General features: G+C 46.7%; 51 protein-coding genes and 1 tRNA gene (2 of these 52 running past the window's edge). 12 read left to right on the top strand and 40 right to left on the bottom strand.

Annotated features, from left to right (window positions below):
- A protein-coding gene (gdhA, locus tag V7R88_RS04550; protein ID WP_172436956.1) for an NADP-specific glutamate dehydrogenase crosses the window boundary here: on the top strand, positions 1-1,354 show its 3' portion. The gene continues 2 nt to the left of window position 1, outside the view; only the last 1,354 of its 1,356 coding nucleotides appear in the window; only part of the start codon is in view: it crosses the left edge, with 1 base visible at position 1; its stop codon occupies positions 1,352-1,354.
- A gap of 83 nt (positions 1,355-1,437) precedes the next feature.
- Here gdhA and V7R88_RS04545 read toward each other — a convergent pair whose 3' ends face one another.
- Positions 1,438-2,001, bottom strand: coding sequence for a hypothetical protein (locus tag V7R88_RS04545; protein ID WP_003646269.1), 564 nt, complete (start codon positions 1,999-2,001; stop codon positions 1,438-1,440).
- 433 nt (positions 2,002-2,434) lie between these two features.
- On the bottom strand, positions 2,435-2,875 hold the full coding sequence (locus V7R88_RS04540; RefSeq protein ID WP_003643305.1) for a hypothetical protein: 441 nt from the start codon (positions 2,873-2,875) through the stop codon (positions 2,435-2,437).
- Between the two features lie 198 nt (positions 2,876-3,073).
- Between V7R88_RS04540 and V7R88_RS04535 the strand changes: the two genes are divergently transcribed.
- On the top strand, positions 3,074-3,274 hold the full coding sequence (locus tag V7R88_RS04535) for a hypothetical protein (RefSeq protein WP_054396203.1): 201 nt from the start codon (positions 3,074-3,076) through the stop codon (positions 3,272-3,274).
- Between the two features lie 184 nt (positions 3,275-3,458).
- Here the strand turns inward: V7R88_RS04535 and V7R88_RS04530 are convergent, their stop codons facing one another.
- Together V7R88_RS04530 and V7R88_RS04525 are read right to left on the bottom strand one after the other, a co-directional pair.
- Positions 3,459-4,325: an alpha/beta hydrolase gene (locus tag V7R88_RS04530; RefSeq protein ID WP_054396205.1), complete on the bottom strand. Its 867-nt coding sequence runs from the start codon at positions 4,323-4,325 to the stop codon at positions 3,459-3,461.
- Positions 4,318-5,625, bottom strand: coding sequence for a PTS sugar transporter subunit IIC (locus tag V7R88_RS04525; protein WP_057717921.1), 1,308 nt, complete (start codon positions 5,623-5,625; stop codon positions 4,318-4,320). The genes V7R88_RS04530 and V7R88_RS04525 overlap by 8 nt, the downstream gene beginning before the upstream one ends.
- Positions 5,626-5,758: 133 nt before the next feature.
- Between V7R88_RS04525 and V7R88_RS04520 the strand changes: the two genes are divergently transcribed.
- From V7R88_RS04520 to V7R88_RS04505, 4 genes are all read left to right on the top strand, one after another.
- Positions 5,759-6,199 (top strand): universal stress protein, encoded by a 441-nt coding sequence (locus V7R88_RS04520; protein WP_210696927.1) that lies wholly within the window; start codon positions 5,759-5,761, stop codon positions 6,197-6,199.
- Positions 6,200-7,393: 1,194 nt separating this feature from the next.
- Positions 7,394-8,392 carry an IS30 family transposase gene (locus V7R88_RS04515; RefSeq protein ID WP_016527164.1) on the top strand — a complete coding sequence of 333 codons (999 nt, stop codon included), beginning with the start codon at positions 7,394-7,396 and terminating at the stop codon, positions 8,390-8,392.
- 40 nt (positions 8,393-8,432) lie between these two features.
- Entirely contained in the window at positions 8,433-8,876 is a 444-nt protein-coding gene (locus tag V7R88_RS04510) for a PH domain-containing protein (protein WP_080488534.1), read from the top strand.
- Between the two features lie 278 nt (positions 8,877-9,154).
- Positions 9,155-9,835 (top strand): hypothetical protein, encoded by a 681-nt coding sequence (locus V7R88_RS04505; RefSeq protein WP_152707165.1) that lies wholly within the window; start codon positions 9,155-9,157, stop codon positions 9,833-9,835.
- Between the two features lie 205 nt (positions 9,836-10,040).
- On the opposite strand, the gene V7R88_RS04500 is transcribed toward V7R88_RS04505, so the two are convergent.
- The 6 genes from V7R88_RS04500 to V7R88_RS04475 all read right to left on the bottom strand — a co-directional run bounded on the left by V7R88_RS04500 (position 10,041) and on the right by V7R88_RS04475 (position 13,985).
- The gene (locus tag V7R88_RS04500) at positions 10,041-10,475 is read right to left on the bottom strand and encodes a hypothetical protein (protein WP_054396213.1); all 435 of its coding nucleotides are present in this window, start codon (positions 10,473-10,475) and stop codon (positions 10,041-10,043) included.
- On the bottom strand, positions 10,466-10,966 hold the full coding sequence (locus tag V7R88_RS04495; RefSeq protein WP_054396215.1) for a Panacea domain-containing protein: 501 nt from the start codon (positions 10,964-10,966) through the stop codon (positions 10,466-10,468). The genes V7R88_RS04500 and V7R88_RS04495 overlap by 10 nt, the downstream gene beginning before the upstream one ends.
- A gap of 157 nt (positions 10,967-11,123) precedes the next feature.
- Positions 11,124-11,196 (bottom strand) — tRNA-Arg (locus V7R88_RS04490).
- A 47-nt stretch (positions 11,197-11,243) separates the two neighbouring features.
- Positions 11,244-12,578, bottom strand: a complete 1,335-nt coding sequence (locus V7R88_RS04485; protein ID WP_152707164.1) for a DEAD/DEAH box helicase — start codon at positions 12,576-12,578, stop codon at positions 11,244-11,246.
- A gap of 12 nt (positions 12,579-12,590) precedes the next feature.
- A complete protein-coding gene (locus V7R88_RS04480; RefSeq protein WP_152707163.1) occupies positions 12,591-13,598 on the bottom strand; it encodes a Gfo/Idh/MocA family protein in 1,008 nt (335 codons plus the stop codon).
- A gap of 186 nt (positions 13,599-13,784) precedes the next feature.
- Positions 13,785-13,985 carry a cold-shock protein gene (locus V7R88_RS04475; protein ID WP_003638174.1) on the bottom strand — a complete coding sequence of 67 codons (201 nt, stop codon included), beginning with the start codon at positions 13,983-13,985 and terminating at the stop codon, positions 13,785-13,787.
- 344 nt (positions 13,986-14,329) lie between these two features.
- Between V7R88_RS04475 and V7R88_RS04470 the strand changes: the two genes are divergently transcribed.
- Complete coding sequence (locus V7R88_RS04470; RefSeq protein ID WP_054396221.1) at positions 14,330-14,695, top strand: DUF4828 domain-containing protein; 366 nt, start codon at positions 14,330-14,332, stop codon at positions 14,693-14,695.
- A 138-nt stretch (positions 14,696-14,833) separates the two neighbouring features.
- On the opposite strand, the gene V7R88_RS04465 is transcribed toward V7R88_RS04470, so the two are convergent.
- The 23 genes from V7R88_RS04465 to V7R88_RS04355 all read right to left on the bottom strand — a co-directional run bounded on the left by V7R88_RS04465 (position 14,834) and on the right by V7R88_RS04355 (position 42,018).
- Positions 14,834-15,799: an IS30 family transposase gene (locus V7R88_RS04465; RefSeq protein ID WP_033609918.1), complete on the bottom strand. Its 966-nt coding sequence runs from the start codon at positions 15,797-15,799 to the stop codon at positions 14,834-14,836.
- Positions 15,800-15,916: 117 nt separating this feature from the next.
- Entirely contained in the window at positions 15,917-16,693 is a 777-nt protein-coding gene (locus tag V7R88_RS04460) for a GH25 family lysozyme (protein WP_063724370.1), read from the bottom strand.
- Between the two features lie 24 nt (positions 16,694-16,717).
- Positions 16,718-17,596, bottom strand: a complete 879-nt coding sequence (locus V7R88_RS04455; RefSeq protein WP_054396225.1) for a MurR/RpiR family transcriptional regulator — start codon at positions 17,594-17,596, stop codon at positions 16,718-16,720.
- 107 nt (positions 17,597-17,703) lie between these two features.
- A complete protein-coding gene (locus V7R88_RS04450; protein ID WP_054396227.1) occupies positions 17,704-18,588 on the bottom strand; it encodes an alpha/beta hydrolase in 885 nt (294 codons plus the stop codon).
- Positions 18,581-19,897 carry a PTS transporter subunit EIIC gene (locus V7R88_RS04445; protein WP_054396230.1) on the bottom strand — a complete coding sequence of 439 codons (1,317 nt, stop codon included), beginning with the start codon at positions 19,895-19,897 and terminating at the stop codon, positions 18,581-18,583. Before V7R88_RS04445 ends, V7R88_RS04450 begins: the two co-directional genes overlap by 8 nt.
- A 323-nt stretch (positions 19,898-20,220) precedes the next feature.
- A complete protein-coding gene (locus V7R88_RS04440) occupies positions 20,221-20,841 on the bottom strand; it encodes a DUF4097 family beta strand repeat-containing protein (RefSeq protein WP_338816495.1) in 621 nt (206 codons plus the stop codon).
- Positions 20,842-20,941: 100 nt separating this feature from the next.
- Positions 20,942-21,907 (bottom strand): IS30 family transposase, encoded by a 966-nt coding sequence (locus V7R88_RS04435; protein ID WP_033609918.1) that lies wholly within the window; start codon positions 21,905-21,907, stop codon positions 20,942-20,944.
- Between the two features lie 75 nt (positions 21,908-21,982).
- On the bottom strand, positions 21,983-22,615 hold the full coding sequence (locus V7R88_RS04430; protein ID WP_338816493.1) for a permease prefix domain 1-containing protein: 633 nt from the start codon (positions 22,613-22,615) through the stop codon (positions 21,983-21,985).
- A complete protein-coding gene (locus V7R88_RS04425; RefSeq protein WP_060599219.1) occupies positions 22,599-22,958 on the bottom strand; it encodes a PadR family transcriptional regulator in 360 nt (119 codons plus the stop codon). Before V7R88_RS04425 ends, V7R88_RS04430 begins: the two co-directional genes overlap by 17 nt.
- A gap of 253 nt (positions 22,959-23,211) precedes the next feature.
- The gene (locus V7R88_RS04420) at positions 23,212-25,551 is read right to left on the bottom strand and encodes a cation-translocating P-type ATPase (RefSeq protein WP_152707162.1); all 2,340 of its coding nucleotides are present in this window, start codon (positions 25,549-25,551) and stop codon (positions 23,212-23,214) included.
- Positions 25,552-25,818: 267 nt separating this feature from the next.
- Complete coding sequence (locus V7R88_RS04415) at positions 25,819-26,397, bottom strand: TetR/AcrR family transcriptional regulator (protein WP_162490195.1); 579 nt, start codon at positions 26,395-26,397, stop codon at positions 25,819-25,821.
- A gap of 453 nt (positions 26,398-26,850) precedes the next feature.
- Positions 26,851-28,224 (bottom strand): 23S rRNA (uracil(1939)-C(5))-methyltransferase RlmD, encoded by a 1,374-nt coding sequence (rlmD, locus tag V7R88_RS04410; protein WP_011101269.1) that lies wholly within the window; start codon positions 28,222-28,224, stop codon positions 26,851-26,853.
- A 333-nt stretch (positions 28,225-28,557) separates the two neighbouring features.
- On the bottom strand, positions 28,558-29,580 hold the full coding sequence (locus tag V7R88_RS04405) for a diacylglycerol kinase (protein WP_054396241.1): 1,023 nt from the start codon (positions 29,578-29,580) through the stop codon (positions 28,558-28,560).
- Positions 29,581-29,684: 104 nt separating this feature from the next.
- Positions 29,685-31,109 carry an Asp-tRNA(Asn)/Glu-tRNA(Gln) amidotransferase subunit GatB gene (gene gatB, locus V7R88_RS04400; protein WP_054396243.1) on the bottom strand — a complete coding sequence of 475 codons (1,425 nt, stop codon included), beginning with the start codon at positions 31,107-31,109 and terminating at the stop codon, positions 29,685-29,687.
- Positions 31,109-32,572, bottom strand: coding sequence for an Asp-tRNA(Asn)/Glu-tRNA(Gln) amidotransferase subunit GatA (gatA, locus tag V7R88_RS04395; RefSeq protein WP_057717915.1), 1,464 nt, complete (start codon positions 32,570-32,572; stop codon positions 31,109-31,111). Before gatA ends, gatB begins: the two co-directional genes overlap by 1 nt.
- The gene (gene gatC / locus V7R88_RS04390; protein ID WP_003641341.1) at positions 32,572-32,892 is read right to left on the bottom strand and encodes an Asp-tRNA(Asn)/Glu-tRNA(Gln) amidotransferase subunit GatC; all 321 of its coding nucleotides are present in this window, start codon (positions 32,890-32,892) and stop codon (positions 32,572-32,574) included. Before gatC ends, gatA begins: the two co-directional genes overlap by 1 nt.
- A 40-nt stretch (positions 32,893-32,932) precedes the next feature.
- A complete protein-coding gene (locus tag V7R88_RS04385; protein WP_187349274.1) occupies positions 32,933-34,108 on the bottom strand; it encodes a CamS family sex pheromone protein in 1,176 nt (391 codons plus the stop codon).
- Positions 34,105-36,144 (bottom strand): NAD-dependent DNA ligase LigA, encoded by a 2,040-nt coding sequence (ligA, locus tag V7R88_RS04380; protein ID WP_063724339.1) that lies wholly within the window; start codon positions 36,142-36,144, stop codon positions 34,105-34,107. Before ligA ends, V7R88_RS04385 begins: the two co-directional genes overlap by 4 nt.
- Before the next feature lie 16 nt (positions 36,145-36,160).
- Positions 36,161-38,428, bottom strand: a complete 2,268-nt coding sequence (pcrA, locus tag V7R88_RS04375; RefSeq protein WP_060599229.1) for a DNA helicase PcrA — start codon at positions 38,426-38,428, stop codon at positions 36,161-36,163.
- A gap of 455 nt (positions 38,429-38,883) precedes the next feature.
- The gene (locus V7R88_RS04370) at positions 38,884-40,053 is read right to left on the bottom strand and encodes a 5-(carboxyamino)imidazole ribonucleotide synthase (protein WP_054396256.1); all 1,170 of its coding nucleotides are present in this window, start codon (positions 40,051-40,053) and stop codon (positions 38,884-38,886) included.
- 113 nt (positions 40,054-40,166) lie between these two features.
- Entirely contained in the window at positions 40,167-40,715 is a 549-nt protein-coding gene (locus tag V7R88_RS04365; RefSeq protein WP_054396257.1) for a DUF2179 domain-containing protein, read from the bottom strand.
- A gap of 23 nt (positions 40,716-40,738) precedes the next feature.
- The gene (locus V7R88_RS04360) at positions 40,739-41,326 is read right to left on the bottom strand and encodes a xanthine phosphoribosyltransferase (RefSeq protein WP_003641335.1); all 588 of its coding nucleotides are present in this window, start codon (positions 41,324-41,326) and stop codon (positions 40,739-40,741) included.
- Between the two features lie 50 nt (positions 41,327-41,376).
- Positions 41,377-42,018, bottom strand: coding sequence for a glycoside hydrolase family 73 protein (locus V7R88_RS04355; protein ID WP_057717911.1), 642 nt, complete (start codon positions 42,016-42,018; stop codon positions 41,377-41,379).
- A gap of 1,031 nt (positions 42,019-43,049) precedes the next feature.
- Between V7R88_RS04355 and V7R88_RS04350 the strand changes: the two genes are divergently transcribed.
- On the top strand, positions 43,050-44,024 hold the full coding sequence (locus V7R88_RS04350) for a Gfo/Idh/MocA family protein (RefSeq protein WP_054396282.1): 975 nt from the start codon (positions 43,050-43,052) through the stop codon (positions 44,022-44,024).
- Between the two features lie 331 nt (positions 44,025-44,355).
- On the opposite strand, the gene V7R88_RS04345 is transcribed toward V7R88_RS04350, so the two are convergent.
- Positions 44,356-45,270 carry a 1,4-dihydroxy-2-naphthoate polyprenyltransferase gene (locus V7R88_RS04345; protein ID WP_054396284.1) on the bottom strand — a complete coding sequence of 305 codons (915 nt, stop codon included), beginning with the start codon at positions 45,268-45,270 and terminating at the stop codon, positions 44,356-44,358.
- A gap of 144 nt (positions 45,271-45,414) precedes the next feature.
- Here V7R88_RS04345 and V7R88_RS04340 point away from each other — a divergent pair, with 144 nt between their 5' ends.
- Positions 45,415-46,392, top strand: coding sequence for a polyprenyl synthetase family protein (locus tag V7R88_RS04340; protein ID WP_054396285.1), 978 nt, complete (start codon positions 45,415-45,417; stop codon positions 46,390-46,392).
- A 187-nt stretch (positions 46,393-46,579) separates the two neighbouring features.
- Positions 46,580-47,557 (top strand): L,D-transpeptidase family protein, encoded by a 978-nt coding sequence (locus tag V7R88_RS04335; protein ID WP_054396286.1) that lies wholly within the window; start codon positions 46,580-46,582, stop codon positions 47,555-47,557.
- A 4-nt stretch (positions 47,558-47,561) separates the two neighbouring features.
- Here V7R88_RS04335 and V7R88_RS04330 read toward each other — a convergent pair whose 3' ends face one another.
- From V7R88_RS04330 to V7R88_RS04310, 5 genes are all read right to left on the bottom strand, one after another.
- Entirely contained in the window at positions 47,562-47,696 is a 135-nt protein-coding gene (locus tag V7R88_RS04330) for a ribosome recycling factor (RefSeq protein ID WP_178138075.1), read from the bottom strand.
- A 73-nt stretch (positions 47,697-47,769) separates the two neighbouring features.
- On the bottom strand, positions 47,770-49,524 hold the full coding sequence (gene cydC / locus V7R88_RS04325; RefSeq protein ID WP_152707160.1) for a thiol reductant ABC exporter subunit CydC: 1,755 nt from the start codon (positions 49,522-49,524) through the stop codon (positions 47,770-47,772).
- Positions 49,524-51,257: a thiol reductant ABC exporter subunit CydD gene (gene cydD / locus V7R88_RS04320; protein ID WP_154904771.1), complete on the bottom strand. Its 1,734-nt coding sequence runs from the start codon at positions 51,255-51,257 to the stop codon at positions 49,524-49,526. Before cydD ends, cydC begins: the two co-directional genes overlap by 1 nt.
- Positions 51,258-51,385: 128 nt before the next feature.
- Complete coding sequence (gene cydB, locus V7R88_RS04315; RefSeq protein WP_003641325.1) at positions 51,386-52,381, bottom strand: cytochrome d ubiquinol oxidase subunit II; 996 nt, start codon at positions 52,379-52,381, stop codon at positions 51,386-51,388.
- The gene (locus tag V7R88_RS04310; RefSeq protein ID WP_003641324.1) at positions 52,374-53,813 is read right to left on the bottom strand and encodes a cytochrome ubiquinol oxidase subunit I; all 1,440 of its coding nucleotides are present in this window, start codon (positions 53,811-53,813) and stop codon (positions 52,374-52,376) included. The genes cydB and V7R88_RS04310 overlap by 8 nt, the downstream gene beginning before the upstream one ends.
- Before the next feature lie 424 nt (positions 53,814-54,237).
- Here V7R88_RS04310 and V7R88_RS04305 point away from each other — a divergent pair, with 424 nt between their 5' ends.
- Positions 54,238-57,048 (top strand): serine aminopeptidase domain-containing protein, encoded by a 2,811-nt coding sequence (locus V7R88_RS04305; RefSeq protein ID WP_060599233.1) that lies wholly within the window; start codon positions 54,238-54,240, stop codon positions 57,046-57,048.
- Positions 57,049-57,119: 71 nt separating this feature from the next.
- Positions 57,120-57,296 carry a hypothetical protein gene (locus V7R88_RS04300; RefSeq protein WP_072535280.1) on the top strand — a complete coding sequence of 59 codons (177 nt, stop codon included), beginning with the start codon at positions 57,120-57,122 and terminating at the stop codon, positions 57,294-57,296.
- Between the two features lie 87 nt (positions 57,297-57,383).
- Here the strand turns inward: V7R88_RS04300 and V7R88_RS04295 are convergent, their stop codons facing one another.
- On the bottom strand, positions 57,384-57,671 hold the end of the coding sequence (locus V7R88_RS04295) for an ECF transporter S component (protein WP_054396295.1). 294 nt of this gene lie beyond the right edge of the window; only the last 288 of its 582 coding nucleotides appear in the window; its start codon lies off the right edge, out of view; its stop codon occupies positions 57,384-57,386.

Below are 57,671 nucleotides of genomic sequence, written 5' to 3'. Positions count from 1 at the left end.
GATCATATTGAGTCAAGCAACCGATTATATCCAACACGTTTATCAAGTCATTGAACACCGTGATCCGAACCAAACCGAATTTTTAGAGGCCATCAACGACGTCTTCAAAACAATCACGCCAGTCCTCGAACAACATCCAGAATATATCGAAGCCAATATTTTGGAACGTTTGACCGAACCAGAACGGATTATTCAATTCCGGGTTCCTTGGCTCGACGATGCCGGCCACGCACAGGTCAACCGCGGGTTCCGAGTACAATTTAACTCGGCAATCGGCCCTTACAAGGGTGGCTTACGGTTACACCCATCCGTTAACCTGAGTATCGTTAAGTTCTTAGGCTTTGAACAGATCTTCAAAAATGCCCTGACCGGCCTACCAATCGGCGGCGGTAAAGGGGGCTCTGACTTCGACCCTAAGGGCAAATCAGACAACGAAATTATGCGCTTCTGTCAGAGTTTCATGACCGAATTGAGCAAGTACATTGGTCTCGATACCGACGTTCCTGCTGGTGATATCGGTGTCGGTGGCCGCGAAATCGGCTTCTTATACGGCCAATACAAGCGACTCCGTGGTGCTGACCGCGGCGTGCTCACCGGTAAAGGACTGAACTATGGCGGTTCGTTAGCCCGGACTGAAGCCACCGGTTATGGTCTCGCCTACTATACCAACGAAATGCTCAAGGCCAACCAGCTTTCCTTCCCTGGTCAACGCGTTGCCATTTCTGGCGCTGGTAATGTCGCCATCTACGCGATTCAAAAAGTTGAAGAACTCGGCGGCAAGGTGATTACCTGCTCCGACTCAAACGGTTACGTTATTGACGAAAACGGGATCGACTTCAAGATTGTTAAGCAGATCAAGGAAGTTGAACGCGGTCGCATCAAGGACTACGCCGACCGTGTGGCCAGTGCCAGCTATTACGAAGGTTCCGTCTGGGATGCCCAAGTAGCCTATGATATCGCACTACCTTGCGCGACCCAAAACGAAATCAGCGGTGATCAAGCCAAAAACTTGATTGCCAATGGTGCCAAGGTCGTTGCCGAAGGGGCTAACATGCCAAGCAGTCCAGAAGCCATTGCGGCATACCAAGCTGCCAGCTTGCTATATGGCCCGGCCAAAGCTGCCAACGCTGGTGGGGTTGCCGTTTCCGCCCTCGAAATGAGCCAAAACAGTATGCGTTTGAGCTGGACTTTTGAAGAAGTCGATAATCGCCTCAAACAAATCATGCAAGATATCTTTGCACACTCAGTTGCTGCTGCCGACGAATACCACGTTAGCGGTGATTACCTGAGTGGTGCCAACATTGCTGGCTTCACAAAAGTTGCTGACGCCATGTTAGCGCAGGGCTTAGTTTAAGCCAACTACATTTAATCGCATCAAAAAAACGGATTGTCATTATCGACAGTCCGTTTTTCATTATTATTAATCATAAAATCAAGTTAAACCTTATCAGCCGGATAACCCGTGTGCGCAACCAGTTGCGCGTAGGTTTCATGTAACGTCACGGCCGCGACCCGCCAGCCGACCTTCAAAAGCGGAATCAACCGCAGTGGGTCTTCTACCGGCACTTGATGTTCATGGGCGAACTTACAAATCGCCGGTAAAACTTCCATATCAGAATTAGCAAAATAATAATTACCGCTATCAGTCAGCACAAAGATCGTCGCCCGAAATGCGTGGCGTGGGTCGAGTCCTTCCGTTACGTGACACCGAATCGCACCGATCTGAATTCGCCGCACCGCACTCAGTGGCATTTCACCCAGATTGCGTCCTTCTGGTGACCACAAAACGACCTTTGTCGGGGTCAGTTCGACCATTGCGTACTTCTCGCTCGACGTCCCCGATAAGCGCCGTAACCAGTTACGTTCTGGTTTTGGCTTTGGATACTCCTGTCCCTGAATCTCAAAATGAAATGGAACCACGCACTTTTGCGCCCGCTCAATGGCCCGATAATGACCCGCAATTTGATGGTTCGTAAAAACAGATGCCATTGGTTTAAACATAACGCTCACCCCTCTCACCGTCAGTATACGCTTTCATGTGACAATTTACAGTGATTTCATCACGACAGTTTTCATTTTTTGTCGCAGTGTTCAGCTGAAAACAAGCTAAAAATAGCGGCCAAATTACAACGTAACTTGGCCACCACGATACTTACCAGCTTGGCTCAAACTATGTGTCAATATTCACTGCCCCTATGTGTGCTGACCGACTCGCGGTCACCCCCGCTTTGAACCATTCCGATAAGCCTGGATCAAAGTAATAATTGCTGAAGTCACCAATCAGACCTTCTGACCTCGTCATTGCAACCGCAGTTGCCTAGTCAACTCTGACCATCATTATTATAGCACCTTTGTTAACGGTTACACAACGCTAGAACTCATTCCTTAAGCCATCAAAAAAAGCTTGCCAGTTTGACAAGCTCTTGGATTACGCTTATTCAGCATCATTGGGCTGGCTATCATCGAAGTCGGCTGGCATGATTGCAAAGTTGCTAGCTTCAGTTGATAATAACGCTGCGTAGGCCCGGACTTTGGCAGACAACGCTGGAATGATGGCGCCATTCAAATTGTTCAGCATTTCTTGTTCGTCGTCTTCAATTGATTTGTTGTCAGATTGACGTTCGATAATGCCAACCATCTCACCACTTAGGCGTACGATGGCAAAAACAGTGGCGGATAAATCGAACATTTCTTCTTTATAGGTCACTTGTAATTGGGCCTGCACAACGTCATCACCAAACGTCTTCTTAACATCCGGATTGGCGGTCGTATAGCTGAATTGGCCCTGACCAGGATTGTCATCATCTTCAGAACGATCATAAACGATTTGGAAATGTAAGTCTTGGATTGCTGAGTTTAAGATTTCAATATTCATTTAGCCAAACTCCCTTTTATATATTACTCCCACCATAAAGGAAAACGGGGCAAAATACAATCAAATTTGCTGGCTTTTTGTGAATAATCCGTTAATATGCCGTTAACGTTTTGTAAAGTCAGTAACGGACCTCAGGTTGACGCTGACTCGAATTACTTATACACTAAATAAGGATTTTAGTTAAGGGGGCGTTTTATCATGACGATCCACCGAGGATTACCAGTGCTCGTCATCCTAGCAATCTGTGGCGGCTTAATGACCCTGCCGGCCACCAACGCACAAGCCTTGCGAGTTCGGGGCACCCGGGTCACAACGCGCGTCAAGCACCGGGTGAAGCCGTCGAAGCACCATTATTCGAAACGGTCGGCCCGCCCGCACAGCACTAGGCATCATCATTAATTGATTGCAAACCTAACTTAAAATAACCGATTAGCAGCCTTACTCAGTGGCGAGGCGCTAATCGGTTATTTTCATTTCATCGCTTGATTAACCGGCGCGTCACTGAATGACTTTCTAAACCAGGACAATCGTCGTTATCACATTCGTTAGATCTTAAGACCATGATCATCGCCACCCAACACAACTAATTCTGTATCCGTTGCGCATTTTGTTGACGAACCTTGTTCGGTAGCGTTTCAGTTAGCAAGTACTGCCGGATCAGGCTCACGATCTGCTTATTCTGCGGTAAATCGGAGTGCGCCGTATTCGCTCCCGTTACCGTAATCTCCGTAAAATGCTTGACCTGATCTTGAAAGATGTACTTACCGTAATTAACACTGTTATACGGCACTGTCCCATCACTGGTATAGTTTTCCGTCCCCGCAATCGAGTAAACGGTCAACGATTCCGGCAAACCAGTCCGATAACGGTAAAGTTCCTTGAACATACTCGTCTTAGCGGTCGTACTGGTCGATTCCATATTGTACGGCGAGGCAATCGTCATCAGCCGGTCAATGTGCACCTTCGGACTTTCCTTTAGATAGCGCTCTAAAAAGAGGGTCCAAATGAGGCCACCATTGGAATGACCTAGCGCATAGAAATGATTAAAGTGATACGTTTTTACCAGCGCCTTGAATGCCGTATTCAACCAGACAGCTTGCTTATCAATATTAGCTTTACCATCACGATTATTCGCGAAGCCAATCACGATGAACGGCTCGTTATCATTGGCGGCAATCGACCCACTATACTTGATCGTCCCGTCCGTCTGAACCGTTAACTTCAATACACTGTGCTTTTTCGGTGTTTCCTTTCCTAATTCAGTAATCAAACTATCAAACCGGTTTTGTGATGCGCTCGATCCTGGGACCATAATAACGGGTGCCATCCGCGTTCGACCGGTATTTTTTAACGTCTTGATATTCGCCTGACTCCACGTGTAAGCCGGCCAACAAATCCCGATTAACAGGCCGATTCCAAGGAGCCACCGCCACCAATATCGTTTAAGCATCCGCTTTCGCCTCCTCCTCAACCTGGTTTGCCAGTAAGACAAATGGCAAGTAGATTGCTGTGGCCACCGCTATATTGATCAGACTAACGATGAAAGCCCGCCAGTCGCCACCAGTTCCCAGCCAACCGGTCAAGAAGCCCGGCATCGTTCTACCAACCGGATAAACGACCGGCGGCATCCATTGAAGCTTCAACGCGCACCACGTGATGACCATACTGGCCAGTGGCGCTAACAGAAACGGAATCGCTAGAATCGGACTATAAGCAATCGGTAAACCGACGAGCAATGGCTGATTGATATTAAACAGTACTGGCAAGGCGCTGGTCTTGGCCACCGTTCGATAATTACGGTTCCGTGAACGCCACAAAATCGCAATCAATAACGCTAACGTCATCCCCGGACCGCCCACATTCGCAAACGCATCAAATAGTGTGTGGAGCGTTACTGGATTGGGGGCGCCCCACGCCGAACCGTGTTGCAACGCATATTCCAAATTTTGAACCGTACTCGTCGTACTATTACCACTAAAATCAACCGGACCAATGATGCCAATCAACCAGTATAGATTGCTGAGGGACGCGACGCCAATTATTGCTAGTAGCGACGCCCCCGGATTACTGAATGGTAAGGTGAAGACCGCGTAAAACAGGCCGTTTAATCCCCCTTTACTGACAAAACTAATGCCATACCCGATTGCGCTGAACATCAGCAAAGCCGTGATTATCGGTAACCAGTTCGCGTGGGCCCGCGCTAGCAAGTGGGTCTGGGTCTCGATCTCCTGGTGGATGTGTGGATACCGTGTCAAATGACTGAACAACCAACCAGTCAACAGGCCCACCAATAGTGCGAGGAAGATGCCCTGAGTTCCCAAATTATCTTCTAAAAACCGACTGCCAGCAGGCTGACCCTGGGTACTAAAAAAATTATAATTGATATTAAGCATGATAAAACTAATTACCGCCGTCAATCCCGCTAACAAATTATCACGCTGGGCACTCCGCGCGACAAAATTAGCGGCTGAAAAAGCCGCAATCACGGCAAGGATGCCGTTGATACTCAGATTAAGCATCGTCGTGTAAGTTGCCAAATGTTTAAATCCCGGCAGCCAGTGACTAAGATAATAAATATGATTCAAAAAACCATTGCGCTGAAAGATTGCCTGGTTCATAAAACTAACGTACGCCCCAACTAATGCGAATGGAAAAAGCAGCGTCAACGTATCACGTAAGGCGCGCCAATAACGTTGCCGCTCAACGACCCGTTCAAAGGTCAATAGGCTGTTCTGTACATGCTTTAACATACCTAACCCCCCAAAGAAATTTACTGCCTATAATATACGCTAGTTCATCGACCTTGCCCACTAGGTGCGTTTAATTTTATTGCCCAACACTAATCCATTATAATTATCGTAAAGATAACTGGAGGTGGTTATAATGCCAAGCCGTTACACAAATATTTTAGTACCCGTTGACAGTTCCGATGCTGCACAAGCCGCTTTTACCGAAGCGGTCAACATTGCCCAGCGGCACCAAGCAAACCTGACTGCGCTCTACGTGGTGAATGACAGCGCCTACCACACCCCCGCACTCGACCCGGTTCTATCTGAATTACTAGACGCGGAAGCCGCTCACGCAAAGGATGCCATGCGGCAGCGACAACAATTCGTCGCCACCACGTCCGCACCGAATTTAAAAACTGAAATCAGCTACGGGATTCCAAAACACACTATTGAGGACTATGCCAAGCAACATCCCGAAATTGACTTGATCGTGCTCGGCGCCACTGGTACCAACTCGCCCCATCGCGTAGCCGTTGGTTCAACGACCAGCTACGTCGTGGATCACGCCCCTTGCAACGTCATCGTCATTCGTTAATCGCAACGCCCGCTACTAGTCATTTGGACTGGTAGCGGGCGTTTATTTTGAATGACGACAGATTATCAGCTTTTTGGACTCGGTCTCAGCCACGATGTTCAGCATTCCCGGTTTTGCTTGTATAACGACGGTGTCGCTAATACACTCAATTTTAGCCTGTCTCTTCTCTAAGTCATCTGTGCAAGGATTAGCCTACTCACCGTATAGCCACCACTTTTTAATGCATACAATCATGCTCGCGCCCTACTGTATGATAGATGCACAGCTGAGTACACGATCATGTCCCATTAATTGGCATCTTTTTTAGTCATTACGCGTTAAATTTGATTTACTACCCGATGAAAATATCTGTTAACAGTACCTTCTCGCAATCACGTCACCGACTCTTTGGAAGTTTGAGACACGTTTTATAGTCAGTAGGCTGGCGTAACAATGAACTTAATGACATGATGACCTATCGTTGTATACAAAATCATGATTTAGTCGGAGCAGCCTTCTTCATTGAACGTTACAGTATAAATATGTATCACTATTGAAAAATAATTAAAAAAAGCCAAACATTTCCGTCTTTATACTGTATAGTAGTTATTGGGCACAACATCACTGTGCAGACATTGTTGATACAGCATGAACTGCCATGCGCTGAATTACATATTCTAAACTTTATCATTCTGAACTTAGCAGTAAAAAACTAGTCTCAGCAAAGACGCTAGTTACAGTTTAAAAAACATTTATCATCATTGTCATGTACCCTCCATTTGAACTTAATGAGCGCATCAGGAAACAAAGTACTGCTCATCTCCCACAGACCACAATTCATATGACTTATCTTTACTGCACGAGTCCTATGTTACGGCGACAATCGCAAAAAATAATGTTTTCAAGTCACAATAGCATTCAGTATCCAGGAGCAACTGCCATCCGCATTTTCTATCTTAAGTAGTCAGCTTAGGATTACTAAAATATCAATTTGATTTCGACCAGATACGGACGTCTAAAAAAGCTGAATTTACTGGAGGACAAAATAATGGATTTAAACACAGTCAAATCACAAATGGAACAAGCAGGGGTTTCTGATTTATTTGGGAGACGAATTTACAATTGAAGTGCAACAAATGATCAAAAAGAAGACTCACAGCCTGAGTCCTTGTAAAATATAGTCACCACAACTTACTTACAAGGAGGACTCAGACTATGAGCCTATATCATCATCTTACCTTAAATGACCGTGAATGCCTACTAGTTGGGCTAACTTTAAAACAGTCTTACCAGGCCATTGCCCAACGCATCGGTTGTTCTAAAGCGACTATTTCACGGGAAGTTAGCCGGAATGGTGGTCGTTCTAAATATTCCGCAGTTAATGCGCAACTAAATTATGAGCGTCAACGTTTGAAAAGTCGACGGCCACGGATCTTATCGCAAACTGATATCCGGGCATTTGTCATTAATTGTATCGTCCATCGTAAATGGTCCCCAGAACAAATCGCAGGACGGCTAAATTTTGAGCATAGTAACTGGAAAATCAGTTACAACACAATTTATCGTGGAATTGCTTTGAATAATCTTGGTGAAAAGCGTAAAAGTCATGGTGCCCGTGGATTCGCCCGCCAATTAAGACATCGAGGTAAAACGCGCAAAGTTAAGGGAACTATCAAGGAACGGCGTGGTCGTTTTAACGATGTACCTTCAATCCACGACCGCCCACTTTCGGCTGAAAATAGAACTCGGTTTGGTCACTGGGAAGGTGACACAGTGCGTGGTAAAACCGGACGTTCAGCGCTGGTGACGCTGGTAGACCGTAAATCACGGTATTTATTAGCGGAACGGGTAAGTAAAGTCGCAGCTAAACCCGTGGCACAAGCTATGATGGACTTATTAAATAGCGTCACACCGGAACGGGTAAAGACACTTACACCTGATCGTGGAACTGAGTTTGCCAATTATCAAGACGTCATTGACACTTTAGAAATACCGGTATTTTTTCCAGATCCACACGCACCACAACAACGTGGAACCAATGAAAATACTAACGGTTTAATTCGTGAATATTTCCCCAAAGGAACTGATTTGAACGATTTAAATGACCAAGAGATTATCGCATTCGTCACAGATTTAAATAACCGTCCACGCAAGGTCTTGGGATGGAAAAGTCCAAGTGAAGTTTTCTTCGGCAAAAAGTTGCGCTTGATTTGACAATTCGTCGACAAAAAAAGAGGTAAAAGCACTACCAGGTATTCTTAATGATGACGAGCACATCGTCTATGCGACGTCCGGCTTCATTGACAGTAATACAGTACTCGTTGTCCTAACACAAAAACGCGTCATTTTTATCGATAAGGGTTTAATTTATGGTATCAAGTCAACAGAAGTTCCTTTAGATATGATCAACGGGGTCTCCTACTCAAAAGGGCTAATGTTTGGCAAAGTCTCCATTACTAATGGCGCTGTGACTACCTTAATTGATAACGTTGACAAAAGTACCGCACCTATTTTAGCTGAAAAGATAAAAGTTGCCGCTGAACAATATAAAGAAAGTTTGCACGTATCTGTTCAAAATTCATCCGCTCCCGTTTTAGATGGACCTGATCAAATTAGAAAATATAAATCTCTAGCGGACGAAGGAATTATCACTCAAGAAGAATTTGAGGCCAAGAAAAAACAAATTCTAGGCGTTTAATATTAGATCCTGATTCATTACTGTCGCCACAAACGATTCGGGAGTATCGTTCATCAGGCACACTTTTACACCCATATCATGGGACGATTCGATTTATCTCCTCATGACTTACATGTATGTTCAAAACACCGTTGACTAAAAGTTGTATCAATACATTTGTTAAACTACAGCTCATTAATAGCTGAAAATTGTCTCATCGATCAAGTTTCTAGACGAGCTGCTCTAGTTCAATATCAGGGGGATTATTTGAAAATAAAAATATTTTGGAGGAGTTTGTAATGACAATTTTGCAAAACATCTATTATTTTGCATTATTTATTTTAGCGATTCTTGTAGGACTCTGGATTTATGGCCACAAAAAGGAAAACTCACAATTTATCCAAGGAAAGTATGTTCTCTATACCGCAGGAGTGACATTAGTTCTCTATATTGTATTTATCACTGCCGGTCATTTTTTTGGTAACCCAGCGAACACTAAGACGAATGAGACAACTAAAACAGAACAGGTTGCGAGTTCTTCAAAAAAAGAGGCGTCGTCTGGCCCAAAGGAAAGTAGTCACTCATCAAAGAAAAGTGACGATGCTAATGAAATTCTTCAAGCTATGGATGCTAAAAAGCTTGCTAAATTCAATGAGGAACTATTATCTAGTTTAAATGAAGACCAAGATTTTGCAAATAATGGCCAAAAAGGATATAGCTACGCCACCTATATTGATACATTGGCGTACGACCACAATAGGGGACTAATTGTTAAGGCAAATGCTGATTTTATGAACTTGAGCGATCCCCAAAAGACTACCGTTGGACAAGGTGCACAAAAGTTGACCACAACACAGCTAGTCATCGATGGTATGGACATTGGTTCTGACAGTTCTGCTATTATGACTAATGTTCATTATGGTTCTGAAAGGATTGGACATTCAAAGTCATTTTCACCATCTAATTTTAAGTGGAAATAAAGGCGTATCACACGCTCGCCAAGACTTGAGATGTGACAAGTTTGCAAATTGATTACAGGAATAATGTTTAAAAAAATGGATGAGTAAACAATAATAAGTTTACTCATCCATTATTAGTATTTTCAAACTAGTTTGAAAATGCGCAAGCCGCGTCAACGCTCACGTTAACACGTATCAGTGTTCTTGCTAACCAACAGCTATCCACTTAACCTTCGTAAAGATTGTGATTCAAATCAATCCAAAATGGATAGAAGGTTTGGTCGATCATCTTGCCAATGATACGCCCGCTCTGACTGAGTCGTATCACACAATACTTTGGACCTGCTAACTTTTCACGCATCTCACCGAACTCGCTTGGGCTAGGTTTATGTTTCAACTTACCATGGACTTTTTTCGGATCAATCTTTTCAAGTCCAGTGGCCCGAGGCAGGTTCAAAAAGGCCGTAAACGTTCGCTGATTAATCTCTGCAATGCGCTTTAGCATAAGATCAGTGTTCAAATCCTCATTACTGAAGTTAAAGCCGTCTTCATTGGATAAAAACGAAAAATTCCATGCCATTCTTTTATCAGAAGTTTGTTCAATCTTTCTCAGCCAATGAAGATCAGGGTTAGCCGAACTATTTTTCTTTTTCAGTGGCATTCGACTACGTGCTCCTTGAAATACGTTTCAATATCCTGATCCGACATTTTAATCCAGGATTCCTTCGAATTATAGACCTTCGCCCACGGGCCATTTGCATCATGACTAATTCGACGCAGTGTCGAGGCTGTGTATGGCGAATATTCATCCCATACAAAGTTTAAAACTTCAGAAGCTTTTTCATCTTTGGATATCCAATCATAATTATCAGCCAATTCGACTTCCCGAACATCCGAAACATCATTAGAAAATTCAGGTAAATCTTTATCTGCATATTTATGCTGGATTTCACTAGTAACCGGACCATGTTGAAAGGCATATAATGGGCTGTCGAACAAACGCTCCCCGTTCACGGCTAGATTAGTTCCTTGTGTAAAGTACAACAACTTTTGCAATTTCATTTTCGAGATAGGTTCAGCATAGTCGTCCATCTTCACATCCGCTCTGCTGCGGGCAATAAACCAATCAGCAATCTGCTCAATTTTGTACATATGATCCTTCCTCTCTCGATATTGAAAATCTCACTCAAAATCATTATAGGAATGCCACAACTAATAATCAATGACTTACATTCGAAATTGACAAGATAAAATTAGCCCAATCAAAACCGTAATACACCAATGTTTACGAAGATGAAAAGTACTTTGATGACCCCACCCGGACTCGAACCGGGATCAACCGCTTAGGAGGCGGGTGCCCTATCCAGTTGTGCTATGAGGCCATTAACAATCCGTAAAATATCATCTCACGGATTGTGCATTTTGGCAATTACTGATTGCTAAAGCGATCACGATTTTTCTTGCGCATCCCTTTTTTCTTAGAATGTTTATTGTGACCCTTCTTCTTGTTAGGTGTTGCCGCAGCGGGCCGTTTTCGGCTCGTTTCCACTCGTTTAACCTCATCTGGGTGACCAGCACTCGCAACGCGATGCCGACCGTTAGCGGCGTTACCAGCCGTCTCTGGATGGTCAAACGTTAACGGTGGGACGACTTTATCTGGTTTCGTATCAACAATATGATAATCGACTAAGTAACCCGGCTTGATTTCATAGTTGGTCGTCGCCATCAGCTTCTTAAAGTCACGGACATCATGGTCGTCACCGAACGTCAAGACTAGTCCATCAGCACCCATGCGGCCGGTCCGGCCACTCCGGTGAATATAAGTCGTGACGTCCTTAGGCAGCTGATAATTGATCACAGCTGGCAATTCGGGCACGTCTAGACCCCGAGCCGCCAAATCAGTGGTTAACAACAGGCCGACCTTGCCCTGCCGGAATAACCGCAACGCTTTTTCACGTTCCACCTGCCGCTGATTACTGGTCAAGGCGACGTAACTCACGTGCTGGTGGCGTAATTCCAAGGCGACGTGTTGGAGTTCCTGCATCTTATTGAAGAAAACGAGGGCCCGCATATGATCAACGCGACTGATTCGTTTCAGTAAGTCCACGCGGTGCCGATTGCCCACTTGCATCGTCCGGTGCCGAACGACCCCCTGAGTCTGATCGATAGCCCGCACATCAATTTTTTCAACGTGTTGACCAAACCAGCGGGGTAACTCATCTAAAATTTTAGTTTCGGTTGCCGAGAAGAAGCCCAATTGTAACGTTTCAGCAAACGTGGCATCGAGAATTTCACGAATTTGATCCAAGGTTTCATCTGTCAGTAATTCATCGGCTTCGTCGACGATCATCATCTTCAAATGCCCAAGCTTGATCTTCCCATCCGCAATCAGGTTAGTAATCCGCCCCGGCGTCCCAACAATTACTTCAGGATGCTTTTTGAGCTTTTCCATCTGCCGCTTAACATTAGCCCCCCCGGTAATCGCGAGGACTTTGGCATCGATCAATTGGCCCCACTCGCGCACCACGTTGGTTGTTTGCATGGCGAGTTCTTGTGATGGCGCTAGGATCAGTGCCTGCGTGCCTTCTCCGACCCGCAACGCTTCGAGCATTGGCCACGTAAACGCTAGGGTCTTACCAGACCCCGTTGGTGCGAGTCCTAACACCGATTGACCAGCTGCAAGTGGCTCGGCCACGGCCGTTTGAATCGGCGACAACTCGGTGAACCCCGCCGCCGCAAATTTAGTTTTAAATACGTCTAACATAGTGCCTCATTTCTATTTATCGGTATCAGGGGCTTCACCCGTAAAATATAGGTGCCCTGACTGCCGCAAATTAAATAATAGTTTATTAACATTTCGACTAAGTTGCCGCCAAGCTAAGTATTCCGTCTGGTGATTGCTTGGGTCATTGATAACGGTTGCGAAGTCGCGCGCCTCGGCCAGCATTGGATTGGTATCGGGTTGCGCCCCAATCGCATGCTCCTGACCATCCTTATCTTGATAAGTGATTTGTCCAAGTTCAGCAGGATTGTCCATCACAATAGCGTCGCGCAGACCGTTGATTTCAGATGGCAAGAACGAATTACTAGTCTTACCAACGTTCAAGGTCACCGTAAAGTCAGCGTAGCGTAAAATAGCCACACCCTTACCGTCAACGCCCGTTCGAATCAAGGTTGGGTAGTAAGTCACCTCTTCCGGCATGCCGAACCAGCCGACCGCATCGTAGGCCAGATACACGCCTAAATCCTGAAGCGCCCCACCGGCAAAGTTCAACGAGAAGATATTCGGTTCTTCACCAGCCAAGACGGCGTCATACCGTGACGAGTACTTCATGTAAGTCAACGTCGCCCCCTGAACTAAGGATAACTTTTTAATCTGATCCTTGACGCGTTGGAAATTAACTTCGTGAATCTGGCGTGCTGCTTCAAATAATAGGACATCAGGGTGAGCCTTTAAAACGGCATCTAACTGTTCAAATTCTTGTTGGTTCGCCACGGCTGGCTTCTCGACGATGACGTGCTTACCATAGGCGATTGCTTGTTTAGCCTGGGCAAAATGCAGACTGTTTGGTGATGCAATGTAGACCGTATCAAAACTACCCCGACTGAAAAATGCATCTAAATCCGTAAAAGTCTCATCGGCATGATTCTTGGCGGCAAAGGCCTGCGCGGTTTCAGCGTGACGTGAATAAACACTCGTCAGTTGCCATTCCCCGGAAGCAGCGGCAGCATCTATAAATTGTTGTGTAATCCAATTTGTTCCAATAATTCCTAATTTTAACATCGATTTGACTCCTCTCAACGGCGCTAGTCAACCAGTCGTGATTGGTGGCGCTTACGCGTCCGATTAGCTCATAATTCTATTTTACCAGTTTTCGCCGTTAAGTTGGGCCAGAAGGATTAAAAGTCACCCGCTATTTTGTGCATAAAAAAAGAGCCGCCACGCGGGCAGCCCTTTTAAAAGCGACGCTTATTGAGGAACAACGTTAGCAGCTTGTGGGCCACGATCGCTTGATTCTTCATCAAAGGTAACTTTTTGGCCTTCTTCTAAGGTCTTGAAACCGTCAGTTTGGATAGCTGAGAAGTGAACGAATACATCGTTGCCATCTTCACCAGTAATAAAGCCATAACCCTTATCAGCATTGAACCATTTTACAGTACCATTTTTCATGAACTAAATCCTCCTAGGATATAAAAATAAAAAGTAACAAACACATGTTATTAACACCTATAAAGAATTTACGGTAACACAATTAAATGATACTTTAAAACTTCACATAAATGCCAATCACATTATATAGATTAACACACTCACCCAGTAATTTCCAATCAGAACCCAAATTAATTCAAAAAAATTAGTGACCGCCGTTCCAAAATCAATCAAATATTACGTTCATTACTCGCAGGTGACAATGACATAAAGGCTTTGATAAGAAACCACTTATTACGTGACGTTAACGCCATTTTAGTGGTATATTTTAACTATAAGATTTATTCAGAAAGAAGGTTGATCCAGTGAAGCGGCGTGGCGCAATATTATTTGGTTTATCATTACTCGCAGGACTTTCCAGTACACTAATCCACAGACGGCATCCTAGCACGATTGCTGACGGTGATCTCGCGGTTTTCTACGCAGGAACTTGGACCTATCGTGATGAGGAACATCACCGGGATCACACGTTAGAAATCGACCCTAACATGATGATCCGCATCGACGGTCGCTCGATGCCAGCTACTGTCGAATCAATCTCATCAAGCGCGCTCGTCTTACTTGATCAATACGGGTTCCACCTCGAAGTACGGGCTAATGAACAACGACCCGTGACCCTCTTTGACGAAGCCGATGATCGCAACTATGTCATCTTATCGCCAAACGCTTGACGGCGCTAACAGGGGCTAAAACCAAGATTCATCAAAATAAGTCGCAAGTTTGAGAAAAATCTCGAACTTGCGACTTATTTTAGTCGGCCTAACAGTTCATCAGCCGTTAGTTTAATTTGCCCGAATTGTCAAATTAAGTTAGAAATTTTTTAACTGTTCATCTGTAATCTGACTGATGAATGCTTCCAGAGGTGTCTGGTAACCCAAACTTTTTCGTGGGATGTGGTTTCGTCGACTGGCAACTGCTTGAACAAATCTATCTGATAGCTGGTCCATAATAAGATTGTGACGTAAACCATCTTTACGCAGCAGACCATTGGTGTTCTCATTTAAACCACGTTGATTGGGTGCTCCGACAGCGGCAAAGTAAATATTTAAATCAAATTGGTTAGCAATGGTTCGCCAACCGGCGAACTCCTTACCATTGTCAAACGTAATTGACTTAAATAGGTGTCGTGGCAGCTTCGAAAGCCATCCTGCTAAACTACGATTGACATCGTGTGCCGACTTGGTATGCGAATTCAGCACAATTGCGACCTTAGTTTGTCGTTCAACCAGCGTGGTTACCGCACCCTGATGGTTTTTACCTTGAACCGTGTCACCTTCTAAATGGCCGAATTCTTGATTAAAATTAGGATAGTCCTGATAACGATTCTTTAAATCCCTGCCCAATTGACCCGCTTTCCCACGGCGTTCAATGTAACCATTAGGGTGCCGTTTGCCGTGCATCGGTAAATCTTTGGTCGACAACCCCAAAACACCGCGTTTGAAAAGGCGGTAAAGGGTTCGAACCCCACAGCTGAAAGCCCGTTCTTGGCGATTAATAATGGTATCTGGTTGCCAACCAGCTTGAGTTTTGGCTTGAATATAGGCCAGTTCATCAGGGCGTAGTTGAATTGGTTTACGCCCACAATGTTGTTTATGCTTTCGATAGTGGCATTGGTAATCAATAATCGTACCGCCAGCGTCAAGAAACCGATAAATACGATACACAGTTTCAGCACTCCGATGGAGCGCTGGGGCCACTAGATAAGCCTTTTTACCGAGTTTCCAAAAAGAATAAATTGTGGCAAGTTCGTCTATGGTAAGATGAGTATAGGTCATTTGTGATCAGCCTTTCTTTTGATTTTGACACTCAAAAGTCTATCACAAATGGCTTTTTAAATTTCTAACTTAATTTTACAAACCGGGTTGCGAAATAAATGATGCAACGATCAGCTTTTAATTCAAGCCCTGGGCGATAACTTGATTGTACGCCGTCACATTACCGTTAAATAGGATTCCAGTAAATTCCTGACGCGTGCCATTCTGTCGGTAAACAGCTCGGTCCGTGTAATGCATGAACATCACCCGCTGGCCCTGTTGATGGGTCTTCGACGTATCGAGCCAGAGGTCGGTGCTTTTGAGGGCGGGTTTAACGATCAACTTGGCAACGGCGGGCGTGGACCATATGACACAGGAGCGATTATAATCCTGGGTCAGCGTGGTCACCAACGCTTTGAGTTTGGCCCGATTTTTCCGGACCGCAATCGTCTGATCCGTGTAGTCACCGTAATACTGGACTTGGATGGCAATCGGTAAATTACCGACGTTATCCCCGACCGTTTTCTCAAAGTAAGCCGCTTGAGCCGCCGCAGTCGATGAAAAACTAAACGTGTGCACCACGCCGACACCTAAACTCGTGCCGACGATTCGTTCATAATTGCTTGCAAAGTTATCATCTGTATAACTAGCCCCTTGAGTGGCGTGCAGATAGACGAACTTGAGCCCGTCGCTTTGTAAGGCCGCAAAGTCTAAATAACCGTCATTTTGTGACACGGCGACGCCCCGCACGTCAAAGCCACTTACGACAGCGTTACTACGCCAACGTAGCCAGGCCAAACCGCCCCAGACACTGCCAATAATCACTAATAGCACTAATAACCAGCCAAGCCGGTAACGCCACCGCGCCCACCGCGTTTTTGCGTATACTGGTCGATAATGTTGCCGCTTTGTCATCTCATCAATCCTTTGCCTACAGCTTTAAAGCTCCGTTCGTGTTTGACTAATGGCCTCGCGAACCCGGCCAAGACTTTCTGCCATTTCGATATTGCCATGAACAGCCGTCATCAAGAAAAGACTATCGATAATACTCATCTGGGCAATCAACGAAGTCAGCCCTTCCGAACGATAATTAATTTCTTCTGCAACTGAAATAAAGGCAACGGTACTGTCCTTAGCCAGGGGCGAGTTACCGAAGCTAGTTAACGCGATCACTGGCACACTTTGTGAAGTCAGGGTGGCTAGCACTTGTAGTGTTTGCTGATTACGCCCGGTATGTGAGATAACCACTGCCACGTCGCTGGCATTCATCTGAGCCGCTTGCATCAGTTGCATATCATAGTCACTATTATGGGCACACGGAATACCGGTGCGCACAAACTTATGATACCCATCTAAGGCAGCGACTGCGGAGCCCCCGAGACCATAAAAGCCAATCGAGCGAGCATTCAGCAATAATTCCACCGCCCGCTTGAGATCTGCTTCCGTCATTACCTGACTCGTCTGATCTAGCGAACTACGAATACTATTGAATGTTGATTCCGCAATTCCTTTGAAAGTCGTTTGTTTTTCGACATCTTGAAAAGCTTCCGCATTAGTTTGTTCAATCGGTTCGGCCGCCGTTAGTTCACGTGAGAAGTCCCGGAAACTACTAAAACTAATCCGTTTGACAAACCGTGAAACCGTGGCCGTTGAAACGCCAACCGCCGCCGCCAAGTCTGAAATCGACTGCGCCGCTGTTTTAATCGGGTCGGCAATTATATAGTCAGCAATCTTGCGGTCCGTCACACTTAAATTCGGATAATAAGAACGAATTAAAGTCAGGACCCGATTGCGATGTGCTGGTGTTTGTGTGGACAATTCGGCCACCTCCATGACCAAATTTTACCACAATTCTTATCAACACCCTAAATTTCCTCATAACCGTCCCCACTGATTGGGACGCAGTGGCTACCCCTACCCGGCACTCATTCGACGGTACCAGCTGACACTAAGCCCTTGCGCGTCTGCTTGGGCTTATCCAACATATAAGTTCTAATCAGCGTCACAATTTGCGCATTTTGAGGTAAATCGGAGTGCTGGGCATTCGTACCAGTAACCGTGATTTCCGTAAAATGCTTGACTTGCCCTTGATAGATATACTTGCCAGCCTCGACACTTCGCGCTGGAACCAGTCCGTCTGAATCATAGTTTTCGGTACCCGCGACGGAATACATCGTCGCTGACTTGGGCAATCGATCACGGTATTTAATAAAATCAGCTAACATTTGTGTCTTATGGTTCAAATTAGCTTCTGAGAAATTGTACGGTGAACCAATAGTCATGATTCGTTTGACCTTGATATCGTCACGATTAAAATAATGTTCAAAGTAATACGTATAGATCAAGCCACCATTCGAGTGACCAATTGCTTTGAAATTATTAAATTGATACTTGGCAGCCAGCTTCTTAAATGCCAGTGAGAACCACCGGGCCTGATGTTTGATGTTATCATAGCCGTCACGATTATTTTGAAAACCGACCACGATGATGGGCTCGTTATCGCGGGCACGCAACGAACCCGTCATCTTAATCTTATCGTCCGTCATCACAGTCAGCTTAATCAAACTATGTCGCCGATGATCAGCCTTATTAAGTTGTTTGACTAAGGTGTCAAACCGATTCTGAGTCGCACTACTGCCAGGAATCATAATGATTGGTGACATCTGTGAATCATGGCGTCCTGCCATCGCTGCCACGTTGGTTTTCGTCCACTGATATGACGGTTGAATCAAGAGTCCCAGGAATAGCAGCCCTAATATGAGCACTAACAGACTTCGCCGCCGTCGTTGCCAATTCGGTTGATTACGCATGCTTAGCACCTCCCGCCTGTGCCTGGGCCGCCTGCAGGATAGTTTCCGCCAGCCGCATGAACGGCAGATAAATCGCCACTGATAGCGCCAAGTCAACGATGCCTAGTAAGAGCGCCACCACGTTACCATTCGTGCCGATAAACGCGATCAACGGTCCCGGCGTACCCACGGGAACCGGATAAACCACGGGTGGAATCCAATGCAGCCCGATTGCCAGCGCCGCCAGTCCCATATTTACGACCGGTGCGAGCACAAATGGGATCAGATAGATCGGATTATACAGAACTGGTAACCCCGTCAGCAACGGTCCGTTACTATTAAAGAGCGCCGGTAACAAGCTCCAGCGCGCCACCACGTGATAGTTGTGATTATTACTACCGATATAGATGGCAATCACTAAGGCCAGTAACATCCCCGTTCCGCCAAACGTCCCAAATGCATGGTACAACGTATTGGCCGTATAGGGATACGGCACGTGATAGGCCGAGTGATGTGTGAGCGCATAGTTCAAGTTGGCAGTCATTGTCGCACTATTCGTCACCAAACGTTCTTGGTACGGGCCCACTAGGCCAAAAATCTCCAATATCAAGGTCAGCACGGCCATGCCAAAGGTCAGCCACAGACTGTGACTGGTCATCGCATACTTTTGAAAAGCCGACCAGCTTTCGGTGGAATACGTGATGATCATCAGCCAGTTCAAGGCCAGACTCACCGCCACGGCCAATATCAGTATCACAGCCATCGGTAGCAACGAGCTAAAAGTCCGTGTCAAAATATCGGCCGTATGTGGACTGCTTTGGGCTGGAACCGACTTACTGAACCATTTGAAACATAGCCCGGTCAGGCCGCCAACAATCAATGCACCCGTTAAGCCGTTCGTGCCAATCAATAACGTGTTGAAAATGCCGACTTGATTCTGATTGGTATACTGATATGCAACGATCAATAATGCAATCGCGGCAGTTAATCCCGCCAATTGGTCATCACGCTGATTGAGTTTGGCATGGTACTTCGCCGCACCAAACGCCGCTACTACGGCCACACCGTTAAGCGTCAAGGTTGTCAAACTATCAAACGGGTAGTGTAAGTAACGATAGTACGGCACCCACTTTGACAAGTGAAAGATACTTGCGATAAATCCCGTCTTCGTCAATACGGTCAACTGAATGATCTGACTAAACGTTCCAATCAAAATGAACGGAAAAGTCAGCATCAACGTTCGCTGAATGATCCGATAGAAATTCGTTTGTCGAAACCACAATAAGCGTGGCACTAACCGTTGAATTAAACCTTGTTCATCAAGCCACACGATACCGCCCCCATTCCGGTAATCTACTGAATCTCATTATAAGCCGTTTTGCACGCGACTGCCTATTAAAATCTGTTATAAATTTACGTGCGATTCTGATATCAATCATGCTTATATCGAATCATTAATTCAATTGGGTTGCTCAACAACGGCATAACTTATGTTGAGGTGGACGATTGACAACTTGACCTGACCAGTCATCGCACAAAAAAGTCGATCAAAACACAATTCAGTGTTGATCGACAATCAAAATTATCGTTTGTTCATTATGACACTAGGCCAGCCACACTGCGTCCAGCGTCGTACTTTTACACAACCCCGTACTAACTGAGATGAATATTACCAGAACGTGCCCGACCGTGAATCAGATACGTCCCGGTCGCGCCGACTTGCCCCGTCTGATAGCCATCCGCTTGTCGGTCGACCCGCGCATTGCGGGGCGCAACTACCCGGCCACTTTGAGATTCCAGTTCATAGCGATAGCTGGCACTGACAGGCATCACGACCTTAATAGCGCCACTGTTGGCAATTAGGTCAGTGTCCCCAGTGACGGCCGCAAATGCCAACTTGATACTACCGGACTTAGCGGCCCAACGACCACCACCACGCAACTGTTGTCCAGTGATACTACCACTGGCAGCGCTAGCGACATACGACGCCGCCGTGACTGCCGTCAGTCGAACCCGACCACTCTTGACCATCAATCCCAGTTGTTCAGCAATCTGAACGTGGTCAATGGTCATGGTACCAGACGTTAGGTCACTCGTCATTGACGTCACACTCAGGCCAGCCACGCGCACACTCCCACTGGTGACGTTTAACGCAACGGTCGCTAACCGTTGTAAACCGCCCACCAAAATGTTGCCGGCACGACTTGCTAAACTTAAATCACCTGTGAATTGTGCGGGCACTAAAATCTGCACGTGTACGCGTAGTGGAATCAAGAACGGTACTTTTCCTTGAACAATTTGTAAGTTACCCCCGTGCCGGCTGACCTGTGCTTGATAAGCCGGATTGTTATAATTCCCGAATTGTCAAATTAAGTTAGAAATTTTTTAACTGTTCATCTGTAATCTGACTGATGAATGCTTCCAGAGGTGTCTGGTAACCCAAACTTTTTCGTGGGATGTGGTTTCGTCGACTGGCAACTGCTTGAACAAATCTATCTGATAGCTGGTCCATAATAAGATTGTGACGTAAACCATCTTTACGCAGCAGACCATTGGTGTTCTCATTTAAACCACGTTGATTGGGTGCTCCGACAGCGGCAAAGTAAATATTTAAATCAAATTGGTTAGCAATGGTTCGCCAACCGGCGAACTCCTTACCATTGTCAAACGTAATTGACTTAAATAGGTGTCGTGGCAGCTTCGAAAGCCATCCTGCTAAACTACGATTGACATCGTGTGCCGACTTGGTATGCGAATTCAGCACAATTGCGACCTTAGTTTGTCGTTCAACCAGCGTGGTTACCGCACCCTGATGGTTTTTACCTTGAACCGTGTCACCTTCTAAATGGCCGAATTCTTGATTAAAATTAGGATAGTCCTGATAACGATTCTTTAAATCCCTGCCCAATTGACCCGCTTTCCCACGGCGTTCAATGTAACCATTAGGGTGCCGTTTGCCGTGCATCGGTAAATCTTTGGTCGACAACCCCAAAACACCGCGTTTGAAAAGGCGGTAAAGGGTTCGAACCCCACAGCTGAAAGCCCGTTCTTGGCGATTAATAATGGTATCTGGTTGCCAACCAGCTTGAGTTTTGGCTTGAATATAGGCCAGTTCATCAGGGCGTAGTTGAATTGGTTTACGCCCACAATGTTGTTTATGCTTTCGATAGTGGCATTGGTAATCAATAATCGTACCGCCAGCGTCAAGAAACCGATAAATACGATACACAGTTTCAGCACTCCGATGGAGCGCTGGGGCCACTAGATAAGCCTTTTTACCGAGTTTCCAAAAAGAATAAATTGTGGCAAGTTCGTCTATGGTAAGATGAGTATAGGTCATTTGTGATCAGCCTTTCTTTTGATTTTGACACTCAAAAGTCTATCACAAATGGCTTTTTAAATTTCTAACTTAATTTTACAAACCGGGATTCATAAATTCCCGTACGATCAGCTCATCCGTTGTCTCCTGCGTTGGCAAGACCTTGATCATCGCCGTTTGATACCTAATGGTCAGACTGATCAAATCCGCAACTGCCAGGCGCCGTTCGTTAACTAAGGGTAGGCGTTCCCGGTATTCACCGGCAAGATCAAACGCCTGCAAACCTGCTGAGGATTCCTGTTCAGTCGTATCTTCCTGTTCATTGATCCCATTCGCATCCACCGTCCAACGGCCCACTTTCAACCCATTGGCATCCGCTTTAATGGTCCCGTTGTTAATCGAGATCCCGTCAGCATCAATCTTTAACATCTTGCCACTATCGATTGCGATGCCATCTTCATCCACCGTTATCTGGTGGCGGTGGACCTTTTCAGTCGCGCCATTCTCAGCATTGACTTGCTTAATCAGTTCATTAATATCGCTGAAATCGCTGAAGGCTTCCGCCACGGCCGCTTCTGGATCCAGCCCACTACGCTCCTTATCGTTGGCGGCTTCATTCAAGTCAGTGGCAAGTTCCATCTTGAGCTCCGTCAAAGCCGGCGTTACTGGTTGCTGCTTAAAGTAAGTATTCAGACGCATCGCCACGAGTTGTTCAATCTTTGCTGACATTATCATCAATCCTCCCTAAGACCAAATCGTCAATCACTTGTTTGGCAAAATTCCACTCTTCAACGCTACGTTGTAAGGTGGTACGCCCCTGCACCGTAATTTGATAATACTTGCGCCGGCCTCCCTGAGTCTCATTGCCCCAATAACTACCGATATCACCATTCTTTTCTAACCGCCGAAATACCGTGTACAAGGTCGCTTCGTTAATGACATACGCCGCGTGACTCAACTGCTTGATGGTCTTAGCAATGGCGTAACCATAGCTGTCACCCTGATTCAAGATATTGAGCACGATGGTTGCTGTATGACCGCGAATCGTATCCTTCGAAATTTCTGGTTTCAACCCGATCGCCTCTTTCTAACTACTTTGGCACACATAGTAATTTGATGACCATAATATACCACCGATTACTGTGCGTGTCAAAGTAATTTGTCTGCCAAATATCTTTTAAGCTGCGAGTGCCACTCATCAAAACGCAACCGAATACTGCCGCCCGCGTGACACACTGGCAGCACCTCATCAAAGAGCGTGACGATTTTTGCGCATACCAAAAGGGCCCCGTCGCAATTGCAACGGAACCCCATGACTTGAATGTTTATCGCCAATTGATCTTGCTGAGCACGCGTTTTCCTAATCCATTTTGCAAAATAATAAATACCGGATACGCGCTGAGCATCAGCGGCAAGTAAATCACTGCTAGCGGCCAATCTAATAGATTAACTAGCGAGAAGATCCGGCCACCGAATAGAAAGACTAGCACGAACAGTGTCGCCATCAACACGACCAGGCCGATTTTAAACCGGTTCAATGGCCGCGCAGCAATCAGTAACGCGTTTAAACTGAAAATCCCGGTCATCAACACACTCAACGTTGCGGTCGTTTCAAAATTCAACTGAAACTTATTTCCTAGCACCATAATGACCATGATATAGCCAACCACGCAGATTGCCGCGGGAACGGCAATCTCCATCACCTGCTTCATAAAGCGCCCGGTGATTCGCGTATAATCGGGTTGTAGCGCCAAGAAAAAGGTTGGTATACCGACCATCAACGATGAAATCGGCGTTAATTGAATTGGTTCAAACGGGTAGCTGTGACTCATGAAGATAAAAATCAGCGTCAACGCGACCGAATACATCGTTTTGATCAAGTAGAGTGCGGCGACCCGTTCGATGTTGTTGATAACACGCCGGCCCTCGTTAAGCACTTGCACCATTGCATCAAAATTCGAATCGATCAAGACAAAGTCAGCCAAACTCTTCGTGGCTTCACTTCCACTCGCCATCGCAATACTACAATCCGCCTGTTTCAGCGCCAACAAATCATTAACACCGTCACCGGTCATCGCCACGGTATGGCCAGCGCGCTGATAGGCTTTGATCAGTTGCTCCTTTTGTTGGGGCGTCACCCGACCGAACACCGTATATGCCGCCACTAGCTGATCATAATCCGGTGTAGCACCCACTTGGCTCATATCGACCAGCCGATCAGCGTCCTTGATTTCAGCCCGTTGTGCGATACTGGCAACCGTCACCGGATTGTCACCGGAAATCACTTTAAGTGCAACGTCTTGATTCGCGAAGAATCCAAACGTCGCCTTGGCGTGTGGCCGCAACTCATCCGTGATCAGAATTAATCCCAAAGTCATCGGTCGAGTCGGTTTGGGCGTCGTTAAGGCGGCCACTTCGGCTAACACTAATACCCGATAACCTTGTTGCGCGAGCGTTTTGATGCGAGACTGTAACTCGCCGGGTACCGTGGTAAAAATAAATTCCGGTGCGCCCATAACGTAAGCGTGACCATCAAACGCAGCCCCACTCCACTTACGACTTGAAGAAAAGGGAAGAACTTCTGTCGCTTGCACTGGTGGCTGACCAAAAGCAGTCTTGATGGCCCGGGCCGTTTCATTATCATCATCAATGGCAGTGACTAACGCAGCTAACCGGTGCTCCACAGCTGTTAAATCATGCTGGTTCCACGGCTCAACGCGTTCAAAAACTAACTTGCCACTAGTAATCGTTCCAGTCTTGTCGAGGCACAACGTATCGACCCGGGCCAGTGCTTCAATGGCGGGTAACTCCCGCACCAATACCTGGTGCCGGCCTAAAGTGAACGCCCCAGCAGCTAAAGCGACTGACGTTAACAGCACCAGTCCTTCCGGAATCATCCCGACCATCGCGGCCACCGTCCCGAGGATTGCCCGGTTCTGACTTTCACCCCGCATCATAGTGGAAATGAACAGTCCAGCACCTAGTGGAATAATCGTAAAAGTCAAAATTTTGATAATTCGGTTGATAATCGTTAACAGTTGACTTGGTGTCCGCCGTTTTTGCTTAGCTGCTCGCGCCATCTGCTTGATAAAACTGCCGTGACCAACCTGCGTTGCCTGCACGATTCCGTGACCACCAAGGATGACACTCCCAGAAACCAGCTCATCACCTGGCCCCTTAATAACCGGATCAGCCTCACCGGTAATCTGCGACTCATCGACCTCTAATCCAGCGGTCGCCCGTACGAGCCCGTCCACAGGAATCTGCTCGCCACGGGTCACTAATAGTAAATCATCCTGAACGATTTCGTCCTGACCAATCGCCACCGTTTGACCGTCACGGCGGACTTGAACCTTAGTGGCCGATAATAATGCCAGCTTATCGACCTGGCGCTTGGCACGAATCTCCTGAAAAATACCGATAGCCGTGTTGACGATGACCACGAATAAGAACAGCATGTTCTTATAACTTCCCGTCAAAAAGACTAATCCGGCTAACAAAACATTGATACAGTTAAAAAGTGTTAGCAAATTATCACGAAAAATCTGTTTAACAGACCGCGTTAAGGGCGGTAACGGCTCATTCTTTAGACCCGCTGTCAGGCGCTGGTCAACTTGCTTAGTCGTTAACCCGTGTTCAATTGCTGATAAATAACGTTCTGACATAGTGGCCCCCCTTAAAATTAACTTTAACCTTATTGTAAACGATTTTTTAAGTCTGAGGCCAAAATAACGCCCTATTTTAACGTTTACCATGCAGAATTAAGATTTTCATTATGATTGCGCATAAAATTCACTTCAATAAACCATCATTAATTTTAATTTCAACACTAACAAAAATCATTGCGTTACCCATCATTTTCCGCTTACCATTGCCAAATTGAACGGATAAAAAAACGGCTATCTACTAAGATAGTCGCACTTAATCTTAAATTAATTTTTCGGTTTATCAGCGGGTAAATGTGTCTGATCAATCGCTAACTGCATGACCTTCGTGAACCGATCATCAAGTTCAGTCCCTTGCATCTTAAAGAAGCCACCAATCTCTTGGATAATGAATCCGAACAATGTGGAACGATACAAGGTATTTTCCACCCGTGCCGAATCATCTAATTGTAATGGTTTAAACATATCCTGGTATAACTGCACAATCGCTTTACGAGACCGTGGGATTCTTAGGTTATCATTTAAGTCAAGTAATAACGGTGCCAACCCCCGATGCTGGTTGCAGGCCGCCCGGAATTCTTGAGCAAATGCCATCAAAGCCTCATCACCGTCAACGTCTGAGATTGTTTCAGTTAAACGATCCGCAACATTTTGAACAAATTGGAGGCCAACCTGATCTAATAAATCACTCAAGCTATCAACATAATTATAAATTGATTGCGGCCGCACATCCAAAACTAACGCTAAATCCCGAATTGTTAATCCGTTAATTCCTTTGCTTTCAATTAACTGATTAGCTGTTGCTAATACTTTTGCCTGTGTCAGTGTTCTTCTCTTTACCATCATGCTCCCCCATTTATCGGTTTATTTCGTTTATCATTATAACCCAAACTGGTCAAAAACCGAGATGAAATGCATACTTTTATTGAAATTAATACAATTGATGGGTTTTGTGGGTATTTTTTGACCAATAAATACAATTGTTTAATTTAATACGCTAAATTTGACTCAATCAACTCCAATGAATTATTTTACACCAATTACAGCGCATTATTTATTAAATTATTTAAAATAACAATTATAATTATCAATCAACTGTTTTATTAGTCGATTCTAAATGATTTACCTATTAAAATCAGATGAATTCAAATCAATATCAGTGCTTAAAAACGGTTATTTTGTGCTTCTAATTCAAAATTAGTCCTCAAGCTAATTAAAAAAGTGTGTTGATTACCCGACAAATAATCAGGCAACCAACACATTTTTTATAATTTCATTAATAATCCAGTTTTAAAACGCTTATTGTTCGCGTTCCAACACCGTTACCGATTCAATATGCGGTGTTTGTGGGAATTGGTCCACTGGTTGGACCGGGGCACTAATGTGGTACCCATATTCCGCAAATCGCTGAACGTCACGAACTAAGGTCGATGGGTTACAACTAATGTAAACCACCCGTTTAGGCGCCATTTCACCGGCACTCTTGATGAAGTCGGCGTCTAGACCCTTACGTGGTGGATCAACGACGATCACGTCTGGTTTTACGCCATCGGCTTGCCACTTAGCCATGGCTTTTTCCGCACTATCCAGAACAAAGGTCGCGTTAGTAATCCCATTCTTGTCCGCATTTTGCCGCGCGTTATCGATAGCTGCTGGTACGATTTCAACTCCGTACACTTGCTTGGCATGTTGGGCCATCGTTAACGAAATCGTTCCGATACCGGAATAGGCATCAATCACCGTTTCGTTCCCTGTCAAGCCAGCCTGATCAATGGCTAACTGATAAAGTTTTTCCGTCTGTTGCGGATTGACTTGGTAGAAGGATTGAGCGGAAATAGCGAAGGTCAAACCGAGTAACTGGTCATCGATCGTTGCCTTACCAGCTAACACGTTGTTAACTGGGCCTAGGATTACGTTAGTCTTCTTAGAATTAACATTTTGAATCACACTGACGACTTCTGGTAACGCTGCTTGAATCTCTTGTGTGACCACGTCAGCCATTGGCAAGTGCTTCGTCCGCGTCACGATGACGACCATCATCTCATGGCTGTAATACCCACGCCGTACCATGATTGTCCGAATCGTCCCGCTATGATGAAATTCATCATAAGCCGCCTCGTGATATTTCCGCAAAATATCACGAACCACTACGATTGCCTTATCGATTGCGGGATCTTGAATATAATAATCTTCAATCGGCATCAATTGATGACTATTCTTCTTGTAAAAACCAGTCGTGAGTTGTCCTTGGACTTGTCGTACAGGCACTTGGGCCTTGTTCCGATACTGCGTCGGGTTGGCCATGCCAATCGTTGGTAAGACTTCAACATCATCCATGTGGACCTTTGCGAATAATTCAGCCACCTGGTGCTGTTTAAACTTCAATTGTTCACTGTATTCCAAGTGTTGTAGTGGTGCAATCCCGGTTTGACGATAAACGCGCCCTTTAGGATTAACCCGGTGAGGACTTACTTGGTTAATCTTTTCCACATCACCAAACGCAAAGTTCTTCGTCGTCTTCGTGACCTTGACCGTAATTTTTTCTTCTGGCAATGCATTTTCGATAAAGATTGGGTAATTATCGACTTTAGCAACACCCATACCCTGATAGGTTAAATCCATGATAGTGACGTCTAAAACTTCACCCTTGTGCACTGGTAAATTAACTTTCATTTGTTTCCTCTTGCTTTCTTTGTTAGTGACTTATTATTTTTTAGTTACTGCCTGGTAGCCACTGCTCCGGGCAGCGAGTGATATGGTTATTAATACTGCCACACTTGGCAGTGTCGTTAACATTTACTGATTAAACATGCTATTCAAATTGCTTACTGTGAGTGTCAAAACGCGCGAATTTGAGCTGTCTCATGCTTTGCACCACTGACAAATCATTGCTAAACCGACAAACGATTAAATCGTTAGGCAATGCTCAATCAGGTCCCTGTGACGGTAACACTTTTAAAAAAATTACCGTCCACCATTGTATCGGTAAACGGTAATTTAAGCAAGTTATTCTGTTTTTTCGTCGTCCTCAGTTGCAGCTGGCAACTGGTCAACAGCGGAGACAAAGTGGCGTTCTGCGTCTTCCAACTCTGGGTCGGTATCCGTGATGGCCTCATCAGGAATCCGATCCGTATCAGCAAACATTTCGATATGCTGCTTCAAATTACGGAACGTCATTGGTGCATCACCACCGTACTCCCCGTCGAGGTTGATCATTAGTCGATCCTTATCAGCTGGTTTAGCAACGACTTTGCTCGTCTTCACATAAATGATACTTGGATCATTGATATGCTTGCCACCATTGAGCACTAACGTCATCAGGTGTAGCATCTTGGCCAGATTGCTCGTCTTCACAATAATCATGGTAAATTTGCCATCATCTAAAGACGCATCCGGCACTAACTGCTCAAAGCCACCCACTGAATTCGTCAGCGCTAAGAAGAACATTGACGCTTTACCCTGATAATGACCACCATCGTATTTTAAATCCATCTCAATTGGTTTTACTCGGGGTAATAACTCCGCGCCCTTGGCTAAGTAAGCCGCGTAACCAAAAATCGACTTCAATTGTGACGGCACGTCATAGGTCAGCTCCGTTAACATGCCCCCAGCCGCAATGTTAATGAAATACTGTTCACCAGCCTGACCGATATCCATCTTGACCGTCTGGTTCTTGAGGACTACCTTAGCCGCCGCAACCGGATCATTGCGTGGAATCCGCAGTGCCCGGGCATAATCGTTGGTCGTACCCGCCGGAATAATTGCCATCTTAGGTCGCCGCTTTAACCCGGCTAACCCATTTACTACTTGATTGATGGTCCCATCACCACCAGCTGCTACAATCAGTTCAAACCCGTCCTTGGCACAACGCCGCGCTTCATCGGCCGCCGAATTAGGGGCGGGCGTCGTTGCGAACGCGCTGGTCTCATAACCAGCTTGTTCAAAGATACCAAGAATTTCAACTAAATCGTGGGCCAACGCCTCACGTCCAGAAGTCGGGTTATAAATAAGTCGTGCCCGTTTACGCATGTTTCCTATTCCTCCGCTCACACGGTCAAGCGTTCAGCGTCTCATCTTTACCCCAACGCTGGACATGCATCAATCGAGGCTCAACACCTTATCGACTAACGCTGTTACCGTGCTTTTAATGATGTCATTAATAATTGGTTGACGACTTTCGGGTTAGCTTGGCCACGTGTCTTCTTCATGATTTGACCTACAAGGAAGCCAACGGCCCGGTCTTTCCCGTTCTTAAAGTCGTCAATTGATTGTTGATTATTATCCAATACGTCGTCAACGATTGGTTGTAACTTTGCCGGATCAGACAATTGAACTAAGCCTTTGTCGTTGACCCATTTGACTGGTTCTGAACCCGCCATAATAGCCTTAAAGACCTTCTTGGCAATCTTACTTGAGATGGTTTCATCCGAAATCATCTTGATCATGCCAGCCAAGTTAGTTGGCGTTAAGTCGGTCGCTAGCAAATCAACCTTATGCTCGTTCAAGTACGCGTTAACGTCCCCTTGCAAGTAGTTGGACGCTAATTTAGGATCCGCACCTTCCGCAACCGTTGCATCAAAGAAGTCTGACATTTCCTTAGTTTGGGTCAAGACGCCCGCATCATAAGCCGTCAAGCCAAATTCATTGATGTAACGTTCACGCCGCGAACCAGGCATTTCTGGAATGGTCTTCTTAACGGTCGCAATCCAGTCATCATCGATATCGACAGCTGGAATATCAGGTTCTGGGAAGTAACGGTAATCATCGCTACCTTCCTTGACCCGCATCAAGATCGTTTGCCCGGTCGTTTCATCAAACCGCCGCGTTTCTTGTTGGATCTTGCCACCAGCCATGAGAACTTGTTGCTGACGTTGTTCTTCATATTCTAGTGACTTGCGCACGTAGTTGAAGGAGTTCAAGTTCTTCATTTCGGTCTTCACACCATACTTATCGGAACCAGCTGGCCGAATCGAAATGTTGACGTCGACCCGCATTGAACCTTCTTCCATCTTAACGTCTGAAACGCCGGTAAATTGAATCCGTTGCCGCAACGCTTCACAGTAAGCATAAGCTTCTTCTGGTGAAGCGATATCAGGCTTGGAAACAATTTCAATTAGCGGCGTCCCTTGCCGGTTCAAATCGACATAGGAATAGTCGTTCTCATGGGTGTTTTTCCCGGCATCTTCTTCGATATGCATCTCTTCGATACCGATTTTTTTCTTCTTGCCATCAACTTCGATTTCAATCCAACCATCATGTGCAATTGGCTTCTCATGTTGCGTAATTTGGTAGGCCTTCGGGTTATCCGGGTAAAAATAGTTCTTCCGGTCAAAGTACGTGTGATGTTCGATTTCAGCATGTAAAGCCGTTGCTGCTTTGATTCCAGCTTCGACCACGCCCTTGTTAGGCGTTGGTAATACTCCGGGGTACCCCCAGTCAATCACGTTCGTGTTGGCATTTGGTTCGGAACCAAATTGCACGGGTGAAGGACTAAAGATTTTTGAGTTCGTTTTTAATTCAACGTGGACTTCCAAACCAATCGTGGTTACAAAATTCATTAGTTAGCACCTCCGACTTTCGGGGTTTGCTTATAAACTTGCGTTGCTTGTTCAAAGGCGTAGCCGGCGCGATACATCGTGCTTTCATCAAACGCCTTACCAATTAATTGCAAGCCAACTGGTAACCCGTCTGCAAACCCAGCTGGTACTGACATTCCTGGTAATCCAGCCAAGTTGACTGGAATCGTCAAGACGTCGTTCATATACATCGTAATTGGGTCAGATAATTCGTCACCCAACTTGAAGGCTGGCGTTGGCGCAACTGGTCCCATAATTAAGTCGTAGTCTTCAAAAACCTTATTAAAGTCATTGATGATCATCGTCCGGACTTGACCAGCTTTGTGGAAGTACGCGTCGTAATAACCAGCTGACAAGGAGAAGGTCCCTAACATGATCCGGCGTTTAACTTCATCACCAAAACCTTCGGAACGACTACGGACATAGACATCTTCCAAGTTCTTGACATCGTCAGCCCGGAAGCCGTAACGAATCCCGTCAAACCGTTGTAAGTTTGAAGAAGCTTCTGAAGACGCAATGATGTAGTAAGCAGCCACACCGTAGCGGCTATTAGGCAAGGAAACTTCTTCGACCGTGGCACCCAAGTCTTCAAACTGCTTGACCGCTTGTTGAATGACTTCGCGCACCTTAGGATCGATCCCGTCACCCATATATTCTTTTGGTAACCCGATCTTCATACCCTTGATATCACCCGTCAAGCCGGCCGTAAAGTCAGGCACAGCTTGCTTAGATGACGTCGTATCATGTTCGTCGTTACCCGCAATCATATTCAATGCGGCCGCGTTATCCTTGACCGTCCGTGTCATCGGACCAATTTGATCCAATGAAGACCCAAAAGCAATTAATCCCCAGCGTGAGACCCGACCGTACGTAGGCTTCATGCCGACAATCCCGTTAAATGATGATGGTTGCCGAATCGAACCACCAGTATCGGAACCAAGTGCAACTGGCACTTGACCAGAAGCCACCGCGACAGCTGAACCACCCGAAGAACCACCGGGCACACGACTGATATCCCAAGGGTTGCGCGTGACATGGAACGCTGACGTTTCAGTCGAACCACCCATCGCAAATTCATCCATGTTGGTCTTACCAACGATCAACGCGTTGCTAGCCAGCAACTTGTCGACTACCGTGGCATTGTAGACTGGCACGAAGTTTTCCAACATCTTGGAAGCGGCCGTGGTCGTTAGCCCCTTCGTCACGATGTTATCCTTGACTGCCATTGGAATGCCGGCAAAGACGTTGTTCGCATCGATGCCGTTTTGATCCAAAGCGGCCGCCTGTTGTAAAGCTTGGTCTTCATTTAAATTCAAGAAAGCCCCGAGTTGAGGGTCAACCTGATTCATATTAGCAAAAGTGGCCTTCGCTAGTTCCGTGGCACTGATCTTCTTGGCTACTAAGTCAGCGTGTAAACTAGTTAGATCTTGGTCGAAATAAGTCATTATTCACCGTCCCCACTTTCATCAATAATTGCTGGCACTTTGATCAAGCCGTTAGCCGTTTCCGGCGCATTCTTCAATAATGCTTCCCGGAGTGCTTCGTCACTCTTAACTGCCACGTCTTCGCGTAACGTATTGGTATGGTCACTCATCCGAGACGTTACGGGTACGCCCGTCGTATCAACCGTGCTTAATTCTTCGAACATGCCGATAATTTTTTCCAGTTGCGGTGTAAACATCGCTAATTGGTCTGGCGTAAATTCCAATTTGGCTAAGCTCGCCACGTGTTGCACTTGTTCGGCATTAATTCGTTCTTCAGCCATCAGATTTCCTTCTTTCTCAAATCTTACTCAATATTATTGTTTAATTGTCACCCTGGTCACTAAAGACGTGGGTGTAATACGAACTACCCTTCGCCGTTCTCGCCAAGAAGCTCTGAATATCGCCATTGGCACTCTTGACCGTAATCTCAACCGGAACACCAGATGGCAAGTAGCGTTTTGCAGCCGTTGCTAAGTACTGCGTGAAACTAATAATTTCCGTTTCGCTGTAGAACTTAGTTGTGATGTTAACACTTAATTTACTCAACGACTTGTCCTTGTAATGGGCATTTGCCGTGACACCAGACAAGTTCGGGAAGAAGTTCTGAACGTGGGACTTAAATTGACTAAAGTCTGACTCATCATTGCTGTTCGCACCCGAGTTTTTCGATTCAGAAGTTGCTGGGAAGACGTAATTCTTCCAATTCAACGACGTCCAGTTTGAAATCGAGGTCGAACCATTCTTAGAGACAGCATAGGCAATCATGTCACCACCAACTAAACTATCATTCGAAGACTGCTTATAAAGTGCTAAAACGATTGGCACATTCTTCAAAGCTGAACGTTGACGCAGGCGTTGTAAGACGGTATTCGCCATCTTCTTACCTTGCGCCGTTAATTCAGTCGTTGAAATGTTTGTTTCGTATGTCGCCCCATATTCAACCTTGGTGTAGTAATCGACCGAGTTCATTCCTAACCCAATCGTGACCCCACCGAGTGACAATTTACTCCCATTCTGAACCATGTAATCTTGCTCTTCAAGCTGTTGAAGGTAAATCGGGTTGCGCGTATTCGGATCCTTCTTGCCATTATTCTTCGGGTTCAACCCCTCTGAATTACTGCTAGACTTACGACCAAGCCAATTTTCGACGGTCGATGAGCTCAAATACTGGCCTTCTTGGAAGACATACTTACTCGTTGGAAAGACCCTTTTGGAGACGTCTAATAAGCCGCTTTCGAAGCTCTTCAAGTTCATGACGTTATCATTTTGTGAGACGACTACGCCCCGCGACTTGCTTGTCCGATAACGGCCATTTTTAATCACACCTTGATAAAATGCATTGTCGGCAGTTCCAGTCGTGGTCGTCGTTTTCGTTCCAGTTGTCGTCGTGCCACTACTCGACGATCCAAAGGACGAATTCTTTAAATTACCGCAAGCGGCCAGAACAATGGCAGCTACTGCCACTAAACCAATCGTGCGTATGCGTTTAACATTCACGCTTGTGTATCCTCCCTCATTGTTTCGCTGAACCGGGCTTCATCCCATACGGTAATGTCCAGCTGCTGTGCTTTTTGCAACTTGCTTCCGGCATCGCTACCTGCAATCACGAGGTCCGTCTTTTTGGAGACACTCCCCGTGACCGTGGCACCGTGGGCTTGGAGCCATTGAGTCGCGTCTGGCCTGGTAAAGCTTTCCAGCTTACCCGTCAGCACGACCCGCTTGCCTGCAAACCAACTGTTACTATCTTCTGCCACGGTGGCACTAGGGCCCTGATAAGTGGTATTTACGTTGACCGCTTGTAATTCGCGAATAAGTGTATGAACTTCGTCGCTCGCAAAATACTGAACGACGGCGTTTGCAATCACATCACCCATCGAATCGATCGCCGCGATTTCCTCTTGGCTTGCCGCCATCAACGCTTCGATCGTCCCAAAATATTGGGCAATTAATCGCGCCACTTTAGCACCAACGTGCCGAATACCAAGGCCGAACAATAACCGTTCAAGTGAATTATCACGGCTACGGTCAATTGCTGTCAAGAGTTTTTCAGCAGACTTATCTTTTATTTTATCTAATGTTAACAGTTGCGCCTTGGTTAGACGGTACAAACCAGCAACGTCACTAACCAACTGATTCGCATAAAGCTGTGCAATGATCCGTGGCCCCAAGCCGTCAATATTCATGGCATTGCGAGACGCGAAGTGGACCAACCCTTCTTGGACTTGTGCCGGGCACTTCGGGTTAATGCACCGTAAAGCCACTTCATCTTCCAAATGAACCAGTGGCGCCCCGCAGGACGGACAATCGGTTGGGATAACGAGTGGTTCGGCATCCTTAGGGCGTTTGCTCAAATCAACTGATGAGATTTCCGGGATGATATCACCGGCCTTGTGCAACAGGACCGTGTCACCGATTCGAACGTCCTTAGCTGCCACGTAATCAGGATTGTGCAAGGACGCTCGGGCGACCGTCGTCCCCGCCAATTGAACAGGTTCCATGACCGCAGTCGGTGTAACGACGCCAGTACGGCCAACGGTCCATTCAACATCTTTTAAAAGGGTCGGCTGTTCATCAGGTGGAAACTTGAAGGCAATCGCCCAGCGAGGGACCTTGACCGTCGCCCCCAGCGACCGTTGCAATGGTAGCGGGTTCGCCTTGATCACGATGCCATCAATACCGTATGCCAATTCTGGCCGCTCATTTTGATAATGGTCAATGTAACTAAAGACGTCGGCCATCGAATGGGCCACCTTAAAGTCAGGGTTAATGGCAAAACCAAGGTCTGCGAATTCTGTCAGCATGTCGCTTTGCGTGCGAGCAGTTAACGGTTCGTAATCGGCAATGTTGTACATAAACGTGCTGAGTTGCCGTTCCGCCACAACGCGTGAATCTAACTGCCGTAAGGTGCCGGCCGCAGCGTTCCGCGGGTTCGCAAAGACGGGCTCTCCAGCTGCTTCGCGTCGTTCATTTAAAGCCGCAAACGCCGCTTTAGGCATGTAACACTCGCCACGCACATCGATCGTCAGTGGTCGGGTCAACCGTTGCGGAATCGACTTGATCGTTTTGATATTAGCCGTAATATCTTCGCCGACCGTCCCGTTACCCCGCGTTGATCCTTGAACCAACACACCATCTTCATATCGCAAGGAGAGTGCCAGCCCATCAATCTTTAGCTCACAATTATAGTCAACTGGATGACCCACGTTCTGTTCCAAGCGGTCCACAAATTCTTGTAGCTCAGCCTGTGAGAAGACGTCGCCCAATGACAACATCGGAATCTCATGGGTCACTTTGTCGAAACCTGATTTAACCGTCCCACCAACTAATTGCGTCGGCGAATCTGGCGTCACGAGCTGTGGAAAAGTTTGTTCGAGCGCGACCAATCGTTCATAGTTTTGATCATACACACTATCTTCGACGTTTGGCGCGTCTTCGTCATAGTACTGCCGACGCCATTCATTTAATGTTTGCCGTAGCTTAGCCGCTTCATCAGCCGCCTGCTCGACCGTCATTGTGTTGGGTTTGTCCGCCATCAGCCAGTCCTCCTAACTAGTCCTGTACTTTTTGGATTGGTGCGAATGCTGCTAACAACCGCTTGATACCTTCTGATTTGAAAGCAATGTCCAGTTCAGCATCTTCACCTGCACCAGTAACTTTCACGACCGTTCCGGTTCCCCACTTACGATGCTTGACTTTATCACCGATCGACCAACTATTCTTGTCAGCGCCGGTACCACTGGCCTTCTTGACCGTGGCGCGTGTGCCAACCGGGTTCTTCTTATATGAAGGTGTAAAGGCGCGTCGTTCACGATCTGCCCCAAATGGCACTTTGGGACCAGTGCTGCTTGCACCATCCAGCGTATTCTCATTCTTAAGCAGCTCTGGTTCGATTTCTTCAACGAAACGTGAAGCCGGGTTATTTTGCCGCCGACCATATAGCATCCGTGAGTACGCATTGGTCAAGTATAGCTTCTTCTCGGCCCGTGTAATTCCCACGTAAGCTAGTCGCCGTTCTTCTTCCAGCTCATCTTCGTCCATCATCGCCCGGGATAGTGGGAAAATTCCTTCTTCCATCCCAATCAAGAAAACGACAGGGAATTCAAGCCCCTTCGCTGCATGTAACGTCATCAACGTCACGGCTTGGGGTTCTTCTTCGACGTTATCAACATCCGAAACTAGCGCTAAGTCAGCTAAAAAGTCCACGAACTTATCACTATCTTCATCTTCAGGTTGATAACTATCATCGAATTGCTTGGTCACAGACAAGAATTCTTCGATGTTTTCGATGCGGGCCTGTGCTTCCAACGACTTCGTAGCTTTGGCATCCTTCAACGCCTTCATGTAGCCCGTACGATCCAGAATTTCCTGCGTTAGATCCGTCACGGATAAGTATTCTCGCATCGCACGCAATTCGTTCATTGTCGCCGCAAACTTCGCTAACGCACCCTTGGCCCGTGCAGAAATACCATTGGCCATGTCAACGTTGCTGGCTGCTTCCAACATGGAGTAGCCGGCTTCATCCGCGAACAACCGCAATTTTTCAACACTGGTTTGCCCGATGCCCCGCTTAGGCTCGTTAACGACCCGTTCGAAGTTCATTGAATCTTGATCATTAACTGCCAAAGTCAGGTACGATAAGACGTCCCGAATTTCTTTACGGTCATAGAACTTATTACCACCGACCATCGTATAAGGGATATTCGCCTTAACGAGTGATTCTTCCATTACCCGGGACTGCGCGTTCGTCCGGTAGAGAATTGCAAAATCGCCGTAATTCATCTTATCCCGTTGCATGCTCTCTTGAATCTTAGCGATGACAAAGTGCGTTTCGTCGCTTTCACTCTGACCACGATAATAGGAAATCTTGTCGCCCGGTTCATTTTCAGTCCATAACTTCTTGGGCCGCCGAGTTGAATTATTGTTAATAACCGCGTTGGCCGCCGACAAAATAGTCTTGGTCGAACGATAGTTTTGTTCCAACATCACCGTGTCAGCTTGCGGATAATCTTTCTCAAAGTCGAGGATGTTCTCCATGTTGGCACCCCGCCAACCATAGATCGATTGATCCGCATCCCCAACCACACATAAATTCTTATACTTGTCAGCTAACAGGTTAACTAACGTATACTGTGCGTTATTGGTATCTTGATATTCATCGACGTGAATATAATGGAATTTATTTTGGTACCACGCTAACGTTTCCGGGTTCTGTTTGAATAACTGGATCGTCAGCATGATCAAATCGTCAAAATCAACGGCTTGGTCCGCCGCTAATTCACGTTGGTACTGCAAATAAACGTCTGCCACGATGCTCTCAAAGGGGCTGGCAGCCGATTCTTTATACATCTCTGGTGTTTGTAAATCATTTTTGGCATTTGAAATTGCGGACAAGATTGACCGCGGATCAAACTTTTTCGAATCAATGTTTTGTTCCGTCAAGATTCGTTTAACTAAGGTCCGCTGTTCACTGGTACCGGCGATTGTGAACGCCCGGTTGTACCCGATTTGTTCAATATCGCGCCGTAAAATTCGAACACAGAGGGCATGGAACGTTGAGACCCAGACCTCCTGCGCCGATTCACCTAACAACTTGCCGACCCGTTCACGCATTTCACGTGCGGCCTTGTTCGTAAACGTAATCGCTAAAACATTCCAAGGGTTGACCCCTTGTTCTTCGATTAAATAAGCTACCCGGTGCGTCAATACACGGGTCTTCCCCGAACCCGCACCGGCCATAATTAGTAGCGGTCCTTCTGTGTCTAAAACGGCTTCCTGTTGCTTGTCATTCATTCCTGCCAATAGGCTTTCTTTCGACACGCTTGTTCGCCACCCTTTCTAAAAATCAGTCACCAAACATTATAGCAAATTTTGACCGTGATTGCTGTACTTTAAGGTCAGCATCGCTCACAAAAATCACGACTTTGCCATCGTCAGTGACACCCCTATTAATTTTACAACATCTCCCATACACGGAAAACGGATTGACCAAAATATTGCAGAACTTTAACGAATGTTGCCAGCCCGCCTGATGGTCACCGGCAAGACCCCTGACAACTATGCAACGTTTATCCGTATAGCCGCTCACCGCAAAGCGGCCTTCATTGCTTGCTTACCCGAATCAAACCAAGCGTTAAAAAAATCCAATTCACAAATGAATTGGATTTTTAACTTGATCCGGACAGGTCAGCCGACTTGTCAGTCGTCCTGAACCGGCGTATTCAATTGACCGTAACGCACCGTAACGCGACCAAGCCGTCGCTTCGAATCAGACGTTACTCGTCCGCTGCATCACTGTCTGCTGGCGTCGTTTGGCTAAACTGCCAGATGCTAGTGTCTTCAATCTGTTCCAGGGCTTCTTTGACGCTCGGTGCCTCGACTAGCACGTGACCGGCGGCAGGCGCACGGTGCGCTTGTAGCAATGTTCGGTGATAGAAGTTGAAGAACCAGTTGGTCTTGATCTGCCACTGAGTCCGAATGCCACTCTCCTGAGCAGGCGTGAAGTAAGCGGCCACCACGGGCATCAATTGCTTAACTGGCATCAACGGTAGTCCCGCGATTGCCCGCAAGTGTTGCTCTGCCATACTGATATTCGTGGCGCGTTCGAAGACGTAACCCGCTTGATGCATCGCTGGCACGATCCGCTTAACATACAAATTGCCGCTCTTCGTGAGGAAGAAGGCCACTTCAAAGACCCCCGTATAACTCAAATTATCGCTAATTTCTTTCGTAATCCGCCGCATTTCGTCATTCACGGCCGAATCAATTTGGGCTGGCACGATCGAAGCAACCAGCTCATGATTACGATAACGGTTCTCAACAGTTGGGAAAAATGCTGTCGTGTCACCACTCTTAGCACCAAACACGGAGAGTTCCTTGTCATATGGGATTAGTGATTCTAACAAATACGTGCCCCAATCCAACAAATCAGCCGCTTTGACAATATCTGTCTGCGTCTTAATGACCAGCTGCCGGTTTTGACCCAAGCCCTTTTGAATCGGCTTCAAGATGCTTGGATAACCAATTGACCCAATGGATTGATAGACATCGTCTAAGCTAACAATCGTCGCTGACGGAGCGACATTCAAGTTGAGCTGACTGAAAAATGCCCGTTCCAATGAGCGGTCTTGCGTAATTTCCAGCGCATCGGCGCCTTGAGGTACCCGAGTATGGGCCGCCAAGAAATTAATCACCGACGCATCAATGGTTTCCGACTCGTAAGTCACCATATCGCAGCGTTCTGCAAAATTCTGTAATTGTTGTTGGTCATTGAGGGCCCCGACAACGCGAAAATCTGCCAGTTCCATGGTCTCAGTATTTTCGTTATCGCCGTATACCCCGACATTGATGCCAGCATTACGCGCGGCAATTACTAATCCAACACCATTAGTACTACTTCCAATAATGCCAAGCGTACCACCTGGGTTTAAAATCGAGTTGTCCACTTCAGTCCCTACTTTCCTATGCTTTAAATAATTATAATCTGATTATTGAATTATTTTTAACGCGCATTATTCTGTAACAATCATACTTGCTGACGCGCGCGGTTGCAAGTTTATCACTGCTTTTTTCGACGTGCATTACGGCGCTTAACTCGCTTGAGCCAAAAACCACCGGAAATGTAGCGCGGTTCGTACGCAATCACAAACGCATTGGGGGCCGCGTCTTTGATCAAGCCATACAGCCGGCGTTCATTCTTGCGCGGCGCCAAAATTTCTAATTCTAACCGCTCACCTTCGAGACCATACGCGGCGTGTTGTGTGACCCCAAAGCCATTTTCACGAAGCACGCCCGGCAACGACGACTTGGGATCAGGCAGGATTACCGAAATCATCGTGTAGCCAAGTGCCAACCGATCTTCAATCGCCATCCCAACGTACACACCGACACCGTAACCTAACGCGTATACGACCAAATTAATCGGATTATTGAGGCGATTTAAGACCAGCGATAACCCGAGGACATAAATCGTGATTTCAATAACACTCGCAAACGCGGCGAAGTACCGATAACCCCGCATTACGAGCAAAAAGCGTACGGTGTTCAACGTAATGTAAGCAAAGTTGATGACAAAAATAAGGACTAACATCCCCATATCAATGTGCATCATAATTCCCTCGCTTTCTTAACTTAAGCCTGGGTGTCCTCCGAAGCAAAGTGCACCCGATCACCATCAAATGACGTAATCTGTGCTAATGATTCTAAACGGACGCCGCGATCAGCAATCAATTGATGACCCGTTTGGAAGACTTTTTCAATCACAATACCGACGCCCGCAATCTTGACGTGAGCCTTGTCGCAGATTTCAAACATCCCTTGAACCGCCTGACCATTGGCCAAAAAGTCGTCAATTAACAACACTTGGTCATCCGCTTGTAAGAACTTCTTTGCAATCGAGATGTGATTAGACGTCTTCTTCGTGTAAGAATAAACTTCAGCTGTGTATAAATCATCAATTAGCGTGACCGATTTATGCTTACGTGCGAACACAACGGGCACGTGCATTGCTAACCCCGCCATCACTGCCGGCGCAATTCCTGATGATTCAACCGTCAAGATCTTCGTCACACCCGCATCTTGAAACAAGTGAGCGAATTCCGTTCCCATGGCAAACATCAGGTCAGGATCAACTTGGTGATTCAAAAAGCCGTCCACTTTCAATACTTCACCGGGAAGGACCCGGCCATCTTTCAAAATGCGTTCTTCAAGTTCTCGCATAGTACCCTCCTAGAATTATAAGCGACATTAAAATACTGCCATTAATTTCATTACTTTCTATCATACCGTTGTAAGTCATATTTTTGAATAATATTAATTAATTTTTGTGCATAACTTGGATCAGTCGCATACCCGGCCGTCTGCAATGCTTGTGCAGCCGTCTGATAATCCGTTGCCTTAATCACCGCAGCGTAGTGCTGCGAATCCCATGTCGTCCCGTACGCCAACTTCTTGGCATGATCGACCAGTGAAGCATGCCAGCTATCATAAACAGCGAAGCGGCGTTTGACCGTATGATAGGCCCCATCATAATACTCTTGCGTCGTCATTAACCGCCCCGATGCGGACTTGACACCAAACAGATTATTATTCTCCGTCGCATTGGTACTCTTCCCCCAGTCCGACTCCAAAATCGCCTGACTCAGCGTAATACTCGCCAACACGTGATATTGTTGATCAAGCTTTTGCGCAGCTGGCGCTAGCTTTTTGATAAACGCCGTATGCGTTGTCGTCGGCGCTGTCGCCGTAACCCGTGACTTAACCGCCCAATTATGCTGAATATACCAAACCATCCCAATCATCGCCGCAAGCACTAACAAGATATTGACCCACTGAAGGCGGCCCTTCTTCACGAATAATTGTGACCTTGCACGTTGCTTCCGCCGTATCCTTCGCCGCTTACCCGCCATCACAGCCGCCTCCTTTCTGGTCATCGCATTACAACCCTGTTTAGTTGGATTGTTGTTCGTCAGCCGGTGCGCGTCCTATTCCGACCTCCGGGGCTGGGTGACAATTGCTGGAACGTAAGCCGACGTCGATTTGAGCTAACGCACAACCCGCGTCATCTCAAATACGAGTCTTATTTTAAGCCGGAAGAAGAACACTTCCGACTAAGAATAATTTGGCTACTGAGCATTGTCACCCAGCCCCTCCAGTCTCTAGAGTGTGAGGGGCCACGGGTTGAAGCTGAGCATTGCCTAGCCAACGGATTAATGCGGTCTTAGCATTCGTCCGTTGGCGTAGCAAGCACAGGCTTCAGTGGCACCGAGCACGTTTCGGGAACCCGCTCGAATGGCTGATGAACGGCCACCTAACTTGGTACAATTTGTCGTTGGCTATTTTAACACGGGAACTTTAAGTACAATATCAGGATGTATTCTCTGATTTGTCGAAACGTTCAATTATTATGACTGGTAATTCCGAAATAGTGAGCTATCACAATGTCTTCTTCGACCTAACAGTTGATTGACAAAATTACCGTTTATAAAAAACAACGACCAATTTATCAAAAGTTGGGTACCTCACCATCCGCCATTCGAATATCATCCCGACTGGAAGGCGTTTCTGACAATGCCCAGTGGTGAAATTTCACTTAGCAAGCGTTTTGTGCTTGGTTAGTGAAAGGCCAGTATTTAAGACGTGGGCTTCGGCTTAAATCTGTGCCCACCACGTTCCGGCAATTGGCAGAAATGCCTGGAAGTCGGCGTAGGACGAACCAACCAAAAAAGTTTACGCTAACTCGAACTGTTTCCAGCGGGCCTAAGCTGGTTGCTTTTGCCCTAAGAAATCAGCATCTAAGTCTTAATCGCAATGAGCGTCGGTCGTATTACACTCTATTTTACCGACTTTTGAATTAATTTTACATGATTATTGGACGCCAATTCCTTATTTTTTTGCTAAAATGTAAGTGGTCACATTCGATTAATCCGAGGAGGAAACATTAATGTCGAAAACTTATCGCTGGGCCATTGTTGGTCTTGGTAACATCGCACACAGTTTCGTTAAATATTTTGATCAACCGGACGGCGAGATCTACGCCGTTTGCTCACGTTCGCAGGAAAAAGCCAGTGCCTTTGCTGCTGAACATGGTATTCCGAAAGCCTATGGGAATTTGGACGATCTGCTAGCTGATGAACAGGTTGACATCGTTTACGTGGCAACACCCCATAACTATCACATCGATACGATTTTGCCCGCTTTACGCGCAGGTAAACACGTCCTCAGTGAAAAAGCCATCACGATGTCTAGTACCCAACTCGCGATTGCCAAGGAAGTGGCTGCTAGCAACCACCTTATCTTAGCGGAAGCGATGACCCTCTATCACATGCCATTATACGAGAAGCTCCACGATTTTGCGGCTGAACGGCATCTTGGTGATTTGAAGATGATTCAAGCTAGCTTTGGTAGTTTTAAAGAACCAGACCCAACTAATCGCTTCTTTAATCCGGACCTTGCCGGTGGGGCCTTACTGGACATTGGTGTCTATGCCCTAGCCTTCGTGGAAGAATTCTTGACTGCTAAACCATACATTACTGGAACGACGATGCACCGCTTCAGCAGTGGCGTCGACGAATCATCAACGATTACGTTGCGGAATGCCAATGATGAATTAGCCACCGTTGCCCTAACATTCCGGGCCAAGATGCCTAAACGTGGGATCGTCGCGTATGAGAATGGTTACTTTACCGTCGATACCTACCCACGTGCTGACAGTGCCACTTTCACTGACAGCGAAGGTCATACTGAGACCATCACGGCTGGCGATAGTACCAACGCCATGAATTACGAAATTGCTGACATGCAAAAAATGGTCGCTGGTGAATTGCACAACACTAGTCTCGCAAAAACGACTGACGTGATGGATATTATGACCGCCGCGCGGGCGCAATGGGACTTTCGCTACCCATTTGAAAACTAGTCCTTCATAATATTTTCTATAAATTAGAACAGCTTGACTACCGGTGTGTTGCGTCACCGATACTCAAGCTGTTTTTATCGTGCAATATTGTTTAATTAGACCAATCCACAAAACCAGAATCGGCCAGCCCCTGGCAAAAATCTGATTGACCTCAATGTGATGAGTAGACCAATTATAAACTGGCCAGTAATTCTGCTAATTGTGGAAATCAGAAGACTGCCTGCTGGCATGCAAGTTGACACAGGTTACGGGTTGGCCTCGGACGCACGCTGATGGATACATAGCCGACTAATTGGTGTTTGCCACCACGCCGTTGTCATTGATTGCAGAATTAGTTAAAAATCAGGCCCAATCCCATAAAGACAATGAATGAGAGACAAATCAACGTTGCGTTTTTGATTGAAATCGTGAAGGTTTCCCGCTTGACTTGCTTGTGCAGGAAGATGCGCGTGTTTTTCCAAACCGGAATAATACTGATCAGCGTTAATAAGCTGAACTTTGGTAACACGCCCATGATGACCGCAATCACCAAGCAAGCATATCCAGCCACGTAACTCCACGCGAATACCTGAAGCATCACTGGTTTACCGAGATAGTACAAAATCGTATGCCGACCGAGCGCAATGTCTTCGTCCATATCACAGATATTATTTGCTAACATAATGTTTGAAATTGCAAAAATGGCCAGCCCCGACGCAATTAAAACGGCGAACGCTGACTGCCACGTGATGGCCGCCATGTCATACGTATTGATGAAAACGGCAATCCAAAAAATCATGAAGCCCATCGTAAAGCCCGAGAAGAATTCCCCGAATGGTCCCTGTGAGATTGGCTTCGGCCCGCCAGCGTAAAAGTAACCGACCGCATAAGAATAGATTCCCATCCATAGTAGTGGCAGCCCCGTCTGCGTCACTAACCATAGTCCGATGATCAACGAGATGCCAGCTAACCCAAACGTAATCGTCCGGGCCTGCCCAATGGAAATCTGGTTCACGCCAACCACGTTAGTCTCTTGCAAAAACTCTTGATTATCGTCGTTCCGCGGTGCGTGCAAGAAGTCTTGATAATTATCATTCGCATTAGTCGCCATATGAAAAAGAGAAGACGCCACGAAAAATAGCAATAAATAGCCTAGATGCAACTGATGATAATTATAATAAGCGTACATACTCCCCAAGACGAACGGTAACACGCTCGCAATTAATGATTTGATTTCAACAAATTCGAGAAACACTTTTGGTTTCAATGATTTACACCATCCTTTTGTTTGACAACGATACAAGTTATTTGTACCTTTAGTATAGATTGTATTTTAGAATGTGACTGGCTGCAAGTGTTGACGTCAAAACGTCCCGGGGCCATCTCTCAAAAAAAGCGGGGTATTTTGATTATGATGCAAACGATTTGGCAACCGGAAAGTCTTGTCGCAAAAGAATTAGCAGCACTAAAGCCGTATCTAGCCACTAACGTAAAAATTGATAACGCCGCCATTAACGACCGCGTTCACGAATTGCTCGCTGCGGGCGGTAAATTTTTACGCCCCGGCTTCTTTTATCTATTCAGTCAATTTGGGCCGGATCATAACACGGCGCGGTTGCGGGCGGGCGCAGCAGCCATGGAACTGCTCCACGTGGCAACCCTGATTCACGACGACGTGATCGATGAATCACCAGAACGCCGCCACGTGACAACCATCCACCAGGACTACGGGCAACGTAACGCCATCTATGCTGGGGACTTGCTCTTCACCTGCTACTTCGACCAAGTTTTGATTGCGGCCAAGACTCCTGCCGATATAAAAATCAATACGGCGGCGATGCGGGCAATTCTCCAAGGCGAATTAGATCAAATGGCCCATAATTTTGATCCCACCACCACCGTCGACGACTACTTAGCCATCGCCCGTGGCAAAACGGCCCGCTTGTTCAGCCTGAGTTGCGAACAGGGCGCCCATTTTGCGGGTGCTGATACCAGCGTCGTTAAGTTGGCGCAACAGATTGGTGAACGGATGGGCTTGGCCTACCAGATGTTAGATGACGTCCTTGATTACGCTGGCGACGAGGCCTTAACGCAAAAGCCAGTACTTAACGACTTACGCGACGGGGTGTACTCCCTACCGCTCATCTACGCGCTGACCGCCGAACCACAATTAGCAGAACAGTTGCCGCAGCCGGGCGACCACATTAACAACGAACAACTACTAACGATTCGCGACCAGGTGATTGCCTTGGGCGGTGTCACCCAGGCACAACAATTAGCCACCCACTACACCAAAACCGCATTGAACCTAATCGACCAGCTGCCAACTGGCGAAACGCAACAAACTTTACGGCGACTAGTAACCGAGCTACTAGTCCGTAACCATTAACACTTATTAGATCAGCGCATTAAAGTGCCCCATTGACTTTGATGCGCGATTTTTTTGCGGCCATGACGCAGTTGATAACGACACGCTTTGTTCAAAAAAAGTTATCCATTTTACTAAAATAAATAGTATTATAGTGTTTGTATAAAAGTTGTAATAACGGGGTCTATTTTTCGTCAGGAGGAACTTCATGAAAAAGATTGTTAATCGCTTGCTGGGGAGCGCACTAATGATTGCATCGGTTACGATGCTAAGTTCAGTGTCCGCAAGCGCCAGTACTTACTATCACCGCACACCAACGCGCGCAACAGCGCACAAAGCCTACTATACGACTGACACCAAGTCGCATACCTTCAGGGCGAATGGCAATTATAATCGGTGGACATTCAGGGCCAATCATGATTTGAAAAACTATCGCAACACGGTGTGGACAACGAGCCAGCAAACCGACATTACCATGCACGGCAAGAAGGTTCGTTACTACTGGGTTCGCAACAGCAGGAATGGCGCCTCGGGCTGGATTTGGAGTGGCTACTTAAAGCCAGTTAGGGCCAAAGCTACCACCCCATCCGAGGCAACCCTCGTCTCAAGAATGCGCGTGGCCAAAAAGGCACAGCAAATCGTGACGGTCATCCAAAACGGCTCATCCACGGCTACCCTTAAACTTTGGCAAAAAACCAATCGCGGCTGGCAGAACACACTAACTTCCGCAAGTCGCATCGGCGCCGCTGGCATTGGTAATTCTCACGAAGGCAGCAGTACCACACCCAAAGGCGTTTATCACTTAAGCTTCGCATTTGGTAAAGCTGCCAGTGCCAGAACTAGTGGTATGGCCTATCGACAGATCAACCGGAAATCTTACTGGATTGAAGATCCACATGACCGGCAATATAACACGTGGCAGAATCGTAACTGGGCCAATAACAAAAACGAGCATCTGATCGATTACACGAAGGCCGCGCCCCACAATCAATACCAATTAGCAATCGTGATGGACAATCACGGTCAACGCAATGGCTCGGGCTTCTTTATTCACGTCAAGAATCAATGGGCAACGGCTGGTTGCGTCTCAATCAATTACAATGATGTACGGACCTTACTCAGCCGCTTAGGCACGAAAGCCTACGTGGTCGACGTTCAGAATCGGGCACAATTACAAAATTACTAACAGGTTAAATCATAACCTGGCGATTAATTGCATATAAAAAGGACTTGGTCTCAGCGACTAAGTCCTTTTTACGCTCTAAATTGGCGGTGTAATCAGCAATGGTCATCATGACCACTACATTCGTAGGCTGAATACCCATTCAGCGCAGTAATTAAAAGTCTGTTTCACAAGCACCAGGCGCACGTGAAGACTGCTATCAACCAGTTTACTGATCATTCTTGCGCATCATCACGCCCTTGGTCCAAGTCATAAAGGCGTTTAAACCGTGGTGCGCTCGCGTATAGTTCGCTCGGCGTACCGGCCATATCGAATTGTCCATCTTCCAAGAAACGAACTTGGTCGACATGGTTGACCCCGGCCAAATGGTGCGTAACCCACAGAATCGTCTTATCATGTAAGACCCGGAACACCGTGGTCAGTAAGTGGGCCTCAGTAATTGGATCAAGACTGACAGTCGGTTCATCTAAAATGATGATGGGCGCATCTTGTAATAGAATGCGGGCTAGCGCGAGCCGTTGTCGTTCACCACCAGAGAAACGCGCCCCGCCCTCTTCGACGACCGTCTCGTAACCATCGGGGAGCGTGTCGATCAAGGGTGCTAACTCGACTGCTGCTAGCGCGGCTTTAACTTGTTCGTCAGTTGCTTGCAAGTTACCCATCCGTACGTTGTTCATAATCGTCGTATTGAACAAGTACGGCTGCTGGTCCAGGACGCCAAATAGTTGAGCGCGCTCATTTTGTAGCCGTGCGATGGGCACATCATTCAATTGAACCGTCCCACTATCCGGTGTCAGGTCACCTAAAATCAGCTTGAGCAAGGTACTCTTTCCCGTTCCGGAAGGTCCTAGCAGGGCTAACTTTTCACCGGCTTTTAAAGTCAGATTCAAACCGTCAAAAATCGCGTGACCACCTTCCGCATATTTAAAGTCAAGGTCCGCAATACGCAAGACTTGAAATGGCTCCGTTAAGACTGTCTGATCGTGTTCATCTTCAGGCGTGGTGTCTAAGGCGTTGACTCGTTTGATAGACCGTTGATAACTTGGCCACTCACTAACCCCCTGACTGACGGACTGCATCGCATCAACCAACGGGAATACGGAGAGGACAAACGCCGCAATCCAATTAGAACTAGCCGCATTCGTTGTCCAGTAAAAACTACTCCAGATCAAGAGCGCTAAACAAATCACCCCGAAAATGATCTGAATCGTAAAATCTCGCCACCACTGAAAGCGATGGTCCTGTTTACGAAGTGCCGCAATTGCTTCGATAGGCTGGGTTTGCCGCTCATAGAAATCCGTTTGACGTCCGGCAATCAACCAATCACCGAGCCCCATTACCGAATCAGTCAGCTGCGTATAAAAGCCCTGTTGAATCTGACGACTGCGTGATTCACGAGCACCATTCAGTAAGACCGACCATAGCGGCATTACCACAACGACCAATCCTAACATCAACAACATCAATAGCCCGAACCACCAGCTAAAGTAGCCCAGACCAATCACAATCACTAGCGTCATCAACCAGGCAATCACCGTTGGAAAAACGGTCCGTAAATATAAATTTTCAATATGGTCAATATCGTCAGCTAAAATGCTCAGGACATCACCAGTCTGGAAATTTTGGCGAATCGCTACGGCGTGCTTGGCAACGGATTGGTACAACTTCTTACGAAAGTCTGATACGATCCGCAGTACCCAGTTATGACTCGTAATTCGCTCCGCATAGCGAAAGGCGGGCCGGCCAATCCCAAACGCCCTCGTTAGAACGATTGGCACATAAATCATCAGAATATTATACGGGTGTCGTGCGGCTTTACTGATCAAGTAGCCCGAGTTGAACATCAGCGCTGAACCGCAGAAAAATGTCATTAGACCCAAAAACAGCGTCAGGGCTAGTAACTTTTTATACTTGCGCAAATACGGCATGACCCAAGTATCATTTTTAAAAGTTGCCAAAAAATCTTTCATTAGATCGCACCTACCATTTCATCACGTAACTGAACGTACGCCCCGTCATGCGCGGCCAATTCCGCCGGTGTCCCTTGTTCAACGATTTCCCCATGATCCATCACTAACACGTAATCCATCTGATTAATCCAGTGTAACCGGTGAGTCGCGAAGAAAACTAAGTGATTATCAAGTACAGGTAAAATCGTCGTTTTCAGTTCCGCTTCAGTTTCAATATCCAAGTGGGCAGTTGGTTCATCAAATAACAGAACTCGCCGCGAGTCGTCAAGAAAGGCCCGCGCCAAAGCAATCCGTTGCGCCTGACCACCACTGACACCACGGGAGCCTTCACCAATCGCCGTATCCAACCCCGCCGGTAACGTTGCAATCCAGGCCGTTAATCCAGCGTTTTCAGCAGCTCGTTCAATCGCTTGACGTGAAGCGTCTGGCTGATAAAAAGCGATATTCTCTGCTAACGTTGCATGGAACAGATATGGGTTTTGCGGAATGTAGAAAAAGCTCTGCTGCCAGGCGTCCTGGCTCAAATGCGAGACTGTTTGCCCGTTGACTTGAATTTTACCCTGATCAGCGACCGGGGTTAGAAAGCCACCTAACAAATTGATCAAAGTTGATTTGCCGGAGCCGGATGCCCCAATAATCCCGATCCGTTGGTAACCATGCACATCAATATTAATGTGTTTTAAGGCCAGCTGATCATCATCATACTTAAAATCAACGTCATGTAAGCTTAACGTACTATCACTTTGCCATTGCACAGGCTGAGTACCGAGCTGTTGACGTTCAGTTGGCACCGGCAAAGCTAGCATCTTCTGGACATCCGCAAACGCGTTCTTACCATTTAAAGTGGCATGGTAGTCATTAGCGAATGTTCGCAATGGCAAGAAATAGTCTGGCGATAAGACCAGGATAACCAGCGCCGGTAGCAACGTAATCGTGCCGTTAATCAAGCCGAAACCTAGGAAGACCGCCACGACCGCAATCGATAAGGTCGTGAAGAAGTCCAAAGCGAAAGTCGATAGCATCGCAATCTTGATAACCGCCATCGTTTGCTTCCGATAACCTTCACTGACCTGATACACGTTGTCAGCGTACCGTTTGCTCAGTCCTAACTGCTTTAATGTCGGTAAACCGCGCAGCGTATCAACGAAGTGATTAGACATCCGTTGGTAGCCCACGTACTGCTTATCCGCTTTAGCTTGAGCGGCATAGCCCAAAATAATCATAAATAGAATAATCAATGGAAAAATTGCTAGTAGAAAAAGGGCCTCACGCCAACGCAACCACGCGATGTAAATTAAAATGATCCACGGGATAACCATCATGTCGATTACTTTAATCACAACCAACATTAAGTATGTCTGAACTTTATCGATACCTTCAAGCGCTGTCGTCACCACGTTACCAGTCCCAGTCTTAGCTACATAACTTGGGCCGAGTTGGTATAACTTCTGCATCACTTTACGCCGCAAGTCACCCGTCGTCTGTTCGACTAACGGGTACATCACACGATTTTTAATGACGACCAGTAACTGCCGTCCGACCCAAGCTAATGCGAACCATAGCATGGGCTGACTGATCGACGCCAATGAATGCAAGTGCCATAGTCCAACAATCGCCACTGATAGGTAGTAGGCTTGAAAGACAATGCAAATACCCTCGATAATGGCCAGCAAGCCTAGAATCGTGGCCGCTCGGCGCATCCCTGGTAGTTTAAATAATGCCGGATCAAACACATCCGATCCCTCCCCGCTTAAAATGAACGGGGTCGCACCCTGGCACTTGGCCAAGGTCGCGACCCCGTTGGTGCTGTTAAATTAATTGTACCACCGCACCAGTGATACTGTCGTCATCCGCATTTGAATTACGATGCCAACCGTTTGTAGAAGACCCAATAACTCCAAATAAAGTAGATCAACATAATCGGCAGTACCGATAATGAGATAACGGTCATCAGGTGCAACGTATATGGTGAATTAGACGCATCTTTAATCAGAATGCTGTATGCCGAATTGTTCGCCACCATGACGCGTGGAAATAGTCCGTTGAACAAGAGGACGACCACGTCGATCAGTGAGAGGCCACTGCTAATAAATGAGAGCCATTCATGATTCCCATAAACACCCCAAGTAGCCAATACCGTTAACGCCACTAAGGCGACCACTAAAATCGTGGTTGAGATTGGCTTCTTGGTAAAGAAATCGGTGTTAAAGAACAGTAGAATCGCGAAGACTACTTCACCGGCAAACAGGACCCAGTATAACGGTTTGGCCCACTGAAGTGCCCGTTCACGCAACGTCCCGGTCGTCTTCAGCCGGATAAAGTTTAACCCGTGCAAATAGCAGAGTAACGTTACGGCAACCCCACCAACGATTGAGAACAAGTTCACGTAGTCGGTGAAGTGGGCCGTCATATCACCATTAGCGTTGATTGGCATCCCTTTGACCAAAGCGGTAAACATCATCCCGAACAGGAAGGCAGCAAAGAAACTGCCAAGGGCTGCAGCCCATTCCCAGAAATTCCGGCCGGCGTCACTTTCCATCCGACTTCTAAATTCAAATGAGACTCCCCGCATAATGAGGGCCACTAGAATCAACAACAAGATGAGATAGAACCCGGAGAATAAGGAAGCATACCACATTGGGAACGACGCAAACATCGCCCCACCAGCAGTGATCAACCACACTTCATTGGCATCCCAGTGTGGGCCAATCGTATGAATCACAACATCGCGCTCGGCGCGGGTCTGGGCTAAACTCTTAATCGTCATCCCAACCCCGAAGTCAAAACCTTCAAGGAAGAAGAAGCCACTAAATAGAACGCCCACCAGAATAAACCATAAGAACTGTAGATTACTCATGACTGAACGCCTCCTTACCATAAGGATCGTATGGTGCGTCATCGCTAGCTTGCAACAAATCATCGGGGCCTTGGTGTAAGGCACGCCGTGATAAAACAATCATGACAATACCTAAGCCACTGAACAAGCAGAAGTACACGATGTTAGAAATCAGCAACGAAGCGACACTAACATTTGGTGAAACGGCATCCGCAATCGTCAGTAACCCATAAACAACCCATGGATAACGCCCTAATTCAGTAATCAACCAGCCGGCCGTGTTGGCGGCGAATGGTAAGAACGTGCAGATTCCTAGTACCCACAGGAACCAACGTTGCCGCTCGATCAACGTTGACTTTGCACGGTTGAAATACAGCCCGATAATGGCAATCAGGGCGAAGAGTCCACCAGCTACTGTCATGACCCGGAAGCTCCAGAAGAGCGTCTTCGTTGGGACGTAGTAGTTCATGTCCTTGCCAAACTTCTTGTCATACTTGGCATGAAGTTCCTTATTAAGGGTATTTTGCCCCTTCACGTTACCGGACAACTTATGATAGCTTAAAATATCCAAAACATACGGGATTTCAATCGACCAATTGGCCTTATGGTTCTTAGTATCCATCCCTTCAATAACTGCCCATGAAGCTGGCGAGCCGGAATCCTTGTATAAACCTTCCGTTGCGGCAAACTTCATCGGTTGTTCTTTAATGATGTAACGCGTCTGTAAGTCACCCATCCCAATTACACCGATGGAAGCAACCAGACCAACGATCAAACTAACTTTGATCGACTTGCGGAAGAACGTGACGTTTTTCTTTTTGAGTAACGCAAACGCCGCCATCCCTGCAACCACAAATGAGCCGGTCACAAACGCCCCGAACAACACATGTGGTAATTCATACCAGAGCTGTTCGTTCTTGACGACTGCGGCAAAGCTCGTCATCTGTGCACGACCAGTTTTGGTATTGATCATGAAACCAACTGGATTTTGCATGAAACTGTTCGCTGCTAAAATCCACATCGCGGAAATCATCGTCCCAATCGACGTTAACCAGATAAACGCACAGTGGAGCTTGGCATTAAACCGATCCCAACCAAACATCCATAACCCAATGAACGTGGATTCCATAAAGAAGGCAACTAACGCTTCAATCGCTAGTGGCGCCCCAAAAATGTCACCCATAAACCGTGAATAATCAGACCAGTTCATCCCAAATTGGAATTCTTGTATAATCCCTGTTACGACACCAACGGCAAAGCTAAGTAAGAAAATGCGGCCCCAAAATTGTGCCATGTGCTTGTACATGATGTCTTTTTTGACAACATACACCGTTTCCATGATGGCAACAACCAAGGCTAAGCCGATTGATAATGGCACAAAGAAGAAATGAAACACCGTGGTCATCGCGAACTGAAAGCGCGCCAAGGATAAAATACTTAATCCAAGATTCATAATGGTCCCCCCTTTATTAATTTATTCCCTACGAAAGCGGAAACACTTTATTCACCTTTCATAATAGCAAGTGATAAGTGAAATTTCAATCAATCTCAACTTTTATTCCCAAAATAGTCAAAGCCGCTAATTTTCAAGGCCACTATTAATACATTTATTCGTTTGTAAGTTCACATTTTACAACTTGGCAACTGCCATCAAAATCGTGAACAATGCTCATGATTGGCGGACATAGCAGTCTCCAATCAATCAGTCATCATGGTCAACCAGTCCACAAAGTGATTTATATTATAAACAAGTGATGCTGTTATTAAAAAAGCACTTCATTTAACAAGTTTAGGCCGCGAAAACGCAAACAAGGGCGGGTCGGCGTGCTATATTTTACAACGTGCAATAGAATAAAACGTTACGAGGAGTAAATATAATGAAAAGGAATTCACAACAAACGACCACCGTTGAACACTACAAGATGTTCAAAGATGGCAAACATTGGGTTTACGCGGGGATTACCATTGCGGGGCTCGGTAGTACGTTAATGCTGACGACTAACGCCTTAGCAGCAACGACCACCCCAACCAGTGCCACGACCACTTCGGCGGCCAACGCCCCTGCAAGTGTTGCTAGCCAACTCAGTCAAGCTGCCGGGGCAACGGTGACTGATTCAAGCAGCCAGGCGTCTACTGTCGCCAGTCAGGACACACTGTCTACCGACAGCAATGCCGGTACTGAGCCTAGTCAGGCTGGAACTACTGAGACAAGTACTACCGGGGCCACAACTGAGACTAGCACGAGCGACCAAGCTGCAAGTACGGCGGCTGACCAGGCTAGCAAAGCGGCCAACAGCGCCAGCGACATGGGAACTAGTCAGGCGACCACCACTGCTAATTCGACAGCGGCTAGTACCGTTAACGGTACCGAACAGGCGGCTAGCGAAGCGACGAATGACGGTACAACAGCCGCGAATCCGACTGAATCAACAACTAATTCAGCCAGTGATGCCACGACCGCTTCAACTGATGATTCGACTCCCAAACTAGCGACAACTGCTAGTGCCAGTACTGACTCGACTGCCGCGGCAACGCCAACTAGTGCGGCAGCGACTAGCGCGGCTAGTGATGCGACAAGCGACAGCGGTCACGGTTTGATCTACGAAACTAACGACACCACCGGCAATCAAAAGAGCACGGTCACCATTACACAAAGCGGCCCTTACAGTGTGACCTGGAAAAAGGTCACTACCTCTGATAAGACCGATACGACAACGGTGACGTTAGATGCCAGTGATATTGTGGCGGTCGTCAATACGATCAAGGACTTAGCAAATCAAGCGGCGACACCGTCTGGCCAAGAACAATTAGCAGCGGCCAAAGCAAAACTATCAACGATTCTTGACGCGTTAAAAGAACTTCCTACAGATATTGCCAGTAAGATCGTGGGTAACGTGCTTTACCCGATCGTCTTCACCGGCACGGGTTCGGAAGCCCTCTCTAATTTACGTACCGAAATGAATCAGCACCGTTACGACATTTCTAATACCTGGACCGGTCTCGATCCCGTCGCTTACGCTGCCGACCGAGCTGCGGCCGAAGCGTATTATCCAACGACCGTAACTTGGTGGGATAACGTAGCTAAGGAGACTTGGACCCTACCTGAATACAATGACCCGACACAGTACGTTCGTGCTTACTATATTCAAAACGGTGATTCCACCAAGACAGTCATCATCGGCCAAGGTTGGACGGAACATGTTGATTGGATCGGCTACGTTTCAAAAATTTGGTATGACATGGGCTATAACGTCCTCATGCCGAGCCAACGTGGCCAGTTCCTAAGTGATGGTGATAACTTAACGTTTGGTTATCAGGATAAATATGACTGGTTGAACTGGGTCAAGATGGTCGACGAACGCAATGGTGCTGACAGTCAGGTTGTCTTCTATGGGCAATCATTAGGCGCCGACACCGTATTGGAAGCCGCCTCAGTTCCTGGACTTTCAAAGTCCGTTAAAGCAGTTGTTTCGGACGCCGGGTACGCGACCTTACCAGAACTAGGTAGCTCACTATACAACAAGGCCATCGCTGCCGTTTCAAACGCCCTTCAATCCGTTGGTCTGCCAGCCATCACGAGCCTGCCCTTCCTATCCTATGATAAGATTGTGGCCGCAATGAATGCTCGGTTGATCAAGGAGCAAGGTTTCAGTGTCGATGACTTATCAGCGACTGATGCGGCAAGCAAAATCACCATTCCATTGCTCTTGATCCACACGCAAGACGACGCCTTTATTCCATATACGCAATCGTTGGAATTAGCCGCCGCTAATCATTCCGCTGACCAAGAAGTGTGGATCTTACCAGGGACTGTCGGTGGTCACGCTGCGGCCAATAATGCGATCCTGCAATACCGTCAACATTTGTTAGCTTTCTTAACACCACTACTCTCCGTCGCGGAAGCTGAAGACGAAGCGGTTGATGTTGATCAAGTAACGGACGATCGTAATCAGGAAGCAACTGATAACGGGACAAGCACCGATACGACCACCCAAGGCAATGATGACGTTACTGATGACGTTACTAATGGTAGTCTTGATAATCACGATGCCAGCGATTCGCAAACCACGACAGCGACCGGTGAGCTGACGACTGACGATGCCACTAGTCACAATCAAACGGCCAGTGATAATGCGACGACGGACATTACTGATGCCTTTGATGACAGCGCAACGGATACGACCACGCATGCAAAGACTAACGAGACTTCAACGCCTCATGACGTTGACTTAAATGACACGGATAATGCGGTGGATAGTGATCCCGACACGGCGGTTGATGGGACAGACGTTACGACCACTACGACTCGATCCAGTGATAACCATCAGAACGGTGTTATCAAGGGCCAAGCCAGTGATTCAATTATGGTCAGCTCAAATGCCACGACCAACACGGACTGGTTAGTCAATCACGATGACAGTGGTTCGGCCGTCACAGCCAGTTTGCGTCAGGATTACAGCGACCGTGAAGCAAGTGTTACGACGCCAACCACCGTATCAGCCACAACAACTGATACTGACAGCGCGGACCTAGTTCCCGTCTCTTCACCGGCTACCAAGGCGACGACTGCAACGGCTGATCTCCCCCAAACTGATGAAACGACGCAGTCTTGGATTGCAACTTTAGGTGCTAGTCTCCTGGCCCTAGCAACGGGAATCTGGGCCCAAATTCGGCGGCGCTTTAGTTAGTCAACTTTTCCCAGTTTCGTTCAGTGGTGTGTTATTCTTAATAAAACTATCGTGTGAAAAGAGGAATCACTATGGATATTGGGACACGAGTGACGTTCGTTCTGGAAGGTGAGACTTATACTGGGACCATTGCGAAGAGTTACACTAATTCGTATTTGATCTCCTTTACAAGTCCTGCCCCAGCCATCGTTGATAAGTATCACAACAAAGTCATTATTAGCCAGAAACAAGTTCAAGCCGCTAAATAGCGGTTAAAAACAGCCACTCTTGAAATTCGCGAATTTTAAGAGTGGCTGTTTTTAGTTTGCCCTGCTTTAAGTTGTCACTTTAGTAAATCATTTTTTAAAACGTAGTAGCGGTGTCCCAATCAGTGGTGTGAGAATTCCGGCTAAAATCGCTTCTGGAATCCCATTCGAGGCCACGATCGTCAACAAGTACGGCATTAGTTTACTCAAGTTAACTTGATAAAATCCAGCCGCTTGGTGGCTGTAGAGTAGCCCAATCAAGCCCAAAACTAGAATCGTATTCGTTAATGCTCCGGCCACACCAGCGAGCGTCATCCCTAACACTTTTTGATGTCGTTTTTGGAACCACATAAAAATCCAACCGGCTATCAAACCGAC

Origin of the sequence: Lactiplantibacillus argentoratensis (genome assembly GCF_037290055.1) — a bacterium.
Classification (GTDB): Bacteria; Bacillota; Bacilli; order Lactobacillales; family Lactobacillaceae; genus Lactiplantibacillus; species Lactiplantibacillus plantarum.
This window is presented reverse-complemented; position numbering and strand designations above follow the sequence as displayed.

What these genes read in the sequence shown, in the direction of transcription:
- V7R88_RS04545 (WP_003646269.1), bottom strand. Translation starts at nt 2,001, where the DNA reads ATGTTTAAACCAATGGCATCTGTTTTTACGAACCATCAAATTGCGGGT.
- V7R88_RS04540 (WP_003643305.1), bottom strand. Translation starts at nt 2,875, where the DNA reads ATGAATATTGAAATCTTAAACTCAGCAATCCAAGACTTACATTTCCAA.
- V7R88_RS04535 (WP_054396203.1), top strand. Translation starts at nt 3,074, where the DNA reads ATGACGATCCACCGAGGATTACCAGTGCTCGTCATCCTAGCAATCTGT.
- V7R88_RS04530 (WP_054396205.1), bottom strand. Translation starts at nt 4,325, where the DNA reads ATGCTTAAACGATATTGGTGGCGGTGGCTCCTTGGAATCGGCCTGTTA.
- V7R88_RS04525 (WP_057717921.1), bottom strand. Translation starts at nt 5,625, where the DNA reads ATGTTAAAGCATGTACAGAACAGCCTATTGACCTTTGAACGGGTCGTT.
- V7R88_RS04520 (WP_210696927.1), top strand. Translation starts at nt 5,759, where the DNA reads ATGCCAAGCCGTTACACAAATATTTTAGTACCCGTTGACAGTTCCGAT.
- V7R88_RS04515 (WP_016527164.1), top strand. Translation starts at nt 7,394, where the DNA reads ATGAGCCTATATCATCATCTTACCTTAAATGACCGTGAATGCCTACTA.
- V7R88_RS04505 (WP_152707165.1), top strand. Translation starts at nt 9,155, where the DNA reads ATGACAATTTTGCAAAACATCTATTATTTTGCATTATTTATTTTAGCG.
- V7R88_RS04500 (WP_054396213.1), bottom strand. Translation starts at nt 10,475, where the DNA reads ATGCCACTGAAAAAGAAAAATAGTTCGGCTAACCCTGATCTTCATTGG.
- V7R88_RS04495 (WP_054396215.1), bottom strand. Translation starts at nt 10,966, where the DNA reads ATGTACAAAATTGAGCAGATTGCTGATTGGTTTATTGCCCGCAGCAGA.
- V7R88_RS04485 (WP_152707164.1), bottom strand. Translation starts at nt 12,578, where the DNA reads ATGTTAGACGTATTTAAAACTAAATTTGCGGCGGCGGGGTTCACCGAG.
- V7R88_RS04480 (WP_152707163.1), bottom strand. Translation starts at nt 13,598, where the DNA reads ATGTTAAAATTAGGAATTATTGGAACAAATTGGATTACACAACAATTT.
- V7R88_RS04475 (WP_003638174.1), bottom strand. Translation starts at nt 13,985, where the DNA reads ATGAAAAATGGTACTGTAAAATGGTTCAATGCTGATAAGGGTTATGGC.
- V7R88_RS04465 (WP_033609918.1), bottom strand. Translation starts at nt 15,799, where the DNA reads ATGACCTATACTCATCTTACCATAGACGAACTTGCCACAATTTATTCT.
- V7R88_RS04460 (WP_063724370.1), bottom strand. Translation starts at nt 16,693, where the DNA reads ATGACAAAGCGGCAACATTATCGACCAGTATACGCAAAAACGCGGTGG.
- V7R88_RS04450 (WP_054396227.1), bottom strand. Translation starts at nt 18,588, where the DNA reads ATGCGTAATCAACCGAATTGGCAACGACGGCGGCGAAGTCTGTTAGTG.
- V7R88_RS04435 (WP_033609918.1), bottom strand. Translation starts at nt 21,907, where the DNA reads ATGACCTATACTCATCTTACCATAGACGAACTTGCCACAATTTATTCT.
- V7R88_RS04430 (WP_338816493.1), bottom strand. Translation starts at nt 22,615, where the DNA reads ATGTCAGCAAAGATTGAACAACTCGTGGCGATGCGTCTGAATACTTAC.
- V7R88_RS04420 (WP_152707162.1), bottom strand. Translation starts at nt 25,551, where the DNA reads ATGTCAGAACGTTATTTATCAGCAATTGAACACGGGTTAACGACTAAG.
- V7R88_RS04415 (WP_162490195.1), bottom strand. Translation starts at nt 26,397, where the DNA reads ATGATGGTAAAGAGAAGAACACTGACACAGGCAAAAGTATTAGCAACA.
- rlmD (WP_011101269.1), bottom strand. Translation starts at nt 28,224, where the DNA reads ATGAAAGTTAATTTACCAGTGCACAAGGGTGAAGTTTTAGACGTCACT.
- V7R88_RS04405 (WP_054396241.1), bottom strand. Translation starts at nt 29,580, where the DNA reads ATGCGTAAACGGGCACGACTTATTTATAACCCGACTTCTGGACGTGAG.
- gatB (WP_054396243.1), bottom strand. Translation starts at nt 31,109, where the DNA reads ATGAATTTTGTAACCACGATTGGTTTGGAAGTCCACGTTGAATTAAAA.
- gatA (WP_057717915.1), bottom strand. Translation starts at nt 32,572, where the DNA reads ATGACTTATTTCGACCAAGATCTAACTAGTTTACACGCTGACTTAGTA.
- gatC (WP_003641341.1), bottom strand. Translation starts at nt 32,892, where the DNA reads ATGGCTGAAGAACGAATTAATGCCGAACAAGTGCAACACGTGGCGAGC.
- ligA (WP_063724339.1), bottom strand. Translation starts at nt 36,144, where the DNA reads ATGGCGGACAAACCCAACACAATGACGGTCGAGCAGGCGGCTGATGAA.
- V7R88_RS04365 (WP_054396257.1), bottom strand. Translation starts at nt 40,715, where the DNA reads ATGCACATTGATATGGGGATGTTAGTCCTTATTTTTGTCATCAACTTT.
- V7R88_RS04360 (WP_003641335.1), bottom strand. Translation starts at nt 41,326, where the DNA reads ATGCGAGAACTTGAAGAACGCATTTTGAAAGATGGCCGGGTCCTTCCC.
- V7R88_RS04350 (WP_054396282.1), top strand. Translation starts at nt 43,050, where the DNA reads ATGTCGAAAACTTATCGCTGGGCCATTGTTGGTCTTGGTAACATCGCA.
- V7R88_RS04340 (WP_054396285.1), top strand. Translation starts at nt 45,415, where the DNA reads ATGATGCAAACGATTTGGCAACCGGAAAGTCTTGTCGCAAAAGAATTA.
- V7R88_RS04335 (WP_054396286.1), top strand. Translation starts at nt 46,580, where the DNA reads ATGAAAAAGATTGTTAATCGCTTGCTGGGGAGCGCACTAATGATTGCA.
- V7R88_RS04330 (WP_178138075.1), bottom strand. Translation starts at nt 47,696, where the DNA reads ATGGGTATTCAGCCTACGAATGTAGTGGTCATGATGACCATTGCTGAT.
- cydC (WP_152707160.1), bottom strand. Translation starts at nt 49,524, where the DNA reads ATGAAAGATTTTTTGGCAACTTTTAAAAATGATACTTGGGTCATGCCG.
- cydB (WP_003641325.1), bottom strand. Translation starts at nt 52,381, where the DNA reads ATGAGTAATCTACAGTTCTTATGGTTTATTCTGGTGGGCGTTCTATTT.
- V7R88_RS04310 (WP_003641324.1), bottom strand. Translation starts at nt 53,813, where the DNA reads ATGAATCTTGGATTAAGTATTTTATCCTTGGCGCGCTTTCAGTTCGCG.
- V7R88_RS04305 (WP_060599233.1), top strand. Translation starts at nt 54,238, where the DNA reads ATGAAAAGGAATTCACAACAAACGACCACCGTTGAACACTACAAGATG.
- V7R88_RS04300 (WP_072535280.1), top strand. Translation starts at nt 57,120, where the DNA reads ATGGATATTGGGACACGAGTGACGTTCGTTCTGGAAGGTGAGACTTAT.